General features: G+C 50.4%; 43 protein-coding genes, 1 tRNA gene and 1 pseudogene. 25 read left to right on the top strand and 20 right to left on the bottom strand.

The genetic code is table 11. From position 1 onward, the window contains the following. Positions 1-358: 358 nt before the first annotated feature. From EYA77_RS06095 to EYA77_RS06065, 7 genes are all read right to left on the bottom strand, one after another. Positions 359-1120 carry a segregation/condensation protein A gene (locus tag EYA77_RS06095; RefSeq protein WP_042699251.1) on the bottom strand — a complete coding sequence of 254 codons (762 nt, stop codon included), beginning with the start codon at positions 1118-1120 and terminating at the stop codon, positions 359-361. Further along, positions 1113-4562 (bottom strand): chromosome segregation protein SMC, encoded by a 3450-nt coding sequence (smc, locus tag EYA77_RS06090; RefSeq protein ID WP_167816198.1) that lies wholly within the window; start codon positions 4560-4562, stop codon positions 1113-1115. Before smc ends, EYA77_RS06095 begins: the two co-directional genes overlap by 8 nt. A 12-nt stretch (positions 4563-4574) precedes the next feature. After that, on the bottom strand, positions 4575-5243 hold the full coding sequence (locus EYA77_RS06085) for a hypothetical protein (RefSeq protein ID WP_167816197.1): 669 nt from the start codon (positions 5241-5243) through the stop codon (positions 4575-4577). A 142-nt stretch (positions 5244-5385) separates the two neighbouring features. Then, entirely contained in the window at positions 5386-7296 is a 1911-nt protein-coding gene (locus tag EYA77_RS06080; RefSeq protein ID WP_042699257.1) for a beta-CASP ribonuclease aCPSF1, read from the bottom strand. 25 nt (positions 7297-7321) lie between these two features. After that, positions 7322-7960, bottom strand: coding sequence for an archaeal proteasome endopeptidase complex subunit beta (gene psmB, locus EYA77_RS06075; RefSeq protein WP_042699259.1), 639 nt, complete (start codon positions 7958-7960; stop codon positions 7322-7324). Between the two features lie 124 nt (positions 7961-8084). Beyond that, positions 8085-8804 carry an MBL fold metallo-hydrolase gene (locus EYA77_RS06070; protein WP_167816196.1) on the bottom strand — a complete coding sequence of 240 codons (720 nt, stop codon included), beginning with the start codon at positions 8802-8804 and terminating at the stop codon, positions 8085-8087. Between the two features lies 1 nt (position 8805). After that, positions 8806-10089 (bottom strand): ATP-binding protein, encoded by a 1284-nt coding sequence (locus EYA77_RS06065; protein WP_167816195.1) that lies wholly within the window; start codon positions 10087-10089, stop codon positions 8806-8808. 152 nt (positions 10090-10241) lie between these two features. On the opposite strand from EYA77_RS06065, the gene larB reads away from it, so the two are divergent. Next, positions 10242-11018 carry a nickel pincer cofactor biosynthesis protein LarB gene (gene larB / locus EYA77_RS06060; RefSeq protein ID WP_042699267.1) on the top strand — a complete coding sequence of 259 codons (777 nt, stop codon included), beginning with the start codon at positions 10242-10244 and terminating at the stop codon, positions 11016-11018. Beyond that, positions 11015-11521: a nicotinamide-nucleotide adenylyltransferase gene (locus EYA77_RS06055; protein ID WP_042699269.1), complete on the top strand. Its 507-nt coding sequence runs from the start codon at positions 11015-11017 to the stop codon at positions 11519-11521. Before larB ends, EYA77_RS06055 begins: the two co-directional genes overlap by 4 nt. 100 nt (positions 11522-11621) lie before the next feature. On the opposite strand, the gene EYA77_RS06050 is transcribed toward EYA77_RS06055, so the two are convergent. Then, a complete protein-coding gene (locus tag EYA77_RS06050) occupies positions 11622-12599 on the bottom strand; it encodes a DUF1616 domain-containing protein (protein ID WP_167816194.1) in 978 nt (325 codons plus the stop codon). A 129-nt stretch (positions 12600-12728) separates the two neighbouring features. Here EYA77_RS06050 and EYA77_RS06045 point away from each other — a divergent pair, with 129 nt between their 5' ends. Next, positions 12729-13733: a lipopolysaccharide assembly protein LapB gene (locus EYA77_RS06045; protein WP_167816193.1), complete on the top strand. Its 1005-nt coding sequence runs from the start codon at positions 12729-12731 to the stop codon at positions 13731-13733. Positions 13734-13952: 219 nt separating this feature from the next. Here EYA77_RS06045 and EYA77_RS06040 read toward each other — a convergent pair whose 3' ends face one another. Further along, entirely contained in the window at positions 13953-15176 is a 1224-nt protein-coding gene (locus EYA77_RS06040) for a magnesium transporter (protein ID WP_081406682.1), read from the bottom strand. Positions 15177-15350: 174 nt separating this feature from the next. Between EYA77_RS06040 and EYA77_RS06035 the strand changes: the two genes are divergently transcribed. After that, positions 15351-16160 (top strand): ABC transporter permease, encoded by an 810-nt coding sequence (locus EYA77_RS06035; protein WP_042699278.1) that lies wholly within the window; start codon positions 15351-15353, stop codon positions 16158-16160. After that, complete coding sequence (locus tag EYA77_RS06030; protein WP_167816192.1) at positions 16147-17133, top strand: ABC transporter ATP-binding protein; 987 nt, start codon at positions 16147-16149, stop codon at positions 17131-17133. The genes EYA77_RS06035 and EYA77_RS06030 overlap by 14 nt, the downstream gene beginning before the upstream one ends. A 3-nt stretch (positions 17134-17136) precedes the next feature. Here EYA77_RS06030 and wtpA read toward each other — a convergent pair whose 3' ends face one another. The 8 genes from wtpA to EYA77_RS05990 form a co-directional block, all read right to left on the bottom strand. After that, a complete protein-coding gene (gene wtpA / locus EYA77_RS06025) occupies positions 17137-18126 on the bottom strand; it encodes a tungstate ABC transporter substrate-binding protein WtpA (protein ID WP_167816191.1) in 990 nt (329 codons plus the stop codon). Continuing rightward, positions 18119-18667 (bottom strand): molybdopterin-dependent oxidoreductase, encoded by a 549-nt coding sequence (locus EYA77_RS06020; protein WP_042699287.1) that lies wholly within the window; start codon positions 18665-18667, stop codon positions 18119-18121. Before EYA77_RS06020 ends, wtpA begins: the two co-directional genes overlap by 8 nt. Continuing rightward, positions 18664-19506: an argininosuccinate synthase gene (locus EYA77_RS06015; RefSeq protein ID WP_167816190.1), complete on the bottom strand. Its 843-nt coding sequence runs from the start codon at positions 19504-19506 to the stop codon at positions 18664-18666. The genes EYA77_RS06020 and EYA77_RS06015 overlap by 4 nt, the downstream gene beginning before the upstream one ends. After that, positions 19503-20687, bottom strand: coding sequence for a metallophosphoesterase family protein (locus EYA77_RS06010; protein ID WP_167816189.1), 1185 nt, complete (start codon positions 20685-20687; stop codon positions 19503-19505). Before EYA77_RS06010 ends, EYA77_RS06015 begins: the two co-directional genes overlap by 4 nt. Position 20688: 1 nt before the next feature. Continuing rightward, positions 20689-21459: a hypothetical protein gene (locus EYA77_RS06005; protein ID WP_042699296.1), complete on the bottom strand. Its 771-nt coding sequence runs from the start codon at positions 21457-21459 to the stop codon at positions 20689-20691. Positions 21460-21694: 235 nt separating this feature from the next. Beyond that, a complete protein-coding gene (locus EYA77_RS06000) occupies positions 21695-23059 on the bottom strand; it encodes a PFL family protein (protein ID WP_042699299.1) in 1365 nt (454 codons plus the stop codon). A 13-nt stretch (positions 23060-23072) separates the two neighbouring features. After that, the gene (locus EYA77_RS05995; RefSeq protein ID WP_042699302.1) at positions 23073-23345 is read right to left on the bottom strand and encodes an ACT domain-containing protein; all 273 of its coding nucleotides are present in this window, start codon (positions 23343-23345) and stop codon (positions 23073-23075) included. 83 nt (positions 23346-23428) lie between these two features. Beyond that, positions 23429-24469: a radical SAM protein gene (locus EYA77_RS05990; RefSeq protein ID WP_245241209.1), complete on the bottom strand. Its 1041-nt coding sequence runs from the start codon at positions 24467-24469 to the stop codon at positions 23429-23431. Between the two features lie 246 nt (positions 24470-24715). On the opposite strand from EYA77_RS05990, the gene EYA77_RS05985 reads away from it, so the two are divergent. From EYA77_RS05985 to EYA77_RS05975, 3 genes are all read left to right on the top strand, one after another. Next, the gene (locus tag EYA77_RS05985; protein WP_167816188.1) at positions 24716-26170 is read left to right on the top strand and encodes an aminotransferase class I/II-fold pyridoxal phosphate-dependent enzyme; all 1455 of its coding nucleotides are present in this window, start codon (positions 24716-24718) and stop codon (positions 26168-26170) included. Between the two features lie 349 nt (positions 26171-26519). Continuing rightward, on the top strand, positions 26520-27830 hold the full coding sequence (locus tag EYA77_RS05980; protein ID WP_167816199.1) for an aspartate aminotransferase family protein: 1311 nt from the start codon (positions 26520-26522) through the stop codon (positions 27828-27830). Positions 27831-27952: 122 nt separating this feature from the next. Beyond that, positions 27953-28777 (top strand): glycerophosphodiester phosphodiesterase family protein, encoded by an 825-nt coding sequence (locus EYA77_RS05975; protein WP_167816187.1) that lies wholly within the window; start codon positions 27953-27955, stop codon positions 28775-28777. Between the two features lie 315 nt (positions 28778-29092). Here EYA77_RS05975 and EYA77_RS05970 read toward each other — a convergent pair. Next, positions 29093-29164, bottom strand: a tRNA-Ala gene (locus EYA77_RS05970). 144 nt (positions 29165-29308) lie between these two features. Here EYA77_RS05970 and EYA77_RS05965 point away from each other — a divergent pair. From EYA77_RS05965 to EYA77_RS05910, 12 genes are all read left to right on the top strand, one after another. Then, positions 29309-29977 carry a cytochrome c biogenesis CcdA family protein gene (locus EYA77_RS05965; protein ID WP_167816186.1) on the top strand — a complete coding sequence of 223 codons (669 nt, stop codon included), beginning with the start codon at positions 29309-29311 and terminating at the stop codon, positions 29975-29977. A gap of 58 nt (positions 29978-30035) precedes the next feature. After that, positions 30036-30707, top strand: coding sequence for an MTAP family purine nucleoside phosphorylase (locus tag EYA77_RS05960; protein ID WP_167816185.1), 672 nt, complete (start codon positions 30036-30038; stop codon positions 30705-30707). After that, positions 30704-32008, top strand: coding sequence for an amidohydrolase (locus EYA77_RS05955; protein ID WP_167816184.1), 1305 nt, complete (start codon positions 30704-30706; stop codon positions 32006-32008). Before EYA77_RS05960 ends, EYA77_RS05955 begins: the two co-directional genes overlap by 4 nt. Before the next feature lie 26 nt (positions 32009-32034). Beyond that, positions 32035-32682 carry a transglutaminase family protein gene (locus EYA77_RS05950; RefSeq protein ID WP_245241207.1) on the top strand — a complete coding sequence of 216 codons (648 nt, stop codon included), beginning with the start codon at positions 32035-32037 and terminating at the stop codon, positions 32680-32682. A gap of 39 nt (positions 32683-32721) precedes the next feature. Beyond that, the gene (locus EYA77_RS05945; RefSeq protein WP_081406685.1) at positions 32722-33450 is read left to right on the top strand and encodes a NifB/NifX family molybdenum-iron cluster-binding protein; all 729 of its coding nucleotides are present in this window, start codon (positions 32722-32724) and stop codon (positions 33448-33450) included. Between the two features lie 186 nt (positions 33451-33636). Next, positions 33637-33996, top strand: coding sequence for a helix-turn-helix domain-containing protein (locus EYA77_RS05940; protein ID WP_042699324.1), 360 nt, complete (start codon positions 33637-33639; stop codon positions 33994-33996). 193 nt (positions 33997-34189) lie between these two features. Next, entirely contained in the window at positions 34190-35362 is a 1173-nt protein-coding gene (locus tag EYA77_RS05935) for a molybdopterin oxidoreductase family protein (RefSeq protein WP_167816183.1), read from the top strand. Between the two features lie 2 nt (positions 35363-35364). Next, complete coding sequence (locus tag EYA77_RS05930; protein WP_042699330.1) at positions 35365-36603, top strand: Coenzyme F420 hydrogenase/dehydrogenase, beta subunit C-terminal domain; 1239 nt, start codon at positions 35365-35367, stop codon at positions 36601-36603. A 219-nt stretch (positions 36604-36822) separates the two neighbouring features. Then, on the top strand, positions 36823-37758 hold the full coding sequence (locus tag EYA77_RS05925) for a DMT family transporter (protein WP_245241205.1): 936 nt from the start codon (positions 36823-36825) through the stop codon (positions 37756-37758). A gap of 279 nt (positions 37759-38037) precedes the next feature. Beyond that, on the top strand, positions 38038-39279 hold the full coding sequence (locus EYA77_RS05920; protein WP_095641884.1) for a glycine betaine/L-proline ABC transporter ATP-binding protein: 1242 nt from the start codon (positions 38038-38040) through the stop codon (positions 39277-39279). Beyond that, complete coding sequence (locus tag EYA77_RS05915) at positions 39279-40121, top strand: proline/glycine betaine ABC transporter permease (RefSeq protein WP_042699392.1); 843 nt, start codon at positions 39279-39281, stop codon at positions 40119-40121. The genes EYA77_RS05920 and EYA77_RS05915 overlap by 1 nt, the downstream gene beginning before the upstream one ends. A 143-nt stretch (positions 40122-40264) precedes the next feature. Beyond that, positions 40265-41137 (top strand): glycine betaine ABC transporter substrate-binding protein, encoded by an 873-nt coding sequence (locus EYA77_RS05910; RefSeq protein WP_042699336.1) that lies wholly within the window; start codon positions 40265-40267, stop codon positions 41135-41137. 109 nt (positions 41138-41246) lie between these two features. On the opposite strand, the gene EYA77_RS05905 is transcribed toward EYA77_RS05910, so the two are convergent. Continuing rightward, a complete protein-coding gene (locus tag EYA77_RS05905; RefSeq protein WP_167816181.1) occupies positions 41247-42827 on the bottom strand; it encodes a sodium:solute symporter in 1581 nt (526 codons plus the stop codon). Further along, the gene (locus EYA77_RS09965) at positions 42805-42933 is read right to left on the bottom strand and encodes a symporter small accessory protein (protein ID WP_342664214.1); all 129 of its coding nucleotides are present in this window, start codon (positions 42931-42933) and stop codon (positions 42805-42807) included. The genes EYA77_RS05905 and EYA77_RS09965 overlap by 23 nt, the downstream gene beginning before the upstream one ends. Positions 42934-43281: 348 nt before the next feature. On the opposite strand from EYA77_RS09965, the gene EYA77_RS05900 reads away from it, so the two are divergent. The 5 genes and pseudogenes from EYA77_RS05900 to EYA77_RS05880 form a co-directional block, all read left to right on the top strand. Continuing rightward, positions 43282-43500 carry a cation transporter gene (locus tag EYA77_RS05900; protein WP_167816180.1) on the top strand — a complete coding sequence of 73 codons (219 nt, stop codon included), beginning with the start codon at positions 43282-43284 and terminating at the stop codon, positions 43498-43500. Between the two features lie 12 nt (positions 43501-43512). Next, complete coding sequence (locus tag EYA77_RS05895; RefSeq protein WP_167816179.1) at positions 43513-45429, top strand: heavy metal translocating P-type ATPase; 1917 nt, start codon at positions 43513-43515, stop codon at positions 45427-45429. Between the two features lie 717 nt (positions 45430-46146). Next, positions 46147-47460, top strand: a complete 1314-nt coding sequence (gene mcrB, locus EYA77_RS05890) for a coenzyme-B sulfoethylthiotransferase subunit beta (RefSeq protein WP_042699345.1) — start codon at positions 46147-46149, stop codon at positions 47458-47460. Between the two features lie 94 nt (positions 47461-47554). Then, positions 47555-48319, top strand: coding sequence for a coenzyme-B sulfoethylthiotransferase subunit gamma (mcrG, locus tag EYA77_RS05885; RefSeq protein WP_042699348.1), 765 nt, complete (start codon positions 47555-47557; stop codon positions 48317-48319). A gap of 5 nt (positions 48320-48324) precedes the next feature. Next, a pseudogene (locus EYA77_RS05880) lies at positions 48325-48921 on the top strand (methyl-coenzyme M reductase subunit alpha); the annotation flags it as partial.

Here is a 48921-nt window from a genome sequence, read left to right as displayed (position 1 = left end):
TATCAGCATCGAATGCTTATATAGTCTTCGAACCGCATTCCGGAAAACTCAGGCATCAGAAGCCGGAGAACCCAAAAGGCAGTTCGAGAGCCTTGCGAGGTAACATAGTTACCTCCAATCACTTATAAACCCACCGAATCAAAGCAGGCATGCCCCGCCGGAAGAAACCGGCAGGACAAGGCTTGGATCGTGCGTCTTGTGAGATAATAATGTTAGGCAAACATACATATAAACACACCGAAATCATACCCAAAAACCCAGTACTGAAAGCATGATCGAACCGAGCATCAGAACAAACCCGATAAGACACAAAATCAGCAGAACATCCAGAACTATGATCCAAAAATTACGCTCTTTTTTAACTCTTCTCTGCAAAACCATCTGAAATCACCACCCACAGATCGCCAAAAAATTCATCCTGCTCCAGATCGACCCGTCCGCTCTGAACGAGAAAAAGGCAGGGAAGATATACAAAATACAACGGCCAGTGAAGGACCCCGGTAAGTTCAAACAACGAAACCCCTGGATCGCGCGCATCAGGATGCGACCTGACGACCTCGTATATCCGCTCCGCCATATGCTCATAATCCTCATCATGCGCGATACCCACAACCTCTTCGGCATTCGGCTCCTCAAACAACTCATCCTCGGAATCGATATACCGCCGCCGCCTCAAACGCCGGCGCTCCGCCTTTTCTGCAAGTTTCAGCTGTTTGATCAGCTCATACAGCGTAACCGGACGCTTGCGCGCATCCTTGCGCTTAAGCCTGCGGTCGATCTCTCGCTCGAGAAGCTCGATCGGACCAAGCGCCCGCTCCAAAACGACATCGCCCTCCGAAAACGGATCTGACCCGTCATCAGCACACACATCTTCAAACGCCGCTTCATCCTCCTGCCCATCGAGCAGCTCGGACTTCATCCGAAGCAGAACGGAGGCGTAAAAAATCGTCCGGCCGGAGATCATCAGATCAAGCTCCCGCCGGTGTTCGAGCTCGCTCAAAAATCTTTCCGTAACCTCAACAATATCAATATTCCATGGATCGATCTCCCCCCGCTTCGCCAGCTGATACAGAATCTCCACTGGCTCTTCAAGCTTCCCTGCAGAAATTTCTTCAGCCATTCACCTTCACACCAGTTACAAGCGTACTCTTATCACTCATACGCAGAGTCACGCCCACCATCCGGTCAGCCGCCTCGATCATCGGTTTTCTATGAGAAACTATCACAAACTGACTTTTCGTACAGATATCACGGACCATCTGGGACAAACGCTCCACATTCACCCCATCCAGATTGGAATCCACCTCATCCAGCGCATAGAACGGAGCCGGCATAAACTGCTGGATCGCAAAAATAAACGAAAGGGTCGTCAGCGACTTCTCGCCCCCAGACATAAGATTCAGCCGGGTCACCTCTTTACCCCGCGGCGAAACCTCAAAGCTCATGCCTCCCTGAAACGGATCTTCATGATCATCCAGAACCAGATGACCCGCACCATCATTCAGCCGGGAATAGATGTCCTGAAAATGCAGATTTATCCCGGTGTAAGCCTGCATGAACGCATCGAACTTCATCTGCCGGAAACTGTCGATCTTGTCAAGAAGCGCCTGACGTTCGCGTGAAAGGGTTTCCTTCTTATCGGTCCGCTCGGTAAAACGCTTCTGGACCTCATCATACTGCTCGATCGCGCGCATATTCACATTTCCAAGCTTTCTTACCGCACGTTCCGTCGTCGCGACCCTGTCGAGGATCTCCTCCATAGAAAGATCGCAGACGATCTCCTCCTTGATCGAGCCCTTGATTTCAGACATTTCCAGTGCCAGAGAGGCGGATTTCTCATCGAACGCAGTTATCTGCACATTGCATCTCTCCTCATTACCCTGCAGGGTCACGATCCTCATCTGTGCTTCATCCGCTGCACGCTGAACTCGGTTCCGCTCTTCGGTAAGCTGCTCGATCTCACCGGTGAAAGCCTTCATCTCGGCCTCGAACGCCGCGATCACAGATTTGGCAGCATCGGCCGCGGCATAACACCCCGCGACCTCCGTATCGATCGCCGCATTCTTGGACTCGAGAGCGGACCGTTCTCGCGTAAGCTGCTCCACATTCTGTTTGAAATGCTGACGCTCAAGATTCAGGCCGGCAAGATCGTTCAGCTTGTTCTCATACCGGCGGGACGTATCATTGTAACTCGACTGCGCCTTCTGCAGTTTATCAGTAAGAAGATTGAACTCATCCTCATTCAGAACCGAGCGCAGTTCGCCAACCCTCCGATTGAGCACCTCAAGCTCATCAGAAAGAGCATCGACGCGGGTCTCCAGTTCTGCTACCTGATGCGCCGTCTCCTTCTTATCACGCTCCGTCTCCTCCAAAAGACGGGAGGCGCGGAGCTCATCATCAGCGATCTTGTCAAGGATCCGGTTGCAATCACTGATTTTAAGTTCGAGCTTAACGATCGCTGCATCACACTCGTTTCTTTCGGCACGGAGACCTTCGGCAACCGACCGGTGACGCGACTCCGCGGCGGCAAGATCGACTTCATCATTGCGCAGATCGGCAAGTTTGGCAGAGATATCAGCAGACTCACGATCGACGGCGACGCCAAACCCGCGAAGATCCTTACGGATCGAGCCGCCCGTCATGGCCCCGCCCCTCTCGAGCAGTTCGCCTTCCAGAGTAACCATCCGGTACCTGCCCATCAGCCGGCGTCCTGCGTCCAACGTCTCAACAACGACGGTCTGGCCAAAAACCAGATTGAACGCATCACGATATGCCGGATCGAAATCGATCAGATTGATCGCATAATCCACGACCCCGTTACCGGCGAGCGGAGAGAGAGGGGGCTGAGGCTTCATCTTATTGAGAGGAAGAAGAGTCAGACGGCCAAGCCGTTCATCCTTGAGATATCTGATCACATCGGCCGCTGTCTGATCCGAGTCGACGACCACATTATTCAGACGGCCGCCAGCGGCGATGTTCAGTGCCAGCGTGTATGCAGAGTCGATGACTTTTCCAAGGCTGGAAACGGTGCCAAACACACCTTCCATACCAAGAACCGCTGAGATGGTCCGGTCCGTAGCACCGGAAACCTGCTGATGAGCCTCGATCTGCATCTGTTTTTTCGTGAGTCTGGCGATCTCTTCCCTAAGAGGTTCGAGAGCCTTGCGTGCGCCAAGCATCGCCCGCTCTGTTTCACCGATCTGTTTGTCAAGGAGCCCTTTATTTTTTCCGGCTTCCAAAAGATCGCGTTCAAGAGCTGCGATCTCGGCCTGTTTCTCGGAACGTTCTTCTGCCAGAGAACCCTGCTCCCTCTGCAGCTTTTCCAGTTCCTGCGCACGGACCCGGCTGCGTTCGATTATGCCATCCCTTTGAACGACAATCGAACCGCGCTCCTCTTTTTTCGCCTCGACCTGCCGCATAAGTTCGACCAGTTCGGCCTGGGCTCCTTTTGAGTCGCGGCTGCATTTACTGACGAGCTCGTGAGCTTTATCAAGAGTCTTTTTCTGTACCTCAAGCTCCATCGCCAGATTTGCTTTGTCGATCTGGAGCGTCTGGGACTCACGGATCTTATCGTTGAGTGTGTTCTGGTTCTTCTGAAGCTCGAGATAGAGGCGGTTCATCTCAGCAAGATTGCTCTCTTTCTCCTTTTTTCTGCGGAGGATCGTCTCTTCAGCAACGCGGATATTGCCTTTTTCCGCCTCTATCCCCCCGATGATCCGCATATAGGCAGGACCCTGTTTATGACTGATCTCCCGATCGATCTCATGCACATCTTCGAGACGGGCATTTTTCTCGTTTTCCTGCAAAGAGATGTCATTACGGATACCTGCACGTTTTTCCTCCTGCTCGGCCCGGGAATGAGCGATCAGCCCGAGTTCACGCTCAAGATCACGAAGGCGGACGATCTCCTTTGCAGCCCTGAGATACTCAAGTTCCGCCTGGAGTTTTTGATATTTGACCGCATCTTCACGGGCATCGGCAAGCTCTTCCAACTGTTTGGCATAGGAGGCAAGAAGGATCTCTTCGCGATCGATACTTGCACGAACCTGCTCAAGCTCAACGAGCGCCTGTTCCTTTTTATCATCAAACTCCGCAACGCCGGCGATTTCATCAATGATCCTTCTGCGTTCCAGATCACTCATATCCATGATCCGGGAGATATCTCCCTGCATCACGACATTATACCCGTGAGGCTTTATTCCGCGTTTTCCCAGATACTCCAGAATCTCCGTCTGAGAGCAGGTTTTTTCGTTGAGATAGTAATAACTGTAGTAGCCATTTGCTGTCCGTTTGATCCGCCGGCGGATCCTCGTATCATCCGAAAATGTGAGGGTGACCTCAGCGGTATTTTTGCCGGACATGCTATTGATAAAATCAGTAAGCTTTTCCGCACGAAGATTTCGTGAGGTGGATAACGACAAAACGAAGAGGATAGAGTCGATGATATTGCTTTTTCCCGAACCATTCGGGCCGGAGATTACAGTAAATCCTTCATAAAAAGGTATTTTGGTCTTTCTGGAAAAAGACTTGAAGTTGTCGATCTCAACCTGGACGATATGCACGAATGAACTCCGTTAACGTTTGATTTCCACGGTGTCATCATCATCGGCCTCTATAACAGCTGACGAGTCGGCACGGATCGATAATGAGTGGGAAGAACGGGAAGGATTATATCCGGTACCTGCGATGATAACATTGTGATCAGCCGTTTTCTTCCTTTTCTGGATGGTGCCGTCCTGCTGCATGACATACTCAAACTCACCGGGTTTCAGATTTTCTACCGGGACTTCAGGAGCAGAAGGAGCAGCCGTCCGTGTCGGCTCGGGAGCGGGAGAAGGAGTCGGGCGGCTCATGCGCGGAGCTGGAGCATCCGCGACCGTTCGTCTGACCGGGGATGTGATCCGGGAGGAAGGTTCCGCCGCACGGACCGGAGCAGGGTCTGCCATCGGTTCGGCGACGACCTCACCCCTTTTCACACCAAATCGGGAACTTTCAGGATGACTTTTTACGGGAGTTCCGCCGAGTTTTTCCACCTGGGCGCCAAGTTTGCGTGTAACTGACTTCAGATCCAGCAGCTCTTCGGTAAGTCCTTTGACCATGATCTCAAGTTCACGGATCTTTCGTTCAAGTCCCTCGATATTTTCCGATTTTTCCACCATGACCTGGGCAGACTCCTGTTTGCCGGCGAGCCCGCGTTCCTGCTCGGCAAGTTCATGCTCTAAGAATTTCATTCTGGTATCCATGACTACATCTATCCTGTAAAATAATTAATAGGTTTTTCAGTGCCCATTGTATAATACACTTGTGTATCGACCGGGCAAAAAAACACAGATGAAGAACAGAATCAGAAGATAGCCGAAAAATAGGAGTGATCCGGGAGACGCATCAGACCAGCCGGTATGTCTCAAGGTTCTGTGGAGACACGGTCTGGATATGGAATTTTTTATAGATGGAACTCGCGAAGTCGATCGTCTTGGACTCTTCGCCATGGATCGTAAACACACGCTCGGGTTTCGGCTGAACGTACTGAACATAGTTCATCAGCTGCTTGCGGTCAGCGTGACCGGAAAAACCCTCCACCGTCTGGATCTCCATATTGATAACGATCGTGCCGCGTTTGCCGATCGGCACTTCACGCCAGCCTTTCTGGATACGGCGGCCGTAGGTTCCTTCCGCCTGATAGCCGACAAAGATGATCATATTCTTCGGCGACTCAGCCAGGTTGCTCAGATACTCGATGACCGGACCGCCGTTCATCATACCGCTCGTGGAAATGATCACACAAGGATCTTCCGAGAAGATGACCTGCTGACGTTTATCATAGGAGTCCACCTGCTCGAAACATTCCGCGAGGAACGGATTATAATTGTCCCGGAAGATAAGGTTGCGAAGATCGGTATTAAGGTACTCGGGATATGCCGTGTGCATAGCGGTTGCTTCCTTGATCATACCGTCGAGATACACTTTGCACTTCGGGATGCGGTTGTTTCTCATACCTTCTTCGATGGCGAGCATAAGTTCCTGGGACCGTCCGACGGCGAACGCCGGGATCAGAACTTTCCCGCCGCGGCCGAGCGTCTCGTTGATGACCTCATACAGACGCTCTTCCGCCTCGACCCTTGACGGGGAGAAGTCGTCCGAACCTCCGTAGGTACTTTCGATGATAAGTGATTCCAGACGCGGGAACTGGGACACGGCAGGATTGAACAGCCTGCTTTTTCCATAGAACAGATCGCCGGTGAAAGCAACATTGTACACGCCGTTGCCGACATTGAAGTGAGCGATCGCCGAGCCTAAGATATGCCCAGCATTGTGCAGAGTCAGTTTCATGTCAGGGGCGATATCGGTGACATCCCCATAGCCTAAGGCAATGGTATGTTTCACAAACTCACGGATCTCGTTCGATGAATAGGGAGGAGCACGATCCTCTTTATTGTTCACATCCAGATAATCCAGCTGAAGCATCGTCGCAAGATCACGGGTGGCGGGCGTTGTGTAGACCGGGCCGTCATATCCGTATCTAAAGAGGAGCGGGATAAATGCCGAGTGATCGAGATGGGCGTGGGTCAAAACAACGGCATCCAGATTATTGAACGGATAGATCTCCGGAACATTGAGATACGGAGAAGAGGCAGCGCCGGTTGCGCCGGGAGATTCCCCGCAGTCGATCAGGACTTTGCTTTCCGGTGTGCTCAGCAGGAATGCCGCACGGCCGACCTGACGGCAGCAGCCGAGTGTTGTCATGCGGAGCCACTGGTCGTGGTCTCTGCCAGTATAAATTGAATCGCGATGGATCCGTTTTCCGCAGCGACGAAGGAACTCCTTTCTTTCATCACGCGATTCCCTGAGATACTGACGAACCTGTTTGATGGTCACGGAAGGGATCGGCGGGGTCCGGGCAGCCTTCGGCGTCCATCCTGTTTTCATCGTAATGTCGCGAAGGGTTGAACCGTTCTTGCCGATGACGACACCGGGCTTTTCGGCCTCGATCAGGACCTCGCCGGTATCGGTATCAAAAAAGATATCCGTGATCCCTGCGGTCTCCGGCACAACGGCCTTGATCATGTCATATGCTTCTTCCGTATCTCCCAGGATATTGGGTCGGACAACGATACGTTTGCGTAAATCGCGGGCAAGCGTTTTTATGAGATCATGATCCTCAGCAAACCGTTTCGGGTCATCAGTATAGATGACCATCTCCGGACCTTCAAATTCAACATCCGTTACTGTAACTCCGCGTGGAACTTTTTTATTAATAGTTACTTTGAGTTCTTTGAGTCTGTCTTCAACCTGCATAAAATTCGTTTCCAAAAAAGTAAGATTATTTTGCCGGGGGCAGATACCCGGCTATTTTATCCTCCGGAAGATACTCGAACTTCTCCGGGGTTATTATCACCACATTGTATCCCTCTCCGGAGGCCGAGTCACGAAGCATTGCCGCACGCAGAGCGCGGACAGCGAGTTCAATAGCTTCATTTTCGGTCATACCGGGTTTGAACCGATCTTCTAATACACCATACGCAGTCAGAGATCCCGAGCCGGTAGAGACAAAGTGCTCCTCAAGCGTTGCCCCACCGGCAGCATCGACGGAGTAGACCGAGGGTCCGCCGGTATCGACGCCGCCGACAAGGAGTTGAACATAGTATGGTGAAAAGCGGTTCTGATTCAGATAATTGGAGAGGATCGTGGCTGCTGCTCCGACACTGATCTCCTGACCTCTGCGGATCTCATAGAGGTTGCATTCAACGTTGATGATTCTGACAAGCTGCTGGGCATCCCCAACCCCACCGGCGATTGTCATACCGATCTTATCAGTGATGGCATGTACTTTCTTTGCTTTCTTGCTGGCGATCAGATTACCCATCGTTGCCCGCCTTTCGGTAGCAAGGATGACGCCGCCATCAAATACAATACCCACTGTGGTGGTTCCCGTTTTAACGTCCTGGTGTTCTTGTGACATGAGAAACCTCAAATTAAGGTACGCTGCAAATTCATAAAACGCTGTTTACATTGAAACAGCTAAAAGCGCTAATACTTAAATGTACGCAAACTATGATAAACTTGCCGACTGGGAACAAAAAAAATTACAGAGCCCAGGTCTGCATGTCGCGGGCGGCATGTTCATAGTCCCAGGGGATCTTATGACTCATATGGACGCACCAGAACTCTTTTGGCGCCAGATCACCGGCAAGTCTTTCGGCATCTTCGATGTTCATATGTTTGGTGATGTTCACTCCCGGCGGGAAAATCCCGTCAAGCAGTAAAAGATCGGCGCCTTTCATCTGTTCGAGAGATTCGGCCGAGAGTTCGGCACGGGTGTCACAGGAGTAGACAAATGTTTTGCCGTCTGCAGTGATCCTAAGTCCGTATGTCGGCGTGTCGTGAACGACCGGAAAGAGCGTAACTTCCATACCGCAGATCTCTGTCGGCTCAAACGGGGTGACCGGGTGTTCTTCATGAGGAATGAAGGAGAAGATACCCCCGCAGTACGCCAGAACCTCGGGCGCACCATACACCGAGATAGGTTCCCGCTGGACCCGGTAAAAATCACCGAATCCCATGAAGTGATCGTAATGACCATGGGTCCAGATGACGGCATCGATCCGCGGAGAGCCGGCTGCCAGCAGTTGGGCACGCATATCCGGGCCTGTGTCGATCAGGAGATGAAAACCCTTATGCTCGATGAGGAGCGAGGTCCGAAGCCGCTGTTTTCCAGCTGCCTTTGCCTCGCAGCATATCGGGCAGTCGCAGCCGATCTTTGGCGTGCCCACAACATCCCCGGTTCCAAGCGCCGTGATCTTCATCTCAGGCACACCCGCTCCGAACCAGATTTCTGCGGTTGACCAGTTCCATTCCCGCATTGACGTCGGCCTCATTGATCTCCTTTCTTCCTGCCAGAAGGGCTGAAACGATCGCTTCGGTGAGCATCATCCTAAGATCTGCACCCGAAAAGCCCTCGGTCCGTGCCGCAAGCGTCGTAAAGTCGATCGTACAGGGAATATCGGAGGCAACATGATTCAGGATCGCTTCCCTCATGCCTGCATCGGGCAGGGTGAAGGTGACGACCTCGTCAAACCGGCGCCAGGCGGCCTCGTCGAGCATGCCTGCGTGATTCGTTGCGCCGATCAGCAGTACCTGATCTTTGATCAGATTTATGTGGTCGATACATTTGAGAAGGGTGTTGACCCCGCGTTTCATCGTGCCGTTGTCATCTGAGATACGGGTCTTTGCGATGTAGTCGAACTCATCGATGAAAAGAATGCACGGGGCAATCTTCTTTGCGAGATCGAAGATCCGGTCAATGTTCTTCGAGGTCTCACCAAGATACTGGGAGGTGATCATCGAAAGACGGACTTCAAGGACCGGCATGTGGACCGACCGCGATAACGCGAGGGCAAATGAGGTTTTTCCGGTTCCCGGCGGACCGACCAGAAGGATCCGGCCAAGTTCATAGATGCGGTGGCTTCTGAGAAAATCCTGATTTTCAAGAGATATCTGAACTTTCCTCACGATGCCGAGCTGATCAGGGGTGCAGACCAGATCAGAAAGGGAGAACTCGATCTCTTCCGGGGCATACGGGACCACAAGATCTGCGGCCTCCTTGAACGACTCGGACTTTTCGGTGATCGCGGCAAGTTTTCCGGTGAGGTAGGCAGCTGTATCTTCAAAGAGCGGGATATTGGCACGGGCTTTTTTATAATTGACATCCAGTTCGCCTGCCGTCTCCAGAGCAAGGGTAAGCGCCGGATTCTGCATAAGTTTTGCCGGACCAACATGCCGGTAGTACCATTTCAGTGCCGGCGTAAAGGCAGTGACCGAAAACTGCCCGAGGTCATTGCATAAGAGATAGGAGTTTTTCTCATCCTGAATAATACGGCGGGCAGCAAGGGTCGGGAGATAGGATTTTAACACGCCTTCTTTTATTACAACCGGGCGGGCGATGACTCCCGGAGATTCGGTGCAGAACATCTGCCGGATCGATACGGGGAGATCGTTGACTTCTAAGGCAGGATTGGTGTTCACCACTTCTGCGGTAAGAACGATCTCGGTCAACTGCAGAAGTCCCGGGTCTATTGATATTGGATCCATGATATTCCATATATATGCGTGTGAAAAAAGTATAAGCCTTCGTGTGATGGACACATCTGAAAAGAAAACCCATACACCGGATTCAGAATAAACGGTATGTATTCAGGATGAGGGCATACTATTTCACCTCAGGCAACCAAACTCATAGAATAATGAATGAGCATCCGCGTGTTTCTGATATCCTCAATCAGGTAAGGGATGGAATACTTGATCCTCAAACTGCAGAAAGCAGGCTCACCGCCATGGCAGTGACCAGGGTCGGCGATGTGGCAAATCTGGATATGGAACGATGCAGCAGGTGCGGGATGCCGGAAGTTGTTCTGGCAGAAGGAAAGGATACCGACTCGCTCGTTAAGATCATGCATAGTTATGTACTGGCTTCAGGGCGGTGTGTAGCTTCACGCATAACGTCAGACCAGGTGAAAGCAGTGTGTCAAAAACTCCCTGACGGCATCACCGCAGAAATCAGGGAACCGGGGGGTATCCTGATACTGTCGGATGGTACCAAACCCATCCCCTCAGGTGGGACCGTCGGCATCATGACCGCCGGAACATCCGATATCCGGGTCGCTGAAGAAGCACGGTCGATCGCGGAGGAGATGGGTGCACGGGTCATCACCTCGTTCGATGTAGGGGTCGCCGGCATCCACCGGCTGATCCCGGCTCTGGAAAAACTTCGGGAGGCCGATGTGTATGTGGTCTGTGCAGGACGGGAAGGAACACTGCCTTCAGTGGTTGCCGGACTGGTAGACAAACCGGTGATCGGCGTTCCGGTAAGTACCGGATACGGGTATATGGGACAAGGGGCGGCCGCTCTCGCCAGCATGCTTCAGTCCTGTGCAGTGATCACCGTGGTAAATATCGATGCAGGATTCACTGCAGGGGCATTCGCAGCCAGGATCGCGGCACTGATCGGTGAAAAGAAATGAAGAGAGGATTGTATGTCGGACGATTTCAGCCGTTCCATAACGGTCACAAAGCAGTGATCGACGGCCTCGCGCAGGAAGTGGATGAGCTGATCATCGGTATCGGCAGTGCAGATATCAGTCACGATATTCGCCATCCGTTTACTGCAGGAGAACGGGTGCTGATGATCACCCGTGCCCTGAACGGTCTTGAAATCCCTGTGTATGTTATCCCTCTTGAGGATGTGAAGAGAAATGCTCTCTGGGTAGCTCATGTCAAGTCGATGGTCCCGCCGTTTGATACGGTGTACACATCCAATCCGCTGGTGATCCAGCTTTTCAAAGAAGCCGGTATCCCGGTGTTGTCCCCGCCGATGTACCTTCGTGAAAGTTTATCTGGAACAGCGGTCAGAAATAAAATGTATCAGGGTGAAGCCTGGGAAGAATACCTGCCCGCGGAAGTTGTCTCGGTGATCAAAGAGATTCATGGAATAGAACGGATGCAGCAGATTACAAAAAGTGATTGAATAATTTTTTACAAGAGTATCGTGCGGTTCGAAGAGTAATACGAATGAGAGCGGTATTAGAGTGGTTGTCACCCCGCAAAGCCCTCATAAAAGATGCGTTTTATTCAGTCACTTTTATCCATAGATGGAGATCACGGTAAGCAGCCGCCATTTTAGCCTCTGCCGACACTCCAATATCAGGTACCGTCTCATTATACAAAAGGAACTCCAGACGGTTGTACCCGGTATCGTAGATCGTAAAATTATACATCTCCAGATACGTCGAGTTATCGGCGACATCTACCGAAAAGCGATCAAGGACCTTCGACGAATGAATGACCGATGAGTTCGTTGCCGAGTCCCACTCAGCATTCAAAAGCAGGGTTTCAACCGTATAGGTCACATCCCGATACTCATGATTTCCGATACCGACCCAGACAAACTGTTCTGAGCCGGCAAAAAACTTCTCAGGATAGTCGTCAGCCATTTTATCCGCTCCCAGGATATAGAACTCAGTAAACTTCTCACCATCCTTTGGAAATGCGATCACATAGACAGTTGTCACTGCCGCCACAACAATTGCCGCGATCAGGATCCAGGAGAGCGCCTTATCCAGCTTTGAACTTTCCTTTGGGAAAAACTCGGATTTAAGAGCAGGTTTTACCTGCTCAAAAGGCACAGCAAACCGCTCCTCTTCAGGAACCGCGGCGCGCCGGTATATGGTGATGATCATCATAACGAGAATGAAGATCACCAGGGAGGTAACGATCGGATCGAGCCGGATCCCAAAGGGAGTATAATTTAACACAAGACCAATCAGCGGGACTACTGCAATCGAAAGACCGACCGAGAGAGCAAACCGTTCGATACCGTCAATCGACTTTTTCTCAGGAAACAATGCAGCGATCAGAACATAGCCCGGGATGAACAGGATCACCGGCACAGAAAATATTACGCGGAGAAATGTTTCGTTGAGGACTGGAACATAGATCATAGCCACAGTAAGCACGAGCCAAACCAGAATCACCGCCAGATCCTTGGGGAAGTTCTTCGGGTCTGCCATACTGGCAAGTGTCGCAGCTAGATCTTTTTCCGGCATATCTGGATGTATTATTCGTGGTAGAGTATTATGAGGCTTGCGGGACGCCTCAAAGGGCGAGATCCCAAGCAGACGCATGTCTTATCTGGTCGTCAGCTATTTCTCGTAGAAATCATAATATCTACTATAATGTCAGACGCTTCGCTGGTTTTGGCCGCCAAAGAAAAAACGGCCCTTCATGAGTATGATGCAGCCGAAAAACTGTATCGTGCCTGTCTTGAGGAGAATCCAACAGATCCGGATGTATGGATACTCCTCGGCGATGTCCTCATAACCCAACAAAAATATTATGAAGCGATTGAAGCATACGGCTCTGCGGTCGATATTGATAGAGATAATCCGCAGTATCTTGCAGCACTCGGTCAAGCCTATGCAGAAATTCATCAGTATGCTGATGCCAAAGATCTTTTTGAGCGAGCAGCAACTATTTCGGATGATTTCCACTATCAGTACAGAGTCGCTGATATGCTTGGCTACATGGGAAAACATGATGAGGCGCTCGTCATCTACTCCCTTCTCGCATCAAAGTATCCCGAAGAAGCCGGCCTCTATAAACGAATGGCAACGGTCCATATCTATCTGAAACATTCAGATGAAGCTGCCGCCAGTACAAAAAAAGAACTTCAGCTCAGAGCTAAAGCTGTTGAAACGTCACCGGGTGCCATTAGCTGGTTCACGTATGCTGACGCTCTTTCACGGAGCGGTCAATGGAATGAGGCAAAAAAAGCATTTGACAAAGCCTTGTCCTATGAAGAGAATGCACAGACCCATTTGAGAATCGGAGACACTTTGATAAAACTCGGCGAGACTGCCGGAGCTTTGGAGGCGTTTGCAAAAGCAGCAGCATTTGATAAACGTGATTTTGCCTTTCTGATGGAGCTTGCAGATCATCTGACGAAGACCGGACTGTATGAAGAGTCGATCCGATACTATACAAAAGCACTTGAACTTCGAAGCGTGCATGCGGATGCATGGGTCGGAATCGCCTATGATCTGCTTAAACTGGATCAGCACGATGAAGCGAAGGCATTTTTTGAGATGGCAAAGGCAACCGCCGCGATCCGTGAACTTCCCTGGGCAGACAAACTGCACAAAAGTGAAAAGACAAATGCTCTGGACACTGCATTTGCATAATAACAACCCAATAATTTCGAACAGCGTGATCCGGCATCGATCCCTCAGATGAATCGGTGAGATGCAGGAAATGCGATCTGCTCATGATCTTTTTTATTATCAAATGCGGTTGGTTCACGGCTCCTTCGAATCAGAGTATCTGAACACTATTCAATAATGTGACATCGTGAGGAGGTTGCATATTTTAGAATACTGACGAACGAAACCTGAACCGGCGTTTTAGACAAACAGGATCAGCATCATAACGATAAGCGCTGTTGCACCGACCAGATCGATCGAACTTGTCACCACAGGGACACCAAAGTTGTCCGGATCATACCCAAGGCGATAGGCGAGTGCTGCGGTAAAGTATCCCAGAAGATTCATCACTGTTATGACGATCATACCGGCGCTCAGAGACAGAAGGAGCATTGGAACAAGACCTGGCGTGGTGATCCCGCAAAGAACCGCGGCATAATGCGAAACGAGCCCCATCAATGGAAGAATCAGCAGGGCATACAGATAATTTTCAACGAAATGTTTCCAAACAAGACCCTGAGGAAAAACCTTGGCATCCACCAGACCCATATGCATCTCAGTACCTATACGCGATGTCAGGATCCCGCCGATCGAACCGCAGCCGTTCATGAAAGGCGAGATCAGAATCAGCACCGCGGCTGCTGCGATCAGGCTTTCAAGTCCGTTCGTGTACAGAACACCGGCAATTATTCCCAGAAGACACAGCGGGATCAAAAGAGGCAGACCTTCACGAAGAACATCCTTCATCGTCTTAGTAGCTCCGTGCATTGAGAATACTGCCCACATAATCAGAGCCAGAACTATGAGACCAAGAACTACTATTCCGATAACAGGCAGCTGCATGACGATAACGGCAGTTACGACCAGAAACGGGAGAGTGACAATATCGCCGAACGTGGTTACGACCGGAGCGCCCACCATATCAAGGTTCCAACTCTTTCTGTAACAGACAACAGAGATGAGTACACCAATCGCTGTGACGATCAAACCAGCAAGTGTTCCGGAGATTATAGAGATGATGATCATCTCAATGATTCCGATCACTTCTGTTCCGGTCAGAAGACAAATGAGTTTCCCAAAGCCGGCAAGAACTGCTGATATGATCACCGTAAGGATGATCGAGGATCGGAGATTGTCTCCCAGCTCCGTATCCCTGCCGAATTTAGCCTCGAACGCACCAAGGTGCATCGATGAGGAGAGGCGGGATGTCAGGATCCCGGCAATGGCTCCGCGCATATTGATCGACGGAGTGACCAGCACCATAAGGCCGGGGATCAGGATGAGGACCTGACTGACCGAACCAAGATAAATCCCCGCAATGAATGAAAGACCGACGCTAAGCAGCAGAGTCCACAGACCGGTGAAAAACTCGTCGTGCCCATGAAGGAAGTAACCCTTCACCTTCCCGGCTATCACCAACTTCATCCGGGTTCACCTCTTCCAAGCACATAATACTGTATTCATTGGTTTTTGCTACGTATGAAGGCTTTGCACCCTTCTCCTCATGCAAAGAATCTGCAGACCATGGTGTGAGGAGCGGAGCACACGCATGATACACACTCTATGTTTTAACATATCCAACAGCCTACAGATAACATAATGGCAAAAAAGCTGCGGATGAATATGTTTCTTTTCTGCTGTGCCCTTCTTGGAGCACTGCCTGTCGGTCTGATCCTTCTTGCCTTACTGAATATAACTCTTGGACAACTTTCGGATCCTGCATTTTTATGGCTGGTCGCGACAGAATCCGAGGTGATCGGGACGATCCTTCTGACCTTTTTTGCCGGGTTTTGTGCCGTCGTCATCCTAATGATCGTCGGAACACCGCTCGCATATCTTCTTGCACGATCTACTACCCGGACCGCAAAGCTGATCGGCACGATCATCGATCTGCCAGTAATGCTGCCACACACTATCGCTGGTATTCTTGTGTACCTTCTTTTCATGCCTAACGGCTGGATCGGAGCGCCGCTCTCGGCAATCGGCATAGCATTTCAGGATGCATTTCCCGGCATCGTAACTGCGATGCTGTTTGTTGCAACACCGTTTTATGTCAATACCGTCCAGGAGGGATTTGCAAAAGTCCCGGTCCATCTGGAAAATGCCGCACGGACATTGGGGGCCTCACCGTTCACCGTTTTTCGCACAGTAACACTGCCGATGACGCTGAGACACATCTCCAGCGGATCAGTTCTTGCCTGGGGACGCGGAATCAGCGAGTTCTCAGCAGTAATAATGATCGCCTATTATCCAATGGTTATCTCAACACTCATCTACAACAGATTTATGACCGGGGGACTGAAGGAAAGTAGCGCAGTCGCATTCACGATGATCGTCTCATGTCTGCTGATCTTCGGCATTCTCCGTTTCGCGGCCGGCCGTATCGGAGGGAAATATGATAGAGTTTGAGGATGTATCGCTTTCTCTCGGCGAGTTTTCCCTCAAGAATTTATCTCTGACGATCGATGACGGAGAGCTATGCGTGATCATGGGTCCATCGGGCGCCGGTAAAACGATAATTCTGGAGCTGATCGCCGGCCTGCATGATCCGGATACGGGTGTTGTCCGGATCAACGGAGTTGATGTGACAAATACACCTCCTGAGAAAAGGGGTATCGGCATAGTCTATCAGGATTATGCGCTCTTCCCCCACATGAGCGTGGAGGAAAACATCTGTTACGGGATGCAAAGGAAAAAAGTTCCGCCAGGGGAACAGAAAAGCGTGTGTCAGGATCTTGCCAAAACATTCGGCATCAGTCATCTGCTGAAGAGAAGACCGCTGACTCTTTCGGGAGGCGAAGCACAGAGGGTGGCACTCAGCCGGGCGCTTGCGGTGAAACCGTCCATCCTCCTCCTTGATGAACCCTATGCCGCGCTGGATAATGAAACACGCCGCGAATGTGTCGCCGATATGAAGAAACTGCATAGCGAGGGATTGACGATCATACTGGTTACCCACTCGCTTGAAGAGGCAAAGTCTCTCGGGACACGGATCACTGTAGTGAGGGGAGGGGAAGTGGTACAGACAGGAACTGCTGATGAGGTGCTTGCATATCCAAACGACGAGACCACTGCAAGATTCCTCGGATTCGAAAACATCGCTGACGCGAAATTATTCGGTCTTGAAGGGAGGGTCTGTATACGAAGCGAGGATCTGATTCTTCATCAGAAAGAATCCAAAAACAGTTTGCCAGGAGTTATTCTCTCGACCGAAACCCGGGGGGCGCTTCGAACATGCCTTGTGGACACGGGCAGTGTGATTTTGACCGTAACTTCTGGAAAACGCGAGGGAGAGTATTCGGCTGGTTCACATGTCTTTGTGGAGATCCCGCCAGGGGCAGTTCATCAGATCGGTTTGGAAAACGCAACAAAAAATAGGTAAAATCTAGAGAGGGGCAGGATATCCTGTCCCGCCTTCTGCAAAAGCATCAAGCATAAACGTCAGGAATTTTTCCGCCTCCTCACGCTCCGGTGCATCGTATGGAATTGTAGCGGCATATACGACCGGGAGGCCGGTCCGTTTATTTCCAATTGTGGCAAACCTCTGGAAGCCAAGATAGACGACTGCATCATCATACACTGAAGCATACGCTTCATCACCCAGATTCACCTCAGGTTGAAGTTCCACATATCGCAGACCCTGGCCGATCGCCACACTTTTGTAATCAAACGCATAGTCGATCCCTCCCGACTCAAGAAGACTCATAAGAAACATACTCGCATCCCTGATCAACACCTTGCTGCCGCCCTCAGGCCGCAGAAGGACCGGAAGTTCAAGTGTCATGTCCCCGTCAGTCTTATTGATGATCAGATCCGGATTAAAACTCTCTCCTATCACCGAACCGAATAGACCTGGAACATCCAGCTGCTCTTCGGCAAGCATCATTACAAGAAGCGCCCGGTATCCTGCGGCATCAAGAGTCGGATTAGAGAATCCGACCTTCACATCCTCCCTTGAGAGTATCGAATGCCAGTTCTCGGTGGTTATCTCATCAGCATAGGCACTAGCATTGGTGAATGCAAGAACCATTTCATTACGCGCAAAGGGTGTGTACCAGTCAGTATAGTTCACTCCGTTTGGCCCTTCGCGATACATCATATCAGGAATCAATGACTCATCAGCCACGACGATCAGATCGATCGGCCGATGAAGATCAGTTACCTGACGGATCGCCTGAATACTGCCGTGACCTTCGATCTGTATATCTATATCCGGATGAATGGCCTCATATTCCTGCTCGATTTCAGCAAGCGGAAGAAGGAGGCTGCCTGCAGGGACCACCTTCACCACGGTGTGTTCATCTGAAATACAACCGGAACCGGCCGTAAACAGAATGATCAGAAATCCAATTGCCAGATAACCGCGTTTATCCATGGATCTCGATCCGGTCAACCCATTTCACCCAAAGGCTCCCTTCTGTAATTACATCCGGTTCGGCCGTCATAGTCGCCACACGCAGCGGACCGCCGTCATCATACGGATACGGGGCGCCGTCAGCGGCATACATCAAAATCGGCGTCATGGTTGCCGGATTTTTCATCTCCTTCAGGTTTGCATCCAGACAGAGGAGATCCTCACCCAGCAGCTGTTCATAGGAGAACACCCAAAGATAACCGTCAGCTGCGGATACATGCACAGTCTGTCCTTCATGAACGCCTCCGACCTGATTCAGCAGTTCGATCAGCGGCACGCCGGTTATGTTATAGGGTCCGTATTTTATCCCGACTGTGGAAACAGCATATCCGTTTCCGTTTACTGAGGGTAGGGAAGCGATCTCTGAAACCGTCATCACCTTTTCGTTACCGTCCGCACCAACAAGCGTCAGCGGCCAGTCAATTTCTGCATAAGGATCACTGATGCATCCTGCCGCACATATGCATGCAAAGATCACAAGGATCAAAAGAAGGTTTCTCATGAACGCCTCCGGAGAAGGACTCCGCCAAACATTCCGGCTATAACTGAGCCAAAGAAAAGCGGAGAGGATGCAGCCTTAGTTGGAACTGGAGTCTGAGTCGTCATAGACTTCGCCAGAACCCCGGTCTCACCAGTATAGCCTCCTTCGTAGACCCGAATCTCACTGACCCATTTGACTGTCAGACCGCTGGTTGAGGGATAAAGACCTTCATAGAAATATACCGACTTTTCCGGCAAAGTCTCACGCATATCATTGTTGCCGAAGACATGAAGACCCTCAGGATTCACGGAGTCATCAGCAAGGAAGACGAGCCGCATTCCCAGAAAATAACCTTCTTTTCCAGGATAGCCTACACCCTGACGCTCACCGACGCCGGAAACATCCTCACCCACATACCAGCAGACGGTGGCCGGACCCTGGCGTGCCGGAGGTTCATAGATCGTTGAGTAACCATATTCAACATGGTAACCATCAACAGCGACGATCATAACATCATCATTCCCGGTCATACCGCCGATGAGATCACAGAGATCCTTAACAGCAGTACCCTTCACCGCCCCCCGATCCTTGAAGTTCCCGGTTTCATTCACATCCCAGCGTCCCTCCAGCTCGTCAGTAAATACCGGACCCTGATGATAATAATGTGTGGAACCGTCGCCCTGAACAGGGAGATTGGCTTCCATCCACTGGTAATCAATGGTTTTTTCCTCAAGAACGGTACCGTTCTCTGCGATGCGAAGCAGATGCAGCTCAGTTGTCGCACCTGAAGGACCTGCTGCGGCAGCTGACACGAGACAGAAGACGGCAAGCAGGGTTAGTAGAATTATTCTGAGTTTCATGGATTTCTCCTGATAATAAAAATAGATACACATAGAAGTGCAAGAAGGGCACTTAGGCCGATAGGGGAGGAGACTTGAGCTGCAGTGCCAAACCGATCACCGATAGTGCCTTCGGGAAAGATCTTAGTTAAGGCACTGTTGTCTTCTGACGCTTCAGCGACCTTGAAAAAGGTCGAAGTGAACTCCGACCCTGAGACATCGACACGAACAAAGCCAAGCGTGTGGTAGATCGCTGCGATCTGCTCTTCAGCCGGTTGAGTGACCGGCGGATACAAAGGTGCCCCCCCAGCACCATTTGTCACATAAGTGACACCGCCGGAAACGTAGCGTTCATATGCATGCATATGGGCAGAGTATGTCGCAGCAACCTCTCCGGTTTCAAAAATTTTCTGCCAGATCGGGATCTGGGCAAGGGTCAGCCCGGTACGTTTTTGATCTGTTGTGTAAAATGGATGATGGAAAAAGGCAATCTTTGCCCCTGTATCTGCAGTTTCTTCAGAGAGCCAGACAGTCTGATCCTCAAACCTGGTCTGAGTCCATCCGTTCGTGTTTAACACAAGAAATCGCAGAGATCCGGTCGAGAACGCATACCAGTCTGGCATACCGAAGATCTCGTCATAGAGGGAGGAATGATCGTGGTTTCCCTGAACCGGAATGATAATCGTATTTGCATACAGATCGTGTCCAGCAGAAAAAAACTGATCCCACTCCTCAGGATCGTTTGCTTCGCCGGAGAAGTCTCCTAGGTGAACAACAAAAAGCGGGTGTTCTTTTTCGATAGCTAAAGCAACGACACCGTGACGTTCGATCTGTGTAAACGGCGGCTCGCTTCGCGTATCTCCGGAGACCACAAAGGTGTAATTCTCAGCACCAAATGTCCGAAAAGAGTAGGCTTCTGACCAGGAACCATTTACAAGAATCCTGTAGGAATAGGCGGTATCCGGGGTCAGATCTTGGATACAGATGTGATGATATGCTGCCGGATCCGAGGAGAAGAGCGAGGTAATTTCTCCCGAGGTGATCGCGACACCGCCTGATGCGTTTTCATACAAACAGTAATGAATCGTTACTGTCTCCTCATCCAGCGAAGTGATGTACGGACCCCAGCGGGGAAGTTCCGCAGCGGAAACCGCAGGAACCAATAGGAGGAGAAGCAGGATGAGGATGCCAAACCGTTTCATTTTATAATTTCCTGAAGAGAAGCACTGCACCAAAGACGCCAAGAATACAGATCAGCAAACTAAAGGACGGGGAAGGAACTGAAGTCGTCTCCGGCTGACCCTTTGCCTGTACGGAAGAAACAATTGAGATGGTCTCGATGTTCTGAACTGAAAGACCTGTGGTCGTCGGATACTTGCCTGAGTAATAATACCAGTCCTGCTCATCCATTGTTGCTTTTTCATCGGCAACGCCGAAGACATGATATCCCCATGGATTCAGACTGGTGTCTCCGGTGAACATCAGACGTATCCCGGTGTAATACTCAGGAACATACCCATCCTCTTTGCTGTACCATGAGAGAAAAACAGTGCCCATCGCAGGTTCGGGATGATAGATGTACTTCTGCGGAAAGGTCTTTTTAAGTCCGTCGGCGGCGATAAAGGTGATCTTATCCCCCTCGGCCGCTCCGCCGACAAGTTCACAGAGATCTTTGACAGCAGTTCCTTTGAGTGCACCCATATCTTTTGTCTCAACGTTCACCGACTCGGTCGGATCCCAGAGATCACCTTCGAAAACCGGGCCCTGTAAATAATAATGCGTGATACCGTCACCGACAACCGGGAGATGGGCCTCCATCCACTGGTAATCTACTGTAGTTGTGTTAAGAAGAATACCTTCTGCGGTGTATTTTTCGATCGTGACCTCCGTTGTCGCAGCACTGGCAGCACCGAAAAACAGACCGATCATCAAGACCAAAATAAGGACCTTGCCTAAGTTGTACAATAAATTCATTTAACTTTCCTCCAAAAATCCAAACCACGGGGAATGAACACAGATGATTTTCATATCCATTGACAAATGAACAATGAGATTAATTGGTATACATATATTTTGGATATGTTAATTAGTTAATGTTTCCTTTTTTTGATTATGGAAAAATGAGAGGCAAACCAAATATGATAACATCGGAGGATATTACGGGGTAAGCACATTCGAATCAGCTGCTGCCCAAAAAAAGAGAGGCCCCTCAGTTTTTGAAACTGTGGATAGGCGCAGGGATCCTGCCGCCGCGATTGATGAAGTCCGCACAGGAGAATTTGTTCACCGGCTGGACGGGCGCATAACCGAGGAGACCGCCGAACTCGACGACGTCGCCGACATCCTTCCCGATCACGGGGATAAGACGTACGGCCGTTGTCTTCTGATTGATCATACCTATCGCCGCTTCATCTGCGATGATCCCGGCGATCGTCGTTGCGGGCGTGTTTCCGGGAATGGCGATCATATCGAGACCGACCGAGCAGACCGAGGTCATAGCCTCGAGTTTTTCGATCGTGAGAGCTCCCCTGTTCACGGCATCGATCATCCCCTGATCTTCGCTGACCGGGATAAATGCGCCGGAAAGGCCCCCGACAAAGGAACTGGCCATCACTCCGCCTTTTTTGACCTGATCGTTCAGGAGAGCGAGGGCAGCCGTCGTTCCCGGCGCGCCGACAGACTCAAGACCCATCTCTTCTAAGATCTCAGCCACACTGTCGCCAACCGACGGAGTAGGCGCAAGGGAGAGGTCGACGATCCCAAACGGGATCCCCAGTCTTTCCGATGCCTCGAGAGCCACCAGCTGCCCCATTCGGGTTACTTTGAACGCGGTCTTTTTCACCGTTTCACACAGCACCTCAAAGTTCTTTCCGCGAACCGCTTCCAGTGCGTGCTTTACAACTCCGGGTCCGCTGACTCCGACATTGATGACCGCATCTCCTTCGGTCACGCCGTGGAAAGCCCCGGCCATGAACGGATTGTCATCAGGAGCATTGCAGAAGATAACGAGCTTGGCACACCCGAGTGAGTTCTGATCCTTTGTTGCCTCGGCCGTTTTCAGGACGATCTCACCCATAAGCTTGACCGCATCCATATTGATCCCGGTCTTTGTGGATCCAATGTTGACAGAACTGCAGATCCGCTCAGTAGCTGCCATCGCCTGAGGTATAGACAAAATGAGATCACGCTCGGCTTTGGTCATCCCTTTGGATACCAGCGCCGAGTAGCCGCCAAGGAAGTTGACGCCGACTTCTTTTGCAGCCCTGTCGAGAGTCTGAGCGATCGTGACGAAATCTTCGGGTGAATGACATGCCTGTCCACCGACAAGAGCGATCGGGGTAACAGAGATCCGTTTGTTGACGATCGGGATCCCGTACTCGAGTTCGATCTCTTTGCCAACCCTGACAAGATCCTTTGCCGTACGGCATATTTTTTCATAGATTCTGGTGTTGAGCCGGTCCAGATCAGTATCACAGCAGTCGAGAAGGCTGATACCAAGCGTGATCGTTCGAACATCGAGCATCTCCTGCTCGATCATTTTATTGGTTTCGTTGACTTCGAGAATATTGATCATGCGTGCCTCTTACTTAGATACGGTGCATTTTTTCGAAGATCTCTTCACGCTGGCATTTGATGTGGACACCGATCTCCTGACCGATCTGTTCAAGATCGCGGGCCATGTCGCCAAAAGGCACGCTCGCGTTTCCGGTATCAACGATCATCATCATATTGAAGTATCCCTGAACGATCGTCTGGGATATATCCTCGACATTGATCTGATTATTCGACAAATATGTACACACTTTTGCGATGATGCCGACGGCATCTTTTCCAACGACGGTGATGATGGTTTTGTTCATGCTTTTCTCCTTATGTGTTATCCAAAAAGGTACTTAGTTATTCTATGCGAATCGACAAATAGCTTTGTTTGTTGCCGGAGTAATCAGCACCAGGAGGCAAAAGTAGTCTGACGCGTGCGGCTCAGAGATAGGTAAGGCATTGCCCGTTTCATGATGACGCCGCATTCACGAAGGGTTTCAGGCTCTCTGACGTTGTGAAGTTCCCGGATTTTCAGAATGTTTCCGGCTGATACCGGACCTATGCCCGGTACGCGAAGAAGTTCGGCATATCCTGCGGCTGCCGGGTCGACTGCCGGGAGATCTTTTGCGAGAAGGATCTTCGGATCAGTGTTCGTAAGCATGCCGTTTTCATCAAAAGCGAGGGAAGCTTCAGCCCTTTCATATCCATAGAGCCGAAGAAGGGCATCGACCTGATACCATCTGTTTGCACGCCAGAGAGGAGTATTTTCATGGTTTTCCAGCGGTGTTCCGGTGACAGCATAGAATGCTGAGTAGTAGACCCTTGCAGGATCATATTTTTCATAACTTGTCATGACCGTCTGAAAGATGTCAGCATCCGATTCGCCGGCTGCTCCGACCACAAACTGGGTAGAGTGTTTTTTGGGCATGATCTCGGCAAGCCATTTATGCCGGGTGAGAAGGTCGGATGTATAGTTTTTTACACTGGCAAGTTCGGAGAGGTATGACGAGTTTGGCGCTTCGAGATTGATACTGAGACGGGTGGCATACTTTGCCATTTCAACTATGTCGGTCCGGCTGGATCCCGGCAGAACTTTGAGATGGAGGTATCCGTTGTATCCCGAAGTCCGAAGGATCTTTGCCGTCTCGGTGAGTTTTTCCATGCCAAGGTCGACATCTCCGCGGGGGATCCCGGTACTCAGGAGAAGGCCGCCGGCTTTTCCCTGACGATGAAGTTCCAGGAAACCGTGAGCGAGTTCTTCAGGCGTGAAGGAAATGCCGGTTTTTTTCGTGCAGATCTGACAGTAAGCGCAGTCAAAGGAGCAGGTTCCTTCGAGAAGGATCCTCATCGGGGTGCATTGATGGATTTTTCCTTCGTTTCGTCCCGTCTGGTCAAAAAATTGCGAGCTGGTTGCCCGCTGGATCTTTTGCATTAGTTCCGACATTCCATGTAATTATCAGCACGGGGAGTTATAAACCCCTGACCGCGCGGTGCGATAATGCCCCGGAAAGCTGAAAAAACAGGGATCTCATTGAGAGAGATGGGTTACGAAAAATAATAAATTCAGGATCCGGGCTGACTTGGAGACGAGGATTTCGATGCAAAATGCCAATTCATTCGACCCGCATTACATGCCATCCCAAAAATATAATTCCGCAGCAGGTGCACGTTCTATTCACAAGGGAATATCATGAGTACACTATCGATCATATCATTTTTGACTGAACATGCAGACAAAAAAACCGTCTCCTTCCATATGCCGGGACACAAAGGCTCCGCTGTCTACAGGCGGTTTGGTTATGGTGACTTCCTCAAAAAGATGATGGACTGTGACATCACCGAGATTCCAGGTGCCGACAACCTCTTCCAGACCGAGGGTATCCTCAAAGCAGCTCAGGAAAAATATGCCAGACTTTACGGCGTACAACGCTCCTATCTCCTCATCAACGGTACAAGCTGCGGTGTCATTGCCGCAGTCATGGCCTCCGTTCCCAAAGGCAAAAAACTCGTCATGGCACGCAATTCACATAAAGCGATCTTCAACGCTCTCGTTCTTGCCGATATCCAGCCTGTTTATGCCTATCCCGAGATCATCAGTGAATACGGCATATCCGGCGGGATCACAGCTGATGAGATCGAACGGTGTCTGGATGAAAATCCCGACGCCGAGGCAGTTATTCTCCCGTCCCCCAACTATTACGGGATCTGCTCCGACATCCGGGCGATCGCCGAGGTCGTTCACAAAAAGGGTAAGACCCTCATTGTCGATCAGGCGCACGGGGCACATCTCAGATTTTTCCGCAAAGCCGAATTCACCGACATGCCCGAATCCGCCGAGGAGCAGGGAGCCGACATCGTCGTAAACTCCATCCACAAGACCCTCGCCTCCTTCACGCAAAGCGCTGTGCTCAATCTCAATTCAGACCGGGTCGATCATTACGTTCTGGAGGACAAACTCCAGATGCTGGAATCCACCAGCCCTTCCTATCTCCTCATGGGTTCACTCGACATAAACGCTCACCTCCTCGAAGAACACGGAAAAACGCTCATGACCGAGTGGTATGAAAACCTCATGTATTTCTATAAAGAGGCGGACACTATCAAAGGTCTCCGGATCATCGGCAGTCCGCTGAATACTGACGCAGGTATCAGTATGGACATCACAAAGATCAATCTCGACATGAGCACTGCCGGCATTGACGGCTCACGTCTCGAAGAACTCCTGATGGAACGCGGGATCTTTGCAGAACTCACCACCGGTCCGATCCTCATGTGCATGACAGGGATCGGCAACACCCTCGAAGACGTCAAGCGGCTCATCGAAGCTCTGAAAGATATCAGCGCATGCTGCAGTGCTGTACCGGCCCCCTCGCCGGAAAAATCTTCCGTCCCTGCAATCCTCAAAGAAAAACTTCAACTGTTCCCTGTACCGCAGGACAAAGAACGCATTCCATTGACTAAAGGGGCAGGCAGGATCTGCGCATCCTCCATCATTCCATATCCGCCGGGTATCCCTTTCATCTGTCCGGGAGAACAGCTCACCGACGAAGTGATCAGTTATATCAAACAGCTGAGGGACGCAGGGGAGAAGGTCATCGGCATCAACGATCGGGGTGAGATCACCGTCGCAAGACAGCGGACCTGAGGTTTGCGGGCAGGATCATATTATCATCAGTATGCGCGTGGATGCCCCTCAATTTTTTACCATACATCCCCGGGTCGAACAGACCAAAAACTATTCAACCCCCCCTGTGTCAAGAATAGAAAATCCGGGCATGCAGGGGGTTTTTTGAACTCTGTAAATTCCGTCCGAAAGTCCATAAATCAGGCCATAATCAATTCTTTTACGAGGGACACCTTTAAGCCTAGGGGGGGGCAACTAAGTTTAGTAATCTCAGAGCCGCCCGGTGTGCGGGGCTAGATTTCCTGTACATTCATACTATCCAAAACTAGGAGTGTGGTCTATGGGTCTTGAAAACACAAATGACGTCTTGATGGAAACAACCGTATTCGAAGAGTTCGAAAGTAACGTGCGGTCGTATTGTCGGAAGTATCCGGTTATTTTTTCAAAAGCCAAAGGCTCTTTACTGATCGATCAGAACGGAATCGAGTATATCGATTTCCTTTGCGGAGCAGGCAGCTGTAATTATGGTCATAATAATGACTATATCAAGGAGAAAGTAATCGAATACCTGCAGAGCGACGGATTAGTCCATGGGCTGGATATGTATTCCATCGCCAAGGGTGAGTTCATCCAGTTTATGCAGAAGAATATTCTGCAGCCGCGGGGTCTCAATTATAAGGTCCTGTTTCCGGGACCAACCGGGACCAACGCCGTTGAAGCTGCATTAAAGATCGCCCGAAAGGCGAAAGGCAGATCCAATGTACTGGCATTGATGGGCGGATTCCATGGGATGACACTTGGAGCTCTGGCGCTGACAACAGAAAGATCTGCACGGGAAGCCTGCGGTGTGGCTCTTGGAAATGTGACGCATGTCCCCCATCCGACGATGATGAAGAATCTGGACACGATTGAGTATATCGATATGATCCTGAGTGATGATCACAGCGGGGTCGATAAACCGGCGGCTATCATTCTCGAGTCAGTTCAGGGAGAAGGCGGGATCAATATCGTCTCTGATCAGTGGCTCAGAGACATACGCGCCTTGTGCGATAAACACGACATGCTCCTGATCCTGGATGAGATCCAGACAGGATGCGGCAGAACAGGAGCGTTCTTCTCGTTCGAACGCGGAGGTATCGTCCCCGATATCGTGGTCATGGCAAAATCCCTTGGCGGTATCGGCATGCCGTGCTCGATTGCTCTGGTAAAGCCGGAGTATGATGTTCTTGCACCGGGTGAGCACAACGGAACATTCAGAGGCTTCCAGCTTTCATTCGTCGCAGGAAAGGCAGCCCTCGAGTTCATGCTCAGGGAACATGTCATCGAAGAGACCGTACGTAAAGGCAAGATCGTTCAGGATTATCTGGCGGCAAATCTGCCGCTTATCGACCCGGATCTGAACTTCCGCGGCCTTGGACTGATGTGGGGTATCGACTGCGGCGCATATCCCGCAGGAACGGCTCAGCAGATCAGACATCTGTGCTTTGAGAACCGCCTGATCATCGAGCTCTCCGGCAGGGAAGACTCGGTTGTCAAACTGATGCCGGCATTAACGACCGATGATGCCACACTGATACAGGGTCTTGAGATCGTCCGCAACGCTGTGACGCAGGTTATCACAGCGGCAGTTGCTTCTCAGGCTACTGGTGAAGAACCGGATAACAATAAATCGTTTGCCTGAATAATTCAGGCATTTTTTTTCTTCATGGATCTTACCCGTGAAATGGAACGCCGAATCACAGATACGACATATCAGCCGGGAAGTAGGCAGAACATGATCGAATTTTTGCCACCTGTCAGGCTATGAACAGTCTATATATTCTTCTCCTCCTTCTCACTCCGGTTGGTCTGTATCTGGTTTTACTCTATCCCGGGAAATCAAGAAAAGAGCGGCTGATCCCATTTCAGACATCTTACATTGCGCACAGAGGGGTGTATGACAATGCGGCGGCGGCACCCGAAAACTCCTTGTCCGCGTTTAAAAAAGCGGTCGATGCAGGCTATGGGATCGAACTCGATGTTCAGCTGACCCGCGATAAAGAAGTGGTCGTCTTTCATGATTTCGATCTGAAACGGGCGTGCGGCGCCGATGTAAAAACTGCGGACAGCAGTTTGGAACTGCTTCAGACCCATCGGCTGTTTTTGTCAGAGGAACGGATCCCTTCGTTTGAGAAAGCTCTCGGTCAGATTCGCGGACAGGTCCCGGTGATCGTTGAGCTGAAATCCGATTCCGTGTCGGATTATCATGACTTGTGCGAGAAGACAGCAGGATGCCTTGATTCCTATGAGGGAGTATTTTGTATCGAATCATTTAATCCGATGATCGTTCAGTGGTTCAGACGGAATCGCCCGGAATTTCTGCGGGGCAACTTAAGTACGAACTTCTTCAAGGAAGCTGCTCCCTTATCCTGGAGTAAAAAGTTCATTCTGACCAACTGTCTGACGAATTTTTTCACCCGGCCTGATTTCTTAGCATATGATATCCGGTATAGAAACCAGCTGTCCAACCAGATCTGCGCGCGGCTCTATCATATTTGCAGTGTGGGCTGGACGGTGAAAAATGAGGAGGAGTTGGAGATAGCAGGATCTTTTTTTGATGTAGTCATCTTTGATTCCTTTCTGCCGTGAAGATCTTGTTCATCCGTGTTGTCAAATCCCATTTTGCTATAACCGAACTGGCTCTTCGAGACCTGTGATACCGCCCTTACGAAAGCATCGCCGGTCATCATCAGAAGGCTTGCTTTCAAATGCAGGGCGATGACGAAGGCTGCCAGAACACAACCCAGCAGACAGAAGATGCACCGAAATACATAGCCTGCGATAATGAGTTCTTTGACGACCGGCATCGAGAGATCGGTAAATACGCCGAATACGAATAATAGTTTCCAAAAAGCAAAATAAATACAACAGTGACACAAACGGAAATTATCTGAAAAAACGGGATGGACCGGGCGGAAATTGAACCCGCGGCCTCGTCCATGCCAAGGACGCGATCTACCACTGATCTACCGGCCCGCTAACACACTATATGTGCCTTAACCAATAGGACAGTTGGCAATAAAAAGATGTTGTTTTCTCCTTCGAAAAAATCCCGTCAATCCCTCTTGCGAATCATCGAAACCATAATTCATCACGAGGCACCTCATACATAAGATAAACATGACCGCGGTATTCGATCCTTCCCTCACTGGCATCCTGATCTTCGGCCTCCTTGCAGGGATATGTCCATGCAACAGTGTCATCTGCCTGGGTCTTATCGGCTACCTTACCAGCGGTAAAACCACCCTCGCCCTTCCAGCAATACTCAGACTCGTCACCGCCTTCTGTATGGGAACAGTTCTGACCCTTCTCCCTCTCGGCCTTCTCGCCGGACTTTTCGGCACGTATATCCTCCTCATCAACAGTACGGTCGCCTGGATTCTTGGCGGCATCCTCATGATCGCGATGGGACTCCAGCTCCTTCATCTATACAAACCGCCCATTCGGCGCATTTTCAACCGGTTCCGTCTCCCAAATGCTTATACCCTCATCGGGGCATTCCTTCTCGGCCTTTCGTTTGGAGCAATAACTGTCGGCCGGGGCGCACCCATGCTCCTCATCGTTCTCACCTACATCGCCCTCTACCAGACCCCCCTCCAAGGTCTTCTCACCATCTTCATCTATGCAGTAGGTCTGAGTATCCCTCTGTTCATTCTCAGTTCGGTCGGCGGCTCTCTTGGTCAAAAGATCCGCAAGATCACCAAACTCAGCGGAAACACCCTCGACATCATCATCGGGATCGGGATAATCCTGATCGGCATCTACTTCATTCTCACGGCATTCCTCTAAAAACCGCACACCTGAACAGACTCTTATATATCTTCGACGGAAAAATAGTATTCAGACTATGTTAGGAATCATTGGGGGTACAGCCCTCCTGCAGGCGCGTCTGCCCCCTCTGGAAAAAATCCGTGTATCAACACCCTTCGGCCCGGTCCTGGCCCATGTCGGCCTGATCGTTTTTATCAGCCGTCATCAGCACAACACGCCCCCTCACCGGATCAATCACCGTGCCCATCTCGCGGCCATGAAAATTCTCGGCGTCGACCGGCTCATCATCTTCGGCTCTACCGGAAGCATGCATGATAATCTTTTGCCGGGGAGCATCGTGATCCCGGACGATTACTTCTCCCCCTGGGACATCCCCACCCTGCACGATAACGACATCGGCCATACCCCTCCGTCGATCGATGCAGCGTTAAGAGAAGAACTCGCGCAGATCATTCCTGAGGGAAAAACGGGAACATACTTTCAGACCCGCGGTCCCAGATTCGAAACGCAGGCAGAGATCGCTTTCTTTGCCAAAAAAACCGATGTGGTCGGCATGACCGCTGCAAGCGAACTCACTCTTGCAAACGAACTTGACATTCCCGCCGCGGCTCTCTGCACGGTCGACAACTATGCTAACGGCATAGGCGGATCTTCTGCTCCGGACTATGACGAGATCGTTTCGATCTCAAAGCAAAACGGTGACCGGATAACGGCCATCATAACAAAAATCGTGGAAAAACTCGCATGACAGACACAGACATCTTTGGAAAACAGGTCCCGATTCTCATCAGAAACGTCAGCCTGAACGGAAAAATACAGGAGATCTACCTCGACGGCACAGGAATGATCGGGGCGGTCGGAGAAAAGATCACCGATCACGACGCAGAGTTCATTATCGACGGGGACGGGGCGACTGCACTTCCCGGTATGATAAATATGCACACCCACTCCCCTATGGGTCTTCTTCGGGGATATGCGGATGATATGCAGCTCTTTGAGTGGCTTTCCACCAAGATCTGGCCGACAGAGGCGCACCTCACAGAAGACGATATCTACTGGGGGGCAAAACTCGCCTGCCTGGAGATGATCCGGACCGGGACCACGACCTTCAACGATATGTACTTTAAGATGGAGTCGGTGGGATGCGCCGTTGACGAAGCCGGCATCAGAGCTTGTCTTTCCTACTGTATGATCGACGGCGGTGATCATGCGAAGTTCGAGTCTGAAGCCCGGATCATGGAATCGACGGTCAAAAATATCAGGAGTCTGCACAATCCCCGCGTGATGCCGGGCGTTTCCCCGCATGCGGTCTACACCGTTTCAGAAGAAGGGCTTGCCTGGTGCGCCGAGTACGCAAAAAAGGAGCAGATCCCTCTGCATGTCCATCTTTCGGAGACCGAGCAGGAGGTCGCCGACTGTGTTGCCGCACACGGAATGAGACCCCCGGCATGGCTGGATCACTGCGGCGTGCTCTTTGAACAGTGCATTGCGGCGCACTGCTGCTGGCTGGATGGGGGCGATATCACACTTCTTGCAAAAAGAGGGGTAACCGCAGTCCATAATCCGATAAGCAATATGAAACTTGCCGGAAACCGCGCTCTTCCTTATCCGGAGATGAAGACAGCCGGTGTGAACGTAGCTCTCGGAACGGACGGAGCTTCCTCGAACAATGCGCTCGATATGTTTTCCGAGATGAAAACAGCCGCGATCCTCCAAAAATTCTTCTGGAACGATCCGACCGTGATGCCGGCCGCTGATGCACTTAAAATCGCGTCACAAAACGGAGCAAAGGCGTTAGGACTCAATGCCGGCGTGATCGCTCCCGGCCGTCTCGCGGATCTGATCCTTATCGGCAGAAACCCGCTGAACGTGCCTTTCTTCAGCACGGATTCCAACGCAGTGTATGCAACCAGCGGGCTTGCAGTTTCGACGACGATCTGTGACGGCGTCATCCTAATGCATGACGGCGTGATCCCGGGCGCTGAGGAAATCATGAACAAGGCAGGAGATGTCGCGTCGGATCTGGTCAGACGGGCGGCCCAGGCATAACTTTTCATTTTTACATACTCTGAAAAATGACAGTGGACAAATTTCTCGCAGAAGATCTGTATGTTGATTTTTCCCACCCGCTCATACAGAAAAAAGCCGGCGAGCTCTTCTCTGATGAAACCTCGGATCGCGAAAAGGCCCTCACCGCCTATCTCTTCGTCAGAGACGAGATCCCCCATTCATTCGATATAGGCGCAGACATTATCACGGCAAAAGCTTCGGATGTGCTTCACCATAAAACCGGCATCTGCCATGCAAAAGCAAACCTCCTTGCCGCTCTCCTTCGGTCACAGAATATCCCGGCAGGATTTTGTTTTCAGCACCTGACCCTTGCAGACGACGACACCCTTGGATATTGCGTTCACTGCTTCAATGCAGTATTTCTCGAAGATCACTGGATAAAACTGGATGCCCGCGGCAATACAAAAGGCATCTGCGCACAATTTTCTCTGGAAAAACCGAAACTTGCATTTCAAAACCGGGGCGGATACGATGAATATTTTTGGCCGGGCATCTTTGCCTCCCCCATCCTGAAACGATGCGGATGCTGGAAAAAGCGTCATCTATTCAGGATATTATTGACAACATCCCCGATACTCTCACCGAAACTCCCGACATTTCCGAGTAATCATTCGGATCTTGTTTCCAGACGTTTTGATTCAGTGCTTAAATGAATAACTATTTATATTTTCGCGCATATGTGTACTATTGTTATGACACAGCAAATCAAAAAAATCGCCATTGCACAGGATGGAAGTCTGGTATCCCAGCACTTTGGTCACTGTATGAGCTATGCATTGTTCAACTTTGAAAACGGCAAGATGACTCGGCTTCCCGATCTGCAAAGCCCAGGTCATGAACCTGGAAAACTTCCGCGCCTGCTTGCTGCTGAAGGAGTCAACATCGTCATCGCCGGAGGCATGGGGCCGCGTGCGATCGACCTCTTCGAAGAAAACGGCATCGAGGTCATCCTCGGCGTTTCCGGAGATCTCGGCCGTGCAGCGGAAGCGTTTGCCAACGGAACGCTCACTGCGGGAACAAGTACCTGCTCGCACGACGACCATGCATGCGGCGGAGAAAACCACGAGGAACACGAGCACCCCGCCCATATCGTCTGTATCAGCTCGACAGGAACATCGCTTGACTCCCCCGCAGATCTGAGATTCGGCCGCGCCCCTTACTTCGCAGTGATCAATCTCTCATCGAATACCGCCTCGATATTCCAGAACCCCTTCACCGATGCGGAAAGCGGCGTCGGACCCAAGGTCGTCCAGCTGCTCGCATCAAACGGCGTCTCGGTCCTCATCACCGGAAAAAGCGGTGTGAATGCAAGTGCAGCACTGAAAGCCGCAGATATCGCGGCATATGAACTCGCCGAGCCGGTGACGATTGCCGAAGCACTTCAGAAGTACCTTGCCCACGAACTTTCACCCCTTCTCTAAAAAAGAGACCGGGCAAAAATCTCTTTTTACACCCTAAAGATTCACATACCAATGAGCGTGGATGCAGAGTCAGGTTAGTTATTTGAATACTGATAACTATTTATCTATTTTCAGATGTGTGTTTATTGAATAATTAGTATATTATATATACGAACGTATATACAGGAAAGTGGTAATATCAATACTATGGATTCGCAGTGCACAGTAAATCTAACGGTCAAATATCTGACTAAAAAATGGACACTTCTGATAATTCTAGAACTTTTCAAAGGAGATAACTACACCCGGAGATTTTCTGAACTGCGAAGGAGTCTCCCGGAGATCACACCAAAAATACTTTCAGAGAGACTGCAGGAGCTGGAAGCGGAAGGCATTATCACGAATACCGTCGATGCATCGGTCATTCCCGTCCGTTCCGAGTATACCCTGACCCCTGCCGGGATCGAACTGATGGAGATCGTCAAAGCGATAAAATACTGGGCGCTCACGTGGAAAATCGATAATCTGCCCTGCGGCAGTCAGGAATGCAAACTCTGTAAACTGTGATGTCCTGAAAGACAGACACAGATGTTTTTGTGCCCAACCATGCGCGTTGTTAATTAGTATTACAGAATAATCACATTAGTACATACCATTAGATTAACATAGCCACCATTAATAATCGAAAACAAAGAAATCAAGGGTTTAGTTAACATCACAATTAAATGTTGACAAACTTGACCGTTTTTATGGTAAAATCATGCAGATGAAATATGTGACCACCATATGCCCGTATTGCGGTACAGGCTGTGCACTCAATCTCGTTGTCCGTGACGGAAAAACTGTAGGTGTTGCCCCTTCAAATCGTTCTCCCGTATGCTCAGGAAAACTCTGTTCCCGCGGCCTTCACGCTGCCGATGCCTTGAACGAAGGGCGGGTCGTGCAGCCTGTTGTCAAAGGAGAAACCTCAGACTGGGAGACGGCCATCGGTAAAGCGGCTGAGCTTAAAAAGTATGCTGCGGGTGAAATTATTATTATCACCTCGCCGCGGATCACCAATGAAACACAGTATCTCGTCTGGAAATTTGCTCACTCATTAGGTGCCGCAATAGGCGTTATACATGGCGGATCAGGTGTTCCGACAGTGAAACTTGATGAACTTAAGGATGCTGATGTCATTCTGGCACTCGGAAACGTAATGCAGGCCCTCCCTCTTACCGGAAACAGGATCCTTCAGGCAAAAGAAAACGGCGCACGTCTCCTCTACTTAGGCCCCCAAAGTTACACGGCCGTTCAGGCAGACACAGTCGAAATAACTGACGAATACAAAGAGCTGCCGCCCGGATTCGGAGCGCTTCTGAAAAACGCAGCTCATCCGGCAGTTGTATATATGGCAAATAATTCAGCCGCTGCAAAACTCGCGGAGGGACTCGGGATCTGCGCGGCAGTATTGTACGATACAAACAACGGGCGGGGTACTTCACTCATGGGCATAGGACCTCTATCTCTCCAGGAAAGTACAAAAGCTGCCTTGGTCATCGCCGAAACACCGTTGATGGAACAGGACATCTATGCAGATATCCTTCAGAAACTTGACAGTCTCGAACTGACCGTTGTCGCAGCCTCCGCTGAGACCTCGTTGTCAGCCATCGCTGACATCGTTTTGCCGATCGCCTCACAGCACGAAAGTGATGGGACGGTTACCAACTGGGAAGGACGCGTTCAAATGCTCAGAAAAGCCGTCGACTCACCGGAGGGTGTGAAATCCCTGCAGGAAGTCCTCGCTGAACTTGCCGAAAAGATGGGACTTGGTATTCCCTCCGGTACTCCGGAGGAGATGTACACCGCACTCGCCGGCGAGATATCCGCATTTGGAAACAGCACATATGAACAGATCGCCAAACCTGAAGGCGTATTTGTTCAGGAGGTCTGAATATGTCAGAAAAAGGCGATATGTTCTATGCATGGACGAAATCCGCCGACATCAAAGGAGAATGCGGAGGGGCAGTTATTTCCCTTCTGAAGTACGCTTTGGAGCAAAAGATCGTCGATGTCGTTTTGACCGTGAGAAAAGGATATGATGTCTATGATCCTTTGCCGGTCTTTATCACCGACCCGGCAGAACTCGCTTCCTGCGCCGGATCACTGCACTGCGGTACGTTCCTTCTCCCGAAACTGATCAAAAAATATCTGAACGGCGCAAAAGACATCAAAGTAGCAATCACCGTCAAAGGATGCGACGTGAAGGCGCTCTATGAACTCGCCAAACGTCAGCAGATCAACATGGACAATGTCCTCTCGATCGGTCTCAACTGCGGAGGATCCGTTTCCCCAACCGTTGCCCGCAAAATGATCGAAGAAAAATACGGCATCGATCCTGATGACGTAGTCAAGGAAGAGATCGACAAGGGACAGTTCATCGTGATGACCAAAGACGGGCAGCATAAAGGCATCAAGATCGACGAACTCGAAGAGGAGGGGCTCGGCCGCCGGGCAAACTGTCAGCGCTGTGAGACAAAGATCCCCCGTCAGGCGGACCTTGCCTGCGGAAATTGGGGTGTTTTCGGCGAAAAAGCAGGGAAAGCAACCTTTGTCGAGATATGTTCCGCAAAGGGCGCCTCTGTATTCGACGGGGCAGTCAGTAACGGCGCGATCGATATCTGCGGACCCGACCCGAAAGGGCTCGAGATCCGGGGAAAAATCGAAACCGTCATGATCAAGATGGGGAAAAAGGCACAGAAAAGTCAGTTCGATGAACTGCAAGAAGGAAGAGACCGGCTCACCACAATCATGAACTACTCATCCCGCTGTATTGCCTGCCGCGCCTGTATCGAGAACTGCCCGATCTGTTACTGTGTCGAATGCTCGACGCTAAAACCCCATCTTATTGACCAGACAAAGACGCCGCCCGACTTCATGTTTCATCTGATCAGATTCGCCCACATCGCCGACTCCTGTGTGAACTGCGGGCAGTGCCAGGAGCTTTGTCCGGCCGAGATCCCAAACGCCCTGTTCATGCATGCCCAGCAGGTCGAACTTGAAAAGATGTTTGGCCACACGCCGGGTGTTGACATGACGCTCCCGGTCCTTGCTTATGCCGAGGAACCCGAGGAACGCCGGCGTCTGAATGATACAGGTTCAGACATGATCTTTGAGAATGTATTCAGGGAGTGATAAACCTGTAAAAATTTGTTCTTTACACACAGGCCAGATGCACACCAGCTTTCATTCAGTCCAACCCTCGCAAATTCATCCACCCCTCATACTTTTTTTGCCTTCATCTGATATCCGGCCTTTGAGTCAATTTCGCAGCTCTTCTCTGTCTCATTTAAGTAGCTTGGATGACAATACCTCAGGAACGATCAGCGTTTTCTTAGAATGGTGAATCTCCCCATGGGATCTGCACGTACCTTCACACCCCGGCGTTTAAGTGACAAACGGCTTGCTCCTTTTCTCATCATACTTGCAGCAGTCTGCTGGGGAACGATTGGTATTTTTACCCGGGAACTCCAGGCCGCCGGATTCACGTCGGTCCAGATAACCGCTGCTCGCTGCGCAGTGACCGCTCTATGCGTGGTGACGGCCCTGCTGCTCACTGACCGGGAGAAACTGAAGATAGCTCCAAAGGATATCTGGCTGTTTATCGGAACGGGACTGCTGAGTATCGTGTTTTTCAATATCTGCTACTTTACGTCGATTCAGTATCTCACTCTTTCAATGGCCTCGGTACTGCTGTATACGGCACCCTTTTTTGTGATGCTGATGTCGCTGTTTTTATTTCATGAACATATGACGGCACAAAAAGGCATTGCCCTAATTCTGGCGTTCAGCGGCTGTGTTCTGACCGCCGGGATACTTGGCGGCGGGGTCACCGGCATCACAGAGATAGGTATCCTTATCGGACTTGGATCAGGATTCGGGTATGCCTTATACACGATCTTCGGCAGGCTGGCTCTCAAAAAATATCATCCGATCACGATCACTGCATACACGTTTGTGGTTGCGGGTGTCGGCATCCTTCCTTTTTGTGATGTCGGCGGGATGATATGGCTTTCTGCCGAAAATCCCGGGATCCTGCTGTATGTTCTGATCCTCAGCATAGGATGTACGGTCCTTCCCTACTTCCTGTACACCAAAGGTCTGAAGTATGTGGAAGGAGGAAAAGCATCAGTGATGGCGTTTGTCGAACCGATGGTAGCGACCCTTATCGGGATATTCCTTTTCCATGAACAGATGACACTTGTCAACATGACCGGCGTTGTTCTGATATTTCTGGCCGTCGTTTTACTGAACAGAAGACGCGCCTCTTTCTCTGCAGATACCGACTGATTCCACCAGGTGACGAGGGACGAAGAGACGCGCGCGCAGAAGCTTTTTATCTGCACTTTGTGCGTAAGATTATGGATTATTATTTTCAAAAAATCCAAGCCCAATATGAGATTTATTGCAAAATCCATTCGCAATATTCAAATAAATTTTGATTTTATGGACGCAGAGAGCTTAAATTTTGAATTGAGGGGCATAATGAGTCAAAAATCAAAATTCCCGTTTAAATTGAGTTTTTTTGAGAATGGGTCATTTTAACAAAGATTAACAACAAATACTAAGTTGGAGGGTTTCGTTATAGTTGAAATAGTATGCAGCGGAGATCCGCCTGAATCAGAGCCGATCATTCGTGTACAGGATCTGACCAAAGTCTTTGGGCATGACCCGGAGAAAGCGCTGAAACTTCATCGTTTGGGCCGGTCGAAAAAGGAAGTTTACGACGAGACAAAAGCGACGATAGCTTTGCATAACGTCTCATTCGAGGTTATGCGGGGAGAGACCTTTGTTCTTATGGGTCTTTCCGGGAGCGGAAAATCAACGCTCCTTCGCTGTATTAATCGTCTTATTGATCCGACCGAAGGTAAGATCGAGATCGACGGTGTGGAAATCGTCGGCATGGATCATGAAGAGCTGCGGCATATCCGCCGACACAAGCTTGGTATGATCTTCCAGAATTTTGCACTTCTTCCGCAAAGAAATATTCTGGACAACGTTGCCTTTGGTCTTGAGATCATGGGCGTTTCCAAAGATGAACGTAATCAGCGGGCCGAAGAGGTCCTTGAGATGGTCGGCCTTGGCGGCTACGGGTCAAGTATGCCTTCCGAACTCTCAGGCGGCATGAAACAGCGGGTCGGTCTAGCCCGTGCGCTAACGAGCGACCCTGACATCCTGTTGATGGATGAAGCATTCAGTGCTCTTGATCCACTTATCCGCCGGGATATGCAGGATGAACTGCTGGAACTTCAGGAGAGGCTTGGCAAGACGATCATCTTTGTGACCCATGATCTTGACGAAGCACTGAAACTCGGCACCCGGATTGCGCTGATGAAAGACGGATCGATCGTTCAGATCGGCACGCCGGAGGAGATCCTGACCAACCCGGAGAATGCCTATGTCGAAAAGTTCGTCGCCGATGTTGACCTGACCCGTGTCCTCACGGCAAAAGACGTCATGCGTCGTCCAGAACCGGTTGCCCAGTGCACTGCCGGCCCGCGGGTGGCTCTCCACCTGATGGAAGAGCATGATATCTCAATGATATTTGTTATCACCCGCCACCGGATTCTCCGGGGATTTGTGACGCTTGAGGACACCGTTAGTGCAGTTAAGGAAGGAAAAAATCTGTCTGATATCCTGAGGACCGATGTTGCCACCGTCGCACCCGATGCGACAATTCCCGACATTCTTTCGCTGATCGTCCAGAGTAATCACCCTCTTCCGGTGGTGGATGAGAACGGCAGAATGCACGGTCTGGTATCCCGCGCATCCATTTTGGCTGCACTCGCAAGAAAAGGAGGTGAGGCATGATGGAATTGCCGAAACTTCCTATCGGAGATGTTGTTGAGATCATCGTTGACTGGATAGAGATGTACTTCTCCTGGCTGCTTGACGCGATAAGCACAGGTCTTCGCGTACTTGTGAGCGGATTTGAGGATCTCCTGCTTGCCATACCGGCTCCGGTTTTGATCGTGCTTATCAGCGTTCTCGTCTGGTTCGTTACGCGTCATGATCTTAAAATGACGATACTGACGGCTCTTGGTCTTTTGCTGATATGGGATCTTGGTCTGTGGGAACTTTCGATGCTCACAGTGGTCCTTGTCCTCATCGCAACGGTGATCGCGCTCGCTCTGTCGATACCGATAGGGATCGCGGCCGCGAGAAGCGACACACTGAACACGATCCTTCGGCCGTTTCTGGATTTCATGCAGACGATGCCGTCATTTGTGTATCTGATCCCAGCCGTTATCTTCTTCGGTCTCGGCAGTGTGCCGGGCATTATCGCAACAGTGATCTTTGCCATGCCTCCGGCATTGCGTCTCACGACGCTTGGCATCCGACAGGTTCCTGTTGAACTTATCGAGGTGGCTGATGCGTTTGGCGCAACTCCCAGACAAAAACTGTTCAAGGTCCAGCTTCCGGTTGCACTTCCAACGATCATGGCCGGGGTCAATCAGTGTATCATGCTTGCCCTTTCGATGACCGTGATCGCTTCAATGATCGGAGCTGGCGGACTTGGGTATCAGGTTCTTGTGGGTATCCAAAGGGTGGATATCGGGATGGGATTCGAGGCAGGTCTTGCAATCGTGATACTTGCGATCATCTTCGACCGGATCACGCAAAATCTTGTACCAAAGTACGGAAGTAAGTGACAGGAACGTGCGTTCCCGTATCCGCATAAAAAAACGAAACCCCGTCAAACACGATGGAGAGTGTATGACCGCTATGAGAGTCATGCATCCTTCAGGTATTATTCACCCCCTTTACTGGGGGTAATCATTAATGGAGATAATCTATGAATCAAAAGAAAACAACACTGATCATAATCACCGGGCTTCTCGTACTGCTCGTTCTTTTCACTGCGGGGTGTGTTTCCCAGCCGTCTGAACCAGCAAAAGAGATCAGCATCGGGTATGTCACATGGGACTGCGCTATTGCCAGTACAAATGTAATGAAACAGGTATTCGAAGAAGCAGGTTATGACGTCACGCTCGTCGCGGTCGATGCAGGCCCGCTCTTCCAGGCACTTGCAAAAGGAGATGTTGATTTTACGACGACCGGATGGCTGCCGTATACTCATGAGAACTACTGGAACTCCTACGGAGACAAAATCGATTATGTGCATGAAAACATCAAGGGTGCGGCACGCATCGGTCTTGTTGTCCCGTCCTATGTAACGATCGACTCGATCGAGGAGCTGAACAGCGCTGCCGATTCGTTTGACAAGAGGATTGTCGGCATCGAGCCGGGAGCAGGTATTACATCCCGAACCGAGCAGGCAATTAACGAGTATGATCTCGATTTCACTCTGGTGACGAGCAGCAGTGCAGGCATGGCGGCTGAACTCGCGTCAGCGATCAATAAAAATGAATGGATCGTTGTGACCGGATGGTCGCCGCACTGGAAGTTCAGCCGGTATGATCTCAAGTTCCTTGAGGATCCAAAGGGTGTCTACGGCGGAGCTGAGGACATCGTGACACTTTCACGTCTTGATCTGAAGACCGATGACCCGAAGGCATATGGAATCCTGAGCAGATTCGAATGGACGACTGCCGACATCACCTCGGTGATGAATGCGATCGCCGGAGGAATGTCTGAGAAGGATGCCGCAAAAGCATGGATCGATGCAAACCCTGACAAAGTAGCTTACTGGATCGGAAACGCCTGATCCTTTCTCTTTTTTTAATTTAGTCTCAGCAATCCCGAACGTGATGCAGGTATTTTTCCTCAAGAAATACAGGGCTTTCAGCATAAGCCAAGATCAAAAAAGGGAGGGTTTATTTCAAACTCATCTGATCCTCATGCGTTATCTTATGCTTGTCCATAGGAATCAGGACAAGAAGGATAGTGACCGAGAGGACGACTCCGACGACCAGCGGGTCGAGATAACACCAAGGTGAACTGACGAGAGAGTCTACCCCGAATAGTGCATGACATATTCCAAGCATCTTCGACTCCGCCGTGTGACAGAAAACCGCCCAGAGAAGCCAGCCTCCGGCACCTGCAGTCATACTCCATTTTGCAGCAAGATAGGACGGAGTCTTTGAGGTGATCCCATGAACGAAAGCCGGCAGAAGGGCTGCAGTGCACAGGCCCATAAACATGGCGGTTGCCCGGGCAATGATACTTCCAGGCATCATCACCGCGAGTATAACACTGACGATCATCATTACCACGATACCGATCTGATTTGCCCTGATCGAGTAGCGAACCCCTTTCATTCTGGCAAAGATATCCCCGCCGAGTGTGGTACCCATGGTATGCAGGAGGGATGATAAGGTCGACATGGCGGCCGAAAGCAGCGTGAGCATGAAGATGATAACAAAGAGTTCAGGCATCGCCGAGTTGATGTACAGCGGAATGATCAAATCTGCATTTCCGCCGGCAGCATCGATTGCGAGCATCCCAACTGTATCCATGAAATACACATTCGTCAGAGGTCCGACGGTGAACGCTACTCCCGTCATCATCACGATGAAGAGAGCGCCGATAGGAATTGCACGGTTCAGCGATTTGCCGTCTTTTGCTGTCATGAATCTTACCGCAAGCTGAGGCTGTGCAAGGACGCCCACTCCCACGCCGAGAACGAGCGTCGTAATGACCGTCATCCAGATAGGAGATCCGAACTCCGGCATGGAGGTCCAGCCGGTCATACCCATTGAGGAGAGTGTGCTTGGAACGAGAGATCCCATTGAGTCAAGTGCACTGTTAGCCGCTGTCACGCCTCCGAGATAGATGTAGGTCAGCACAAGCAGAACACCCATACCGACGAGCATGATCGCTCCCTGGACCGCATCGGTGTACATGACGGCCATCAGACCGCCTATTACGACATACAACGCAACAACTCCGGCAAAACCGAGCAGGGCTGTCATGTACGGGATACCCAGGGTCGTTTCAATGAAACGTGCCCCGCCGATCAGCACTGCCGCTGTGTACAGAGGCATTGCTGCGACAAAGATCGCGCCGGTAGCATAGATGATCTTCTTCGATCCATACATCTTACCGAGGAGTTCAGGATAGGTCAGGGCTCCAAGATCTTTTCCGATCCGTCTGATCCGTTTCCCCATGCATATAAAGGCGATGATCACCCCGACCACGATACACAATACGGTCAGCCACATCAGACTCATTCCGTATTGAGCGGATGTCCCGCCAAAACCGATGATGGCAGATGTGCTGATGAACGTGGCTCCGTAGGATAGGGCAATTATAACCGGATGCGTATTTCGTCCGGCAACCATGTAGTCTTCAACTTTTTTTGTTCGTCTATATCCGTAATATCCGATACCTATGATCATCACAAGGTAGAATGCGACGATGCCGATCGTTAGCTCAGTGCTTACCGTCATCATCATCACTGTCCTTGTTCCAATTTATGTATCCGTAGATTCCGCAGAATAGCAGCGCTATCAAGCAGATGAGGTATGTCATCCATACCCACGGGTCACTGATGCCTAACATAGAAATTCACCTAGTTTTGGGTGATTCGGGCGTTTTCGACACCATACGGTCGCTGTATCAGATCAAGCGGAGAACCATGATACGCGAACGTAACGGTGGTTCTCCTATCTAAAGAAGAAAAAGAAAACGTGGAACGTAGATAGAATGCCGCATGAATTACTCGTGCGTTCTACGTCCATGAGAATCGTTCACATGGTTTGAGTTTTATCTATAAATAATGAGCGTATTGCCGGAATAGGCAGATTTCATCCCTATATGCAGTTTCCTGCAGGAAACTACCTGTTCTCCGAGTCACTGTTTGTTTGATATCTCCTGAAATCCAATGAAGATATGTATTTGGAGAACATTATGAAAAAGAGTTTCAGACTGGAAAATCTTGACTGCGCACACTGTGCAGCCGTTATGGAAAACGGAATAAGAAAGATTGAGGGCGTCCACGAGGCGAGTATCAGTTTCATGACCAGACGGCTTGTTCTCGATGCGGATGAGGGGCGTTTTCCCGATATCCTCAAAGAAGCTGCGGTCATCTGCAGACGGGTTGAGCCCGACTGTTTCATCAAGGAGTAACGAATCCGTTCTATGACTATTACTCTAACAAAAAAACAGCGCCGATCACTGTATCGGATAATCGCAGCGTCGGTTTTCTTTGCTATCGCCGTTTTGCTCTCAGCAAGCGGGGTCTTTCCCGAATCCTACTCGCAGTATGCCGAGTTTGTGCTGTTTCTTGCCGTTTATCTTGTGATTGGCGGGGATGTACTTCTGCGTGCCGGTAAAAATATTCTTCACGGCAATGTTTTTGATGAACATTTTCTGATGTCGATCGCGACGATCGGGGCATTTTTCCTTGGACAGTATCCTGAGGCCGTTGCCGTGATGCTATTTTATCAGATAGGCGAACTATTTCAGAGCTATGCAGTGGAGAAATCCCGCAGATCGATCGCTGATCTTATGGATATCAGCCCGGATCATGCATATCTCGAGCGTGACGGGTTGATCATCTCCGTCGATCCCGATGAACTGCTGGTCGGAGACCAGATCGTGATCAAAGCAGGGGATCGGGTCCCTGTCGACGGCGTGGTGATATCAGGTTCGTCAGAACTGGATACAGCTTCGCTCACCGGAGAATCCCTTCCCCGCGACGTAGGTGTCGGCGACCAGGTGATCAGCGGATGTATCAACGGCAGCGGGGTTCTGCATGTCCGGGTAGCAAAGCCGCTGAGCGAATCAACCGTCACCCGCATTCTTGAGTTAGTTGAGAACGCGGCTGGTAATAAGGCAAAGTCCGAGCAGTTCATCACGAGATTCTCCCGGTATTACACTCCGGTTGTCGTCATCGCCGCTTTGATTTTAGCAGTGATACCGCCGCTGATTCTTGCCGAGCCGTTTCCCGTATGGATCGAACGTGCTTTGATCTTCCTCGTCGTTTCATGCCCGTGCGCCCTTGTAATATCAGTTCCGCTCAGTTTCTTTGGCGGGATCGGAGGGGCGTCCCGATCAGGGATACTGGTCAAGGGAGGCAGTTATCTGGAGGCGTTGTCAAAAGCTGACACGTTTGTTTTTGATAAAACAGGCACGCTTACCAAAGGAAGTTTTTCCGTAACTGAGATACATCCGGTCGGTATGTCGGAGAGTGAACTGCTGGCATTTGCTGCACATGCAGAAGCATACAGCACCCATCCGATCGCCGTTTCGTTACGGGCTGCATATCAGCAGCCTGTCCATACCGGTGATCTGACGGATATTTCCGAGTATGCCGGCCATGGTGTTACTGCCCTGTATCTTGGTCGCCGGATCGCAGTAGGAAACTCCGGATTTATGCAGGAACTGGGGGTCGATGCCGGAGATATGAATTCAGCAGGATCTGTGATTCATGTTGCCGTTGACGGAATGTATGCCGGCTGGATAGTGATCGCCGACACAGTCAAACCTACTGCCGTTCGAGCAATTGCAGAATTGAAAAAACGTGGTATCCGGCGTGTTGTCATGTTAACCGGGGATTCTCCGCCTGCGGCGGCTTCAATTGCCCGTGAATTGGGGATCGACGAGTATTATGCAGGTCTTCTTCCCCAAGATAAGATCTCAGTGATGGAGAGGATCCTGGCTAATCAAAGGGCAGGCAGCTCGGCGGCCTTTGTCGGGGATGGGATCAATGACGCTCCTGTCCTTACACGTGCCGATATCGGGATCGCGATGGGGTCGCTTGGATCCGATGCGGCTATCGAAGCGGCCGATATCGTTCTTATGGATGATGACCCTCTGAAAATCATATCTGCGATAGATATCTCACGCAGGACGATGCACATCGTTGTCCAGAACATCGTGTTCGCTCTCGGAGTAAAGTTCCTTGTGCTGATCCTTGCTGCACTGGGTGTCGCGAATATGTGGGAAGCGGTGTTTGCAGATGTAGGGGTTGCGTTCATTGCGATACTGAATGCGATGAGGATGTTGAAAAGCGATAGGGAGGGAGAAAAACTCCCGGGCACCTATGAGATCTGATTCGAAGATGTAAGATTAATCCCTCATTTACGGCGCGGAGGGGTTAAGGATACGGGGAATAACTCAAGAGCGCACATAACTACACATATTTCCTGCAGGAAGATGGATGACAAATAACCGGATATTCGATATCCGAGAGTCTGTTTTCTCTCATTTTCCCATAGAATCGTTACAGGACCTCCTGATAAAAATCAGTAAAAATGGCTGGAAATAATTCCAGCATTACCAGAAATACACTTTTTTTAGGCAAAAAATCAGACAAACGGAGTGAAGTCGAGAGGGGACGTGACATATTCTATTATAGAATCATCTACACCGGCCGAATGATTTTTGTCCACGAATATAGGACCAAGATGCGGGCCATAAAATTCCGAACCAGCCACATTGTAATATTTCTGTTATTAATCGTATCACTTTGTTCAATATAAATTTATCAGATTTGACTTTATGAGAGCGTATATCCACCATTTAATGAAATGCTTAGAATAGAGTATGTTTGACTAATAAAGCAAGATATAAATCATTTAACAAAAAACAAATATGGAGAACTGGAGATTATTTTGTTACTAATATATTAATTGATAGTATTTTGTGTTAATTATGTATATTGGTAAAATAAGTCTGTCCAATCTCCTTGGAACAGATTTTGTCCCATTAAATAAAACTCCGTTCGGTAAAAAGCATGCGATTTGCATGAAGTAAAAACAGGTAAACATTATGGCAAAATACAAGGATGTCATCGACTTATATGATGACAATGGTAAACTCTTACGGAGTAATATATCCCTTGAGCGGATCAGCCCGCTTGTGAACCCGGCAGTCAAGAAGATCATTGACGACACAAAACGTTCCGTTGCAGTCAATCTTGGCGGTATGCAGGAAGGTCTGAAATCAGGTAAGATCGGTAAGCACCAGCAGATCCTCGGACGCGAACTTGACCTTGATATCCTTGGAAATATCGATGCTATCGAAGCAAAGATCAAAGAGTACGTCTCTGTTGAAACAGGTGACGACACGGAGATCAAACGCTTCAACGGCGGTAAACTTCTGCTCGTCAAAGTCCCCTCGGCACGTATTGCAGCAGCTGCGACCTACGATGCAGCTCTTACCTCTGTAGCAGCAGCAACGACCTACGCAGTTGTTGAGCAGTTCAACGTTGACATGTTCAACGCAAACACTGTCAAAGCAGCAGCATTCGGTACTTACCCGGTCACAATGGATCTCGCAGGCGGAGCATGTTCTATGATCATGTCCATCCCGCAGAACAACGAGTCTCTTGGATATGCACTTCGTAACATTCCGGCAAACCAGACTGTAATGATGACCCACAGAAACGCAATGCAGGGTGCAGCCCTCGCATCCACCTTCGAGCATGCAGGTCAGTTCGAGATGGGTAACGCAATCGGCCCATTCGAGCGTGCACAGCTCTTACTCTTTGCTTACCAGGGTCTTAACGCCAACAACATCGTCTACGATATTGTGAAAGCAAACGGCCAGACGGGAACTGTCGGTACTGTTGTTCAGTCCTTAGTCGAGCGTGCACTGGAAGACAAAGTCATCACGCAGACTGCAGGAGCCCCAGGCGGCTACTTCAAACCCTACGAGACCAAGGATCCGATGCTCTGGAACGCCTACGCATCCGCCGGCACCCTCGCCGCAACCATGGTCAATGCAGGAGCTGGAAGAATGGCACAGGCTGCATCCTCCACGTTACTCTACTTCAACGACCTTCTTGAACACGAAACCGGACTTCCGGGATCCGACTTTGGAAGAGTTATGGGAGCCGGCGTTGGTTTCTCCTTCTTCAGCCACTCCATCTATGGTGGAGGAGGACCTGGTATCTTCAACGGAAACCACGTCGTTACCCGCCACGCAGCAGGTGTCGCAATGCCTTGTGCAGTTGCAGCATGTGCACTTGATGCAGGCACTCAGATGTTCTCTCCGGAAGGAACCGCCAAGATCTATGGTGAGACCTTCGGTAAGATCGAAGAGTTTGCACGCCCGATCCAGGCAATTGCAAAAGTTGCATAACTTAATACCCGTATAGCAGAAGCTGACAAATCCGACCGGTAATCGGTCGGATTTTTCCGTGAATGATTGAAAAAATCTACGAAGGAACATAAAAATGGCATATACACCACAATACGGGCCGGGAACCTCCCGCGTCGCGGAAGTTCGTCGCAACCAGATGAACCCGAACGTAAAGCTCGATAAGATTCGTAATATTACTGATGAGGACCTTGTACTTATCATGGGACACCGTGCACCAGGACAGGCATACCCGTCCGCACACCCCCCGCTCGCAGAGCAGGGTGAACCCGACTGCCCGATCCGTAAGATCGTTCAGCCGACCGAAGGCGCAAAAGCAGGTGACCGTGTCAGATACATTCAGTTCGCTGACTCTATGCTGAACGCACCCTGTCAGCCTTACCAGAGAACCTATCTCGAGATGTACCGCTACCGTGGTATCGACCCGGGAACTCTCTCCGGCCGTCAGATCGTCGAGTGCCGTGAGCGTGACCTTGAAGGATACGCACGCGAACTTGTCGAGAGCAGTCTTTTTGACCCAGCAACCGTTGGTATCCGCGGTGCAACCGTGCATGGACACTCCCTCCGTCTCGCAGAGAACGGTATGATGTTCGACGCAGTACAGAGATGTATTCTCGACACCGACGGTGTTGTAAAATACGTTAAAGATCAGGTGGCTCTCCCCCTTGACCGCAAAGTCGCTGTCGGCAAACCGATGGACGCAGCCTGGCTCAAAGAGAACACCCCGATGTTCCACTCCCTTGTCGGAACCCCATTCCGTTCCGACAGTGAATATGTTGCATACGTTCAGCGTATCCACGCCCTCCGTACGAAATACGGATTCATGCCCAAGGAGGCCTGAGTAATATGGCAAAAGTAGAAAAGACCCAGAAACTTTTCCTTGATGCACTCAAGCAGAAGTTCCCAAAACAGGACGTTGAATCCACCACTGCAGAGTTCTACAAGTTTAACGGCGTCCAGCAGTCTGCCCGTAAAAAGGAGTTCATGGCAGCCAACAAGAAGATCGAAGCAGCACGTGGAATCTCCATGTATGATCCGGAACACTGTCACCTTGGCGGTATCCCGATGGGTCAGCGCCAGCTGATGACCTACGAGATCTCCGGTACCGGAACCTTCGTTGAGGGTGATGATCTGCACTTCGTCAACAATGCTGCCATGCAGCAGATGTGGGATGATATCCGCAGAACCGTAATCGTGTCCATGGACATGGCCCACCAGACCCTGCAGAAGCGTCTCGGCAAGGAAGTTACTCCTGAAACCATCAACGAGTATCTCCACGTCGTGAACCACGCAATGCCCGGCGGCGCCGTCGTTCAGGAACACATGGTCGAGACCCACCCGGGACTTACCGACGACTGTTACGTCCGTGTATTTACCGGTGACCAGGAACTCGCCGACAACCTCGAGCCCCAGTTCGTCATCGATGTAGAAAAGCTCTTCCCG

The sequence above is a fragment of the Methanocorpusculum sp. GPch4 genome, assembly GCF_012062385.1.
GTDB classification, from domain to species: domain Archaea; phylum Halobacteriota; class Methanomicrobia; order Methanomicrobiales; family Methanocorpusculaceae; genus Methanocorpusculum; species Methanocorpusculum parvum.
The sequence above is the reverse complement of the archived record's forward strand: the minus strand, read 5'-3'. Positions and strand labels throughout refer to the sequence as shown.

Coding starts and splice junctions, on each gene's coding strand:
- EYA77_RS06095 (WP_042699251.1), bottom strand. CDS start 1,120: ATGGCTGAAGAAATTTCTGCAGGGAAGCTTGAAGAGCCAGTGGAGATT.
- EYA77_RS06085 (WP_167816197.1), bottom strand. CDS start 5,243: ATGGATACCAGAATGAAATTCTTAGAGCATGAACTTGCCGAGCAGGAA.
- EYA77_RS06080 (WP_042699257.1), bottom strand. CDS start 7,296: ATGCAGGTTGAAGACAGACTCAAAGAACTCAAAGTAACTATTAATAAA.
- psmB (WP_042699259.1), bottom strand. CDS start 7,960: ATGTCACAAGAACACCAGGACGTTAAAACGGGAACCACCACAGTGGGT.
- EYA77_RS06070 (WP_167816196.1), bottom strand. CDS start 8,804: ATGAAGATCACGGCGCTTGGAACCGGGGATGTTGTGGGCACGCCAAAG.
- EYA77_RS06065 (WP_167816195.1), bottom strand. CDS start 10,089: ATGGATCCAATATCAATAGACCCGGGACTTCTGCAGTTGACCGAGATC.
- larB (WP_042699267.1), top strand. CDS start 10,242: ATGAATGAGCATCCGCGTGTTTCTGATATCCTCAATCAGGTAAGGGAT.
- EYA77_RS06055 (WP_042699269.1), top strand. CDS start 11,015: ATGAAGAGAGGATTGTATGTCGGACGATTTCAGCCGTTCCATAACGGT.
- EYA77_RS06050 (WP_167816194.1), bottom strand. CDS start 12,599: ATGCCGGAAAAAGATCTAGCTGCGACACTTGCCAGTATGGCAGACCCG.
- EYA77_RS06045 (WP_167816193.1), top strand. CDS start 12,729: ATGTCAGACGCTTCGCTGGTTTTGGCCGCCAAAGAAAAAACGGCCCTT.
- EYA77_RS06040 (WP_081406682.1), bottom strand. CDS start 15,176: ATGAAGTTGGTGATAGCCGGGAAGGTGAAGGGTTACTTCCTTCATGGG.
- EYA77_RS06035 (WP_042699278.1), top strand. CDS start 15,351: ATGGCAAAAAAGCTGCGGATGAATATGTTTCTTTTCTGCTGTGCCCTT.
- EYA77_RS06030 (WP_167816192.1), top strand. CDS start 16,147: ATGATAGAGTTTGAGGATGTATCGCTTTCTCTCGGCGAGTTTTCCCTC.
- wtpA (WP_167816191.1), bottom strand. CDS start 18,126: ATGGATAAACGCGGTTATCTGGCAATTGGATTTCTGATCATTCTGTTT.
- EYA77_RS06020 (WP_042699287.1), bottom strand. CDS start 18,667: ATGAGAAACCTTCTTTTGATCCTTGTGATCTTTGCATGCATATGTGCG.
- EYA77_RS06015 (WP_167816190.1), bottom strand. CDS start 19,506: ATGAAACTCAGAATAATTCTACTAACCCTGCTTGCCGTCTTCTGTCTC.
- EYA77_RS06010 (WP_167816189.1), bottom strand. CDS start 20,687: ATGAAACGGTTTGGCATCCTCATCCTGCTTCTCCTCCTATTGGTTCCT.
- EYA77_RS06005 (WP_042699296.1), bottom strand. CDS start 21,459: ATGAATTTATTGTACAACTTAGGCAAGGTCCTTATTTTGGTCTTGATG.
- EYA77_RS06000 (WP_042699299.1), bottom strand. CDS start 23,059: ATGATCAATATTCTCGAAGTCAACGAAACCAATAAAATGATCGAGCAG.
- EYA77_RS05995 (WP_042699302.1), bottom strand. CDS start 23,345: ATGAACAAAACCATCATCACCGTCGTTGGAAAAGATGCCGTCGGCATC.
- EYA77_RS05990 (WP_245241209.1), bottom strand. CDS start 24,469: ATGTCGGAACTAATGCAAAAGATCCAGCGGGCAACCAGCTCGCAATTT.
- EYA77_RS05985 (WP_167816188.1), top strand. CDS start 24,716: ATGAGTACACTATCGATCATATCATTTTTGACTGAACATGCAGACAAA.
- EYA77_RS05980 (WP_167816199.1), top strand. CDS start 26,520: ATGGAAACAACCGTATTCGAAGAGTTCGAAAGTAACGTGCGGTCGTAT.
- EYA77_RS05975 (WP_167816187.1), top strand. CDS start 27,953: ATGAACAGTCTATATATTCTTCTCCTCCTTCTCACTCCGGTTGGTCTG.
- EYA77_RS05965 (WP_167816186.1), top strand. CDS start 29,309: ATGACCGCGGTATTCGATCCTTCCCTCACTGGCATCCTGATCTTCGGC.
- EYA77_RS05960 (WP_167816185.1), top strand. CDS start 30,036: ATGTTAGGAATCATTGGGGGTACAGCCCTCCTGCAGGCGCGTCTGCCC.
- EYA77_RS05955 (WP_167816184.1), top strand. CDS start 30,704: ATGACAGACACAGACATCTTTGGAAAACAGGTCCCGATTCTCATCAGA.
- EYA77_RS05950 (WP_245241207.1), top strand. CDS start 32,035: ATGACAGTGGACAAATTTCTCGCAGAAGATCTGTATGTTGATTTTTCC.
- EYA77_RS05945 (WP_081406685.1), top strand. CDS start 32,722: ATGACACAGCAAATCAAAAAAATCGCCATTGCACAGGATGGAAGTCTG.
- EYA77_RS05940 (WP_042699324.1), top strand. CDS start 33,637: ATGGATTCGCAGTGCACAGTAAATCTAACGGTCAAATATCTGACTAAA.
- EYA77_RS05935 (WP_167816183.1), top strand. CDS start 34,190: ATGCAGATGAAATATGTGACCACCATATGCCCGTATTGCGGTACAGGC.
- EYA77_RS05930 (WP_042699330.1), top strand. CDS start 35,365: ATGTCAGAAAAAGGCGATATGTTCTATGCATGGACGAAATCCGCCGAC.
- EYA77_RS05925 (WP_245241205.1), top strand. CDS start 36,823: ATGGGATCTGCACGTACCTTCACACCCCGGCGTTTAAGTGACAAACGG.
- EYA77_RS05915 (WP_042699392.1), top strand. CDS start 39,279: ATGGAATTGCCGAAACTTCCTATCGGAGATGTTGTTGAGATCATCGTT.
- EYA77_RS05910 (WP_042699336.1), top strand. CDS start 40,265: ATGAATCAAAAGAAAACAACACTGATCATAATCACCGGGCTTCTCGTA.
- EYA77_RS05905 (WP_167816181.1), bottom strand. CDS start 42,827: ATGATGATGACGGTAAGCACTGAGCTAACGATCGGCATCGTCGCATTC.
- EYA77_RS09965 (WP_342664214.1), bottom strand. CDS start 42,933: ATGTTAGGCATCAGTGACCCGTGGGTATGGATGACATACCTCATCTGC.
- EYA77_RS05900 (WP_167816180.1), top strand. CDS start 43,282: ATGAAAAAGAGTTTCAGACTGGAAAATCTTGACTGCGCACACTGTGCA.
- EYA77_RS05895 (WP_167816179.1), top strand. CDS start 43,513: ATGACTATTACTCTAACAAAAAAACAGCGCCGATCACTGTATCGGATA.
- mcrB (WP_042699345.1), top strand. CDS start 46,147: ATGGCAAAATACAAGGATGTCATCGACTTATATGATGACAATGGTAAA.
- mcrG (WP_042699348.1), top strand. CDS start 47,555: ATGGCATATACACCACAATACGGGCCGGGAACCTCCCGCGTCGCGGAA.